Annotated in this window: 54 protein-coding genes (1 of these 54 only partly in view); 31 read left to right on the top strand and 23 right to left on the bottom strand. The window is 64.3% G+C overall.

The genetic code is table 11. The annotated features are described in order from the left end of the window. The 6 genes from JQ621_RS31410 to cnbZ form a co-directional block, all read left to right on the top strand. Nucleotides 1-399: the final stretch of an efflux RND transporter permease subunit gene (locus JQ621_RS31410; protein ID WP_212240770.1), read on the top strand. It extends 2,697 nt beyond the left edge of the window; the window shows 399 of its 3,096 coding nt (coding positions 2,698-3,096); its start codon lies beyond the left edge, outside the window; it ends in the stop codon at nt 397-399. A gap of 122 nt (nt 400-521) precedes the next feature. Next, on the top strand, nt 522-1,505 hold the full coding sequence (locus JQ621_RS31405; RefSeq protein WP_212240769.1) for an ABC transporter substrate-binding protein: 984 nt from the start codon (nt 522-524) through the stop codon (nt 1,503-1,505). A 54-nt stretch (nt 1,506-1,559) separates the two neighbouring features. Beyond that, entirely contained in the window at nt 1,560-4,139 is a 2,580-nt protein-coding gene (locus JQ621_RS31400; RefSeq protein WP_212240768.1) for a sensor histidine kinase, read from the top strand. Continuing rightward, nucleotides 4,136-4,525, top strand: coding sequence for a response regulator (locus tag JQ621_RS31395; RefSeq protein WP_212240767.1), 390 nt, complete (start codon nt 4,136-4,138; stop codon nt 4,523-4,525). Before JQ621_RS31400 ends, JQ621_RS31395 begins: the two co-directional genes overlap by 4 nt. Beyond that, nucleotides 4,522-5,772 carry an adenylate/guanylate cyclase domain-containing protein gene (locus JQ621_RS31390; RefSeq protein WP_212240765.1) on the top strand — a complete coding sequence of 417 codons (1,251 nt, stop codon included), beginning with the start codon at nt 4,522-4,524 and terminating at the stop codon, nt 5,770-5,772. The genes JQ621_RS31395 and JQ621_RS31390 overlap by 4 nt, the downstream gene beginning before the upstream one ends. A gap of 8 nt (nt 5,773-5,780) precedes the next feature. Beyond that, complete coding sequence (gene cnbZ, locus JQ621_RS31385) at nt 5,781-6,527, top strand: 2-amino-5-chloromuconate deaminase CnbZ (RefSeq protein WP_212240763.1); 747 nt, start codon at nt 5,781-5,783, stop codon at nt 6,525-6,527. Between the two features lie 66 nt (nt 6,528-6,593). Here the strand turns inward: cnbZ and JQ621_RS31380 are convergent, their stop codons facing one another. The 12 genes from JQ621_RS31380 to JQ621_RS31325 all read right to left on the bottom strand — a co-directional run bounded on the left by JQ621_RS31380 (nt 6,594) and on the right by JQ621_RS31325 (nt 20,313). After that, on the bottom strand, nt 6,594-7,481 hold the full coding sequence (locus tag JQ621_RS31380; protein WP_212240761.1) for an ABC transporter permease: 888 nt from the start codon (nt 7,479-7,481) through the stop codon (nt 6,594-6,596). A 3-nt stretch (nt 7,482-7,484) separates the two neighbouring features. Continuing rightward, nucleotides 7,485-8,426 (bottom strand): ABC transporter permease, encoded by a 942-nt coding sequence (locus JQ621_RS31375; RefSeq protein WP_212240760.1) that lies wholly within the window; start codon nt 8,424-8,426, stop codon nt 7,485-7,487. A gap of 10 nt (nt 8,427-8,436) precedes the next feature. Continuing rightward, nucleotides 8,437-9,945, bottom strand: coding sequence for an ABC transporter substrate-binding protein (locus tag JQ621_RS31370; protein WP_212240759.1), 1,509 nt, complete (start codon nt 9,943-9,945; stop codon nt 8,437-8,439). A 22-nt stretch (nt 9,946-9,967) separates the two neighbouring features. Further along, on the bottom strand, nt 9,968-11,074 hold the full coding sequence (locus JQ621_RS31365; protein ID WP_212240758.1) for an ABC transporter ATP-binding protein: 1,107 nt from the start codon (nt 11,072-11,074) through the stop codon (nt 9,968-9,970). Further along, nucleotides 11,074-12,063, bottom strand: coding sequence for an ABC transporter ATP-binding protein (locus JQ621_RS31360; RefSeq protein WP_212240757.1), 990 nt, complete (start codon nt 12,061-12,063; stop codon nt 11,074-11,076). The genes JQ621_RS31365 and JQ621_RS31360 overlap by 1 nt, the downstream gene beginning before the upstream one ends. Then, nucleotides 12,060-12,770 carry a DUF1028 domain-containing protein gene (locus JQ621_RS31355; RefSeq protein ID WP_212240756.1) on the bottom strand — a complete coding sequence of 237 codons (711 nt, stop codon included), beginning with the start codon at nt 12,768-12,770 and terminating at the stop codon, nt 12,060-12,062. Before JQ621_RS31355 ends, JQ621_RS31360 begins: the two co-directional genes overlap by 4 nt. A gap of 9 nt (nt 12,771-12,779) precedes the next feature. Continuing rightward, nucleotides 12,780-14,585 (bottom strand): gamma-glutamyltransferase family protein, encoded by a 1,806-nt coding sequence (locus tag JQ621_RS31350; RefSeq protein ID WP_212240755.1) that lies wholly within the window; start codon nt 14,583-14,585, stop codon nt 12,780-12,782. Between the two features lie 82 nt (nt 14,586-14,667). Then, entirely contained in the window at nt 14,668-15,657 is a 990-nt protein-coding gene (locus tag JQ621_RS31345) for an ABC transporter ATP-binding protein (RefSeq protein ID WP_212240754.1), read from the bottom strand. Then, on the bottom strand, nt 15,654-16,640 hold the full coding sequence (locus JQ621_RS31340) for an ABC transporter ATP-binding protein (protein WP_212240753.1): 987 nt from the start codon (nt 16,638-16,640) through the stop codon (nt 15,654-15,656). Before JQ621_RS31340 ends, JQ621_RS31345 begins: the two co-directional genes overlap by 4 nt. A 13-nt stretch (nt 16,641-16,653) precedes the next feature. After that, the gene (locus JQ621_RS31335) at nt 16,654-17,616 is read right to left on the bottom strand and encodes an ABC transporter permease (RefSeq protein WP_212240752.1); all 963 of its coding nucleotides are present in this window, start codon (nt 17,614-17,616) and stop codon (nt 16,654-16,656) included. 1 nt (nt 17,617) lies between these two features. Next, nucleotides 17,618-18,598 (bottom strand): ABC transporter permease, encoded by a 981-nt coding sequence (locus JQ621_RS31330; protein WP_212240751.1) that lies wholly within the window; start codon nt 18,596-18,598, stop codon nt 17,618-17,620. A 113-nt stretch (nt 18,599-18,711) separates the two neighbouring features. Continuing rightward, a complete protein-coding gene (locus JQ621_RS31325) occupies nt 18,712-20,313 on the bottom strand; it encodes an ABC transporter substrate-binding protein (RefSeq protein WP_212240750.1) in 1,602 nt (533 codons plus the stop codon). Between the two features lie 376 nt (nt 20,314-20,689). Between JQ621_RS31325 and JQ621_RS31320 the strand changes: the two genes are divergently transcribed. The 6 genes from JQ621_RS31320 to JQ621_RS31295 all read left to right on the top strand — a co-directional run bounded on the left by JQ621_RS31320 (nt 20,690) and on the right by JQ621_RS31295 (nt 28,432). Continuing rightward, nucleotides 20,690-20,947 (top strand): DUF6489 family protein, encoded by a 258-nt coding sequence (locus JQ621_RS31320; protein ID WP_212240749.1) that lies wholly within the window; start codon nt 20,690-20,692, stop codon nt 20,945-20,947. Further along, the gene (locus JQ621_RS31315) at nt 20,947-21,747 is read left to right on the top strand and encodes an esterase/lipase family protein (protein WP_212240748.1); all 801 of its coding nucleotides are present in this window, start codon (nt 20,947-20,949) and stop codon (nt 21,745-21,747) included. Before JQ621_RS31320 ends, JQ621_RS31315 begins: the two co-directional genes overlap by 1 nt. 45 nt (nt 21,748-21,792) lie before the next feature. Further along, a complete protein-coding gene (locus JQ621_RS31310; protein WP_212240747.1) occupies nt 21,793-23,343 on the top strand; it encodes a WS/DGAT/MGAT family O-acyltransferase in 1,551 nt (516 codons plus the stop codon). A 22-nt stretch (nt 23,344-23,365) separates the two neighbouring features. Then, nucleotides 23,366-24,361 (top strand): alpha/beta fold hydrolase, encoded by a 996-nt coding sequence (locus JQ621_RS31305; RefSeq protein WP_212240745.1) that lies wholly within the window; start codon nt 23,366-23,368, stop codon nt 24,359-24,361. Between the two features lie 129 nt (nt 24,362-24,490). Continuing rightward, the gene (locus JQ621_RS31300) at nt 24,491-27,727 is read left to right on the top strand and encodes a bifunctional cytochrome P450/NADPH--P450 reductase (RefSeq protein ID WP_212240743.1); all 3,237 of its coding nucleotides are present in this window, start codon (nt 24,491-24,493) and stop codon (nt 27,725-27,727) included. A gap of 30 nt (nt 27,728-27,757) precedes the next feature. Beyond that, complete coding sequence (locus JQ621_RS31295) at nt 27,758-28,432, top strand: spermidine synthase (protein ID WP_212240742.1); 675 nt, start codon at nt 27,758-27,760, stop codon at nt 28,430-28,432. On the opposite strand, the gene JQ621_RS31290 is transcribed toward JQ621_RS31295, so the two are convergent. Together JQ621_RS31290 and JQ621_RS31285 are read right to left on the bottom strand one after the other, a co-directional pair. Continuing rightward, complete coding sequence (locus tag JQ621_RS31290) at nt 28,429-28,893, bottom strand: nuclear transport factor 2 family protein (RefSeq protein WP_212240741.1); 465 nt, start codon at nt 28,891-28,893, stop codon at nt 28,429-28,431. The genes JQ621_RS31295 and JQ621_RS31290 overlap by 4 nt on opposite strands. 126 nt (nt 28,894-29,019) lie before the next feature. Continuing rightward, on the bottom strand, nt 29,020-29,934 hold the full coding sequence (locus tag JQ621_RS31285; protein WP_212240740.1) for an alpha/beta fold hydrolase: 915 nt from the start codon (nt 29,932-29,934) through the stop codon (nt 29,020-29,022). Nucleotides 29,935-30,094: 160 nt separating this feature from the next. Here JQ621_RS31285 and JQ621_RS31280 point away from each other — a divergent pair, with 160 nt between their 5' ends. From JQ621_RS31280 to JQ621_RS31205, 16 genes are all read left to right on the top strand, one after another. Next, nucleotides 30,095-30,475 carry a hypothetical protein gene (locus tag JQ621_RS31280; protein WP_212240739.1) on the top strand — a complete coding sequence of 127 codons (381 nt, stop codon included), beginning with the start codon at nt 30,095-30,097 and terminating at the stop codon, nt 30,473-30,475. Then, entirely contained in the window at nt 30,472-31,554 is a 1,083-nt protein-coding gene (locus JQ621_RS31275; RefSeq protein ID WP_212240738.1) for an alpha/beta fold hydrolase, read from the top strand. Before JQ621_RS31280 ends, JQ621_RS31275 begins: the two co-directional genes overlap by 4 nt. Then, complete coding sequence (locus JQ621_RS31270) at nt 31,551-32,144, top strand: GNAT family N-acetyltransferase (protein WP_212240736.1); 594 nt, start codon at nt 31,551-31,553, stop codon at nt 32,142-32,144. Before JQ621_RS31275 ends, JQ621_RS31270 begins: the two co-directional genes overlap by 4 nt. Nucleotides 32,145-32,388: 244 nt before the next feature. Continuing rightward, entirely contained in the window at nt 32,389-32,844 is a 456-nt protein-coding gene (locus tag JQ621_RS31265) for a phasin (protein WP_212240735.1), read from the top strand. A gap of 196 nt (nt 32,845-33,040) precedes the next feature. Beyond that, nucleotides 33,041-34,327: a DUF445 domain-containing protein gene (locus JQ621_RS31260; protein ID WP_212240734.1), complete on the top strand. Its 1,287-nt coding sequence runs from the start codon at nt 33,041-33,043 to the stop codon at nt 34,325-34,327. Between the two features lie 198 nt (nt 34,328-34,525). Then, a complete protein-coding gene (locus tag JQ621_RS31255; protein ID WP_212240733.1) occupies nt 34,526-35,296 on the top strand; it encodes an esterase/lipase family protein in 771 nt (256 codons plus the stop codon). Nucleotides 35,297-35,617: 321 nt separating this feature from the next. Further along, nucleotides 35,618-36,484 carry a phenylacetic acid degradation operon negative regulatory protein PaaX gene (paaX, locus tag JQ621_RS31250; RefSeq protein ID WP_212240732.1) on the top strand — a complete coding sequence of 289 codons (867 nt, stop codon included), beginning with the start codon at nt 35,618-35,620 and terminating at the stop codon, nt 36,482-36,484. 78 nt (nt 36,485-36,562) lie between these two features. Further along, nucleotides 36,563-37,555: a 1,2-phenylacetyl-CoA epoxidase subunit PaaA gene (paaA, locus tag JQ621_RS31245; RefSeq protein WP_212240731.1), complete on the top strand. Its 993-nt coding sequence runs from the start codon at nt 36,563-36,565 to the stop codon at nt 37,553-37,555. Between the two features lie 10 nt (nt 37,556-37,565). Beyond that, entirely contained in the window at nt 37,566-37,853 is a 288-nt protein-coding gene (paaB, locus tag JQ621_RS31240; RefSeq protein WP_008136594.1) for a 1,2-phenylacetyl-CoA epoxidase subunit PaaB, read from the top strand. Beyond that, on the top strand, nt 37,853-38,629 hold the full coding sequence (gene paaC / locus JQ621_RS31235) for a 1,2-phenylacetyl-CoA epoxidase subunit PaaC (protein WP_212240729.1): 777 nt from the start codon (nt 37,853-37,855) through the stop codon (nt 38,627-38,629). The genes paaB and paaC overlap by 1 nt, the downstream gene beginning before the upstream one ends. Further along, complete coding sequence (gene paaD, locus JQ621_RS31230; protein WP_212240728.1) at nt 38,623-39,126, top strand: 1,2-phenylacetyl-CoA epoxidase subunit PaaD; 504 nt, start codon at nt 38,623-38,625, stop codon at nt 39,124-39,126. The genes paaC and paaD overlap by 7 nt, the downstream gene beginning before the upstream one ends. 2 nt (nt 39,127-39,128) lie before the next feature. Further along, the gene (gene paaE / locus JQ621_RS31225) at nt 39,129-40,211 is read left to right on the top strand and encodes a 1,2-phenylacetyl-CoA epoxidase subunit PaaE (RefSeq protein WP_212240727.1); all 1,083 of its coding nucleotides are present in this window, start codon (nt 39,129-39,131) and stop codon (nt 40,209-40,211) included. Nucleotides 40,212-40,266: 55 nt separating this feature from the next. Beyond that, nucleotides 40,267-40,716 carry a hydroxyphenylacetyl-CoA thioesterase PaaI gene (gene paaI, locus JQ621_RS31220; protein WP_212240726.1) on the top strand — a complete coding sequence of 150 codons (450 nt, stop codon included), beginning with the start codon at nt 40,267-40,269 and terminating at the stop codon, nt 40,714-40,716. Between the two features lie 32 nt (nt 40,717-40,748). Further along, on the top strand, nt 40,749-42,080 hold the full coding sequence (paaK, locus tag JQ621_RS31215) for a phenylacetate--CoA ligase PaaK (RefSeq protein WP_212240725.1): 1,332 nt from the start codon (nt 40,749-40,751) through the stop codon (nt 42,078-42,080). 65 nt (nt 42,081-42,145) lie between these two features. Then, nucleotides 42,146-43,150 (top strand): quinone oxidoreductase family protein, encoded by a 1,005-nt coding sequence (locus JQ621_RS31210; RefSeq protein ID WP_212240798.1) that lies wholly within the window; start codon nt 42,146-42,148, stop codon nt 43,148-43,150. 2 nt (nt 43,151-43,152) lie between these two features. After that, nucleotides 43,153-44,208, top strand: a complete 1,056-nt coding sequence (locus JQ621_RS31205; protein WP_212240724.1) for a YeeE/YedE family protein — start codon at nt 43,153-43,155, stop codon at nt 44,206-44,208. Here JQ621_RS31205 and JQ621_RS31200 read toward each other — a convergent pair. Continuing rightward, on the bottom strand, nt 44,187-45,104 hold the full coding sequence (locus tag JQ621_RS31200) for a DMT family transporter (RefSeq protein ID WP_212240723.1): 918 nt from the start codon (nt 45,102-45,104) through the stop codon (nt 44,187-44,189). The genes JQ621_RS31205 and JQ621_RS31200 overlap by 22 nt on opposite strands. Before the next feature lie 112 nt (nt 45,105-45,216). Here JQ621_RS31200 and pdxR point away from each other — a divergent pair, with 112 nt between their 5' ends. Then, nucleotides 45,217-46,635, top strand: a complete 1,419-nt coding sequence (gene pdxR / locus JQ621_RS31195) for a MocR-like pyridoxine biosynthesis transcription factor PdxR (RefSeq protein WP_249125685.1) — start codon at nt 45,217-45,219, stop codon at nt 46,633-46,635. A 5-nt stretch (nt 46,636-46,640) separates the two neighbouring features. Here pdxR and JQ621_RS31190 read toward each other — a convergent pair whose 3' ends face one another. The 5 genes from JQ621_RS31190 to JQ621_RS31170 form a co-directional block, all read right to left on the bottom strand. Beyond that, nucleotides 46,641-47,864, bottom strand: a complete 1,224-nt coding sequence (locus JQ621_RS31190; RefSeq protein WP_212240719.1) for a bifunctional alpha/beta hydrolase/OsmC family protein — start codon at nt 47,862-47,864, stop codon at nt 46,641-46,643. A gap of 25 nt (nt 47,865-47,889) precedes the next feature. Next, nucleotides 47,890-48,549 carry a sulfite oxidase-like oxidoreductase gene (locus tag JQ621_RS31185; protein WP_212240717.1) on the bottom strand — a complete coding sequence of 220 codons (660 nt, stop codon included), beginning with the start codon at nt 48,547-48,549 and terminating at the stop codon, nt 47,890-47,892. A gap of 18 nt (nt 48,550-48,567) precedes the next feature. After that, nucleotides 48,568-49,890, bottom strand: a complete 1,323-nt coding sequence (locus tag JQ621_RS31180) for an MFS transporter (RefSeq protein ID WP_212240715.1) — start codon at nt 49,888-49,890, stop codon at nt 48,568-48,570. Between the two features lie 32 nt (nt 49,891-49,922). Then, nucleotides 49,923-51,143, bottom strand: coding sequence for a cytochrome P450 (locus JQ621_RS31175; protein ID WP_212240713.1), 1,221 nt, complete (start codon nt 51,141-51,143; stop codon nt 49,923-49,925). A gap of 78 nt (nt 51,144-51,221) precedes the next feature. Next, on the bottom strand, nt 51,222-51,431 hold the full coding sequence (locus JQ621_RS31170; protein ID WP_212240711.1) for a ferredoxin: 210 nt from the start codon (nt 51,429-51,431) through the stop codon (nt 51,222-51,224). A 154-nt stretch (nt 51,432-51,585) separates the two neighbouring features. On the opposite strand from JQ621_RS31170, the gene JQ621_RS31165 reads away from it, so the two are divergent. Continuing rightward, a complete protein-coding gene (locus JQ621_RS31165; RefSeq protein WP_212240708.1) occupies nt 51,586-52,233 on the top strand; it encodes a TetR/AcrR family transcriptional regulator in 648 nt (215 codons plus the stop codon). A gap of 103 nt (nt 52,234-52,336) precedes the next feature. On the opposite strand, the gene JQ621_RS31160 is transcribed toward JQ621_RS31165, so the two are convergent. The 3 genes from JQ621_RS31160 to JQ621_RS31150 all read right to left on the bottom strand — a co-directional run bounded on the left by JQ621_RS31160 (nt 52,337) and on the right by JQ621_RS31150 (nt 55,387). After that, nucleotides 52,337-52,987 carry an aspartate/glutamate racemase family protein gene (locus JQ621_RS31160; protein ID WP_212240706.1) on the bottom strand — a complete coding sequence of 217 codons (651 nt, stop codon included), beginning with the start codon at nt 52,985-52,987 and terminating at the stop codon, nt 52,337-52,339. A gap of 81 nt (nt 52,988-53,068) precedes the next feature. Further along, nucleotides 53,069-54,487, bottom strand: a complete 1,419-nt coding sequence (locus JQ621_RS31155) for an amidase (protein WP_249125684.1) — start codon at nt 54,485-54,487, stop codon at nt 53,069-53,071. A 123-nt stretch (nt 54,488-54,610) separates the two neighbouring features. Continuing rightward, nucleotides 54,611-55,387 (bottom strand): SDR family oxidoreductase, encoded by a 777-nt coding sequence (locus JQ621_RS31150; RefSeq protein WP_212240702.1) that lies wholly within the window; start codon nt 55,385-55,387, stop codon nt 54,611-54,613. A 157-nt stretch (nt 55,388-55,544) separates the two neighbouring features. On the opposite strand from JQ621_RS31150, the gene JQ621_RS31145 reads away from it, so the two are divergent. Continuing rightward, nucleotides 55,545-56,618, top strand: a complete 1,074-nt coding sequence (locus JQ621_RS31145) for a tartrate dehydrogenase (protein ID WP_212240700.1) — start codon at nt 55,545-55,547, stop codon at nt 56,616-56,618. The last annotated feature ends 196 nt before the right edge of the window (nt 56,619-56,814 follow it).

The raw sequence follows: 56,814 nt of genomic DNA, 5'->3' as shown, positions 1-56,814 counted from the left end.
ACCCAGGTCGGCCTGCTGACCCTGGTCGGCCTGATCACCAAGCATGGCATCCTGATGGTGGAGTTCGCCAACGAGCTCCAGATCAAGGAGCGGCTCGACCGCCGCTCGGCCATCGAGATGTCCGCCCGCATTCGTCTCCGTCCGATCCTGATGACGACGGCAGCGATGGTCACCGGTCTGATCCCGCTGCTCACCGCAACCGGCGCCGGAGCGGCCAGCCGCTTCTCGATCGGTCTCGTGGTCGTGGCCGGCATGTCGATCGGCACGCTGTTCACCCTGTTCGTGCTGCCGGCGGTCTACGTCGTGCTGGCGACCGACCATCGTGCGGCCGCGGATTCCGAGCGGAACAAGCAGGTCAACGAGATCGACCTCGACGCCAAGGCGCTGCGGACGACCTGACCAGGCTTCAATTGCGTGCGAAGCGGCAACAGCCATCGCTGTTGCCGCTTTTTTTTGTCGTGCAATATCCCGTAGTATGACGGCTGGAGCGTCGAGAGCGTGCGCTTGAGGCAGGTCGTCCGATGAAGAGGCGTGAATTTCTGGCAGTGCTTGGCGGGACGGCTTTGGCGCGGCCGGGCATGGCGTCGGCTGATACGCCTGGGCGCATCTATCGTCTCGGCACCGTGACGCCGATCGTGCCCATCACGGCGGAGAGCCGCGGCGGCAAGATCCTGCTCAAGGTGCTTGAAGAGCGTGGTTTCAAGCTTGGCCAGAACCTGACCTTCGACGCGCGGGGTGCGCGTGGCGATGTCGCGATGCTGCCGGCGCTGATGGCGGATATGAAAGCCAGCAACGTCGACGCCGTCGTCATCATTGGCTACCCGACGGCGATGGCCGCCAAGGCTGCCGGCATCGCCACCGTCGCGGCCAGCGGCGTCGGCGATCCCGTCGAAACCAGGCTGATCGACAGCCTGGCGCACCCCGGCGGCAAGATCACCGGGATTTCGGATGTCGCCGCGACACTCAGCGCCAAGCGGCTCTCGCTGCTCAAAGAGGTGTCGCCAAAGCTGACCAAGGTCGCGATGCTCTGGAACAAGGACGACCTCGGCATGACCATGCGCTATCAGGCGTCCGCAAAGGCGGCCCAGGCGCTTGGACTGACCGTGCAGGCGCTCGGCGTGCGCGAACCCGATGATTTCGACGAAGCCTTCTCGGTGATGAAGAACGATTTGCCCGACGGCATCCTGATGGTCGCGGACGCGCTGACCATTCTCAATCGGGAGCGCGTGTTCGAGTTCGCGGCGGTTCGAAGGCTGCCGGCGATTTACGAGTTCGACCAGTTCGCCCGGGACGGCGGTCTGATGTCCTATGGCGCGGATTCCTCCGAATCCTTCGAGCGGGCAGCCGCGCTGGTCGCCCGCATCTTCAACGGGGCCGATCCCGGCGATCTGCCATTCGAGCTGCCGACCCGCTATCCCCTGGTGATCAATCTCAAGACCGCCAAGGCAACCGGCCTTGAAATTCCCCCCACATTGCTGGCACTTGCGGATGAGGTTATCGAATAACCTTGTGCGCGGCAGCGAGAGACAAGGTCCGGCCTTCTTGCTAGGCTTGGGGGAATGAGCATTTCCGTCCATCCCGACACAACGCAAACCAGGACCCAGCCGAGCGCGGCCGGGGCCGGCGTCGCTTCCGCCGAGGCGGGGCGGGGGATCAGGACCCGGCTGTTCACCAAATATGTTGCGCTGTTCGTGGCCGTTGTCGCCGTCGCGCTGCTGGCCAATGGGCTGTTCGAGGTCTTCTTCTATTACAGGGAGCACAAGGCCGCGCTGATCCGGGTCCAGCACGAGCAGGCCGAGGCGGCCGCCGCAAAGATCAGCCAGTTCGTCAAGGAGATCGAGAGCCAGCTGGGTTGGACCACGCAGCTGCCGTGGTCTGCGGGATCGATCGAGCCGCGCCGGTTCGATGCGTTGCGGCTGCTCCGCCAAGTGCCGGCCATCACCGAGCTCGCCCAGGTGGATTCGACCGGCAGGGAGCGCCTGCGCGTTTCGCGGCTGGCGATGGATGCGATCGACAGCGGTACTGATTTGTCGAATGACCCAAAGTTCACGGAAGCCGTCGCCCATAAGGTCTATTACGGGCCGGTCTATTTTCGCCGCGAGTCCGAGCCCTACATGACGCTGGCGCTTGCGGGGGCAAGGAAGGATGCCGGGGTCAGCATCGCCGAAGTCAATTTGAAGCTGATCTGGGACGTCGTCTCCCAGATCAAGGTCGGCCAGCACGGGCATGCCTATGTGGTTGGCCCCCAAGGGCGGCTGATCGCGCACCCCGACATCAGTCTCGTGCTGCGCAACACCGACATGTCCGGGCTCGCACAGGTGCGCGCGGCGCAGGCCGGCGGCGGCGTCATGCCCGACGCACTCCAGGAGGCCGTCAACATCCAGGGCCAGCAGGTTCTGACCGCCTCGGCCCCGATCGAGCCGCTGCACTGGACCATGTTCGTCGAGCTGCCGGTCGAGGAGGCCTATGCATCGCTCTATGCGTCGCTGCAGCGGCTCGCCATCGTGCTGCTGGCGGCGTCGATCTTTGCAGTGCTCGCCGGGATATTTCTCGCCCGCCGCATGGTCGGGCCGATCCAGGCGCTGCGCAGCGGCGCCGAGCGAATCGGTGGCGGCGATTTCTCGCAGCGCATCAACATCAAGACGGGTGACGAACTCGAAGGGCTGGCAAACCAGTTCAACGACATGGGCGCGCGCCTGCAGGAATCCTATGCGGACCTGGAGAAGAAGGTCGAGCAGCGCACGGCGGAGCTGAGTGAATCGCTCCAGCAACAGACGGCAACCGCCGACGTGCTCAAAGTCATAAGTCGATCTGCGTTCGATCTGAAGTCCGTTCTGACGACGCTGACTGAATCAGCGCAGGCGCTGTGCGGTGCTTCACTGGGCATCATATGCCTTCGCGACGGCGACATGATGCGGCTTAAGGCTGAATCAGGCTGCACTCCGGCTTTCGTCGATTTCATGCAGGCCAACCCGATCCACCCGGGGCGCGCGACGATCACCGGGCGCGTGTTCATGGATGCCAAGCCGGTGCACGTCGCAGACGTTGCCGCGGACCGCGAGTATGATTTTGGTCAGGCGCCGCAGATGGGCGGCTACCGGGCCGTGCTCGCCGTGCCTTTGATGCGCGACAAGACGGTCGAGGGCGTTCTGCTGCTGGGACGGCCGGACCCGGGACCCTTTAGCCAGCGCCAGATGGATCTGGTGCAGACCTTCGCCGACCAGGCCGTTATTGCCATTGAGAATGTCAGGCTGTTCGAGCAGGTGCAGGAACGCACCAAGGAACTCTCGCAATCCCTTGACGAGCTGCGCACTGCACAGGATCGCCTGGTCCAAACCGAAAAACTTGCCTCGCTCGGCCAGCTCACCGCCGGCATCGCCCACGAGATCAAGAACCCGCTCAACTTCGTCAACAATTTCTCCTCGCTCTCGACCGAGTTGATCGACGAGCTCAATGAGGTTCTGCAATCGGCGCAGCTCGACGACAAGACGAAGGAAGAGGTCGCCGAGCTGACACACATGCTGAAGGGTAATCTTGAGAAGGTGGTGCAGCACGGCAGGCGTGCTGATTCCATCGTGAAGAACATGCTGCTGCATTCGCGCGAGGGCTCCGGCGAACACCGGGCCGCAGACATCAACACGATCGTGGAGGAGAGCCTCAATCTCGCCTATCACGGCGCGCGCGCCGAAAGGGCCGGTTTCAACGTCACGCTCAAGCGTGATCTCGACCCCGCTGCCGGCTTGGCCGACATCTATCCGCAGGAGATCACGCGTGTCTTCCTCAATCTGATCGCGAACGGATTCTACGCAGCCGCCAAGCGCAAGGAGAGCGCCGGAGAGGATTTCGAGCCGACCTTGAGTGCCGCGACCAGGAACCTTGGCAGCAAGGTCGAGATCCGGATCCGCGACAACGGCACGGGCATTCCCCAGGACGTGAAGGAGAAGATGTTCAACCCCTTCTTCACCACCAAACCGGCCGGCGAGGGCACCGGGCTTGGCCTGTCCATGAGCCACGACATCGTGGTGAAACAGCACGGTGGCACGATCGACGTGAGCACCGAGCCCGGTGTATTCACCGAATTCATCATCACCCTGCCGCGCGCAATGGCGGCAGGCGGACCTTCCGGAGGCAAGACGTGAGCGTTTACATACTGGTTGTCGATGACGAACCCGATGTCGAGGCGCTGTTCCGGCAGCAATTCCGGCGCGACCTGCGGTCCGGCCGTTTCCAGATGGAATTCGCACCCTCTGCGCCCGATGCGCTGAAGCGCGCCGCCGAGGTGCGCGACCCCTCGCTGATCCTGATCCTGTCCGACATCAACATGCCCGGCATGAGCGGGCTCGACATGCTGCCCAAGGTGCGCGCCGAGCGCCCGGACGTTCCCGTCATCATGATCACGGCCTACGGCGATGCCGAGACGCGGCGCAAGGCGATCGAGCGGGGCGCCACCGGGCTCCTCACCAAGCCGATCGACTTCGAGCTGCTGCGCCAGCAGATCGATACCAGGCTCGAGCAGGCGGCATGACACCGACCATCCTTTTCGTCGACGATGAGCCCGATCTCGAGGCCCTGATCCTGCAGAAATTCCGCAGGCAGATCCGTGACGGGCTCGTCGCCATCATGTTCGCGCGCGATGGCCTCGAGGCGCTGGAGTCGATCGAGCAGAATCCGCATGTCGACATGGTGGTCTCGGACATCAACATGCCCAGGATGGACGGGCTGTCGCTGTTGCAGAAGCTGCAGGAAGCCGAGGATAAAAAGTCGACCATCATCGTGTCCGCCTATGGCGACATGAGCAACATCCGCACCGCCATGAACCGCGGCGCGTTCGATTTTCTCACCAAGCCGATCGACTTCGCCGACCTGGAAACCACGATCGAGAAGACCCTTCGCCACATCGAGATGCTGCGCGAGGTGCGGCGCCGTCAGGCGGAGGCCGAGCGGGCCCACGCCGCGCTGTCGCGCCACTTCTCGCCCGAGCTCGCCAAGCGTCTGGCGGAAGGCAGCAACGGCGAGGGGATCGAGGTCCGGTGGCGAGATGTCGCCGTCATCTTCACTGATATCACGGGTTTCACGTCGTTGGTCGAAAGCGCGCCGCCGGAGACACTGGGCGCGCTCCTCAATGAATATGTCGGCGGAATGACCGAGATTGTCTTCGCGCATGACGGGACCGTTGCAAAGATCATCGGCGATGCGATCCAGGTTCTGTTCAACGCGCCCGGCGACCAGCCCGATTATGCGACGCGTGCGGTCGCGTGCGCTCACGACTTGGACGCCTGGGCACAGGAGTTTTGTGCGCGCCAGAAGGCCAAGGGCGTGAATTTCGGCACCACCCGCATCGGCATCCACGCCGGCTCCGCGCTCGTCGGCAATTTCGGCGGCAATCGTTTCTTCGACTACACCGCCTATGGCGATACCATCAACACGGCGGCGCGGCTGGAGGCCGCCAACAAGCAGCTGGGCACGCGCATCTGCGTCAGCTCCAGCGTCGCTGAGGCGGCGGCAGATTTTCAGGGACGTCCCGTCGGTGATCTGATGCTGCGCGGACGCAGCGAACCGCTGCGCGCGTTCGAGCCGCTGCCACAGGATAGATTTGGCGCGCCCGCGACGGCGCAATATGTCGAGGCGTTTGCCAAGCTCGAGGCGGGCGATGCCGCCGCGATGCCGGCCTTTGCCGCGCTGGTCGGGATGCACGCCGATGACCCGCTCGCCGGCTTTCATTTGAGGCGCCTGCTCAACGGCGCCAAGGGCATTCGCATCCAACTGGATTAGGGCTCGACATGGTCAGTGAATTCTCCGCCGGCAATTACCGGTTCATTCCCTCCGTGTTCCAGTATTCGGCGGGTGCGGCCGCCGATGACGGCTATGAGATCGAGCGTGTCAGGTTCGATCGTCTGGTGCCGCTGGCCGAAGGGTTTGCGCTGGCCGCAAGGTACATCCAGGCCGCAGGGCGTCCGCTGACGGCTTTCTGTGCCTGCGAGCTTCGCTCGCCGGCGGCCTTCAGCGAAGAAGGCTTTCGCGCCTTCAACCTGCACTATGTGAAGACGCTGTCGGAATGGGGCATCTTCGACGGCACCACCAATCCGGTGGCGCGGAGCAATGTCTGTCCGGAGATCGATCCGCCCGCGGAGCCGTCCTTCTACGCGTTCTCGTTCACGCGTCCGACCGATGCGAAGGCGCCATCCTTCGTGATCGCCGGCGGCGCTGAGGCACGCGAGGGCAGCGGCACCTATGTCGAGCGCACGGTGCGCTACCGCGACCTCAGTCCGGACGGCCTCCGCGAGAAGGTGCGCTTCACGACGACGTCGCAGATGGAGAACCGGATGACGGCGTTCGGCTTCGGCTGGAAGGACACCACCGGCGTGCAGGCCTATTCCGTGCACGACTTCCACCATGTGCTGGTCGATGAACTGGTGCGGCGCGGTGCATTGCGCTCGGGGCTCACCTGGCACTTCGCGCGGCCGCCGGTGGTGGACCTCGAATATGAGATGGATTGCCGGCGCGTGATGCGGGAGGTGGTGATCTGATCCGTCAACGGTCGTTCTTCACCTCTCCCCTACGGGGAGAGGTGAGAGCCGACGTCCGACCGTCATTCAACGCTGCCGGGGGTCCAGCGCGTCGCGCAGGCCGTCGCCGAGCAGGTTCAGCGACAGGACCACGAGGAAGATCGCAAGCCCCGGCCAGATCGCCATCCAGGGCGCCTGGGTCAGGAAGCGTTGGGCGGCATTGAGCATGCTGCCCCAGGACGGCGACGGTGGCTGTTGGCCGAGCCCCAGGAATGACAGGGCGGCTTCCGCGATGATCGCCGCGGCGATCGAGAGCGTCGCCTGCACCAGCAGCGCGGGCAGGATGTTCGGCAGGATGTGCGTGACCGCAATCCGCCAGGGCGGATTGCCGAGCGCGCGAGCCGCCTCGACATAGTCTTCCGCCTTGACGCTCAGCACCTGGCCGCGGGTGAGGCGGATGAACACCGGCGTTGCCGAGATGCCAATCGCGATCATGGCATTGCCGAGACTGGGGCCGAGGAATGCCGCCAGCGCAATTGCCAGGATCAGGAACGGACAGGCGAGCATTGCATCGGTGATACGGCTGATCAGCGCATCGACGAACCCGCCCCGATAGCCGGAGAGAAGGCCGAGCGGGACGCCGATGCCCAGCGCGATCGCGACCGAGATCAGGCCGGCCAGCAGCGAGGCGCGCGCGCCGTAGATCACGCGGCTCAGGATGTCGCGGCCGAGTTCGTCGGTGCCGAACCAGTGTGCTGGGGTGGGCGGTTTGCGCACCAGGCTCCAGCTCGTCGCGATCGGGTCATAGGGCACGAGCAGGGGCGCCAGCAGCGCCAGCAGGATGAAAACGGTGAGGACCACGAGGCCCGCAACAGCCGCCTTGCGCTTGAACAAGCGGCGCCGCGCCCGGCGCGCCGGGCTGTCCAGTTCGCCGGCATCAATGACGGGCGGGGCCGCGAGCACGGCGTCGGTCATGGCCTAGCCTCTCAGCCGCGGATTGACGAGGATATAGGCGACGTCGGCAACCAGGTTGAGCGTGATATAGACCGTGGCTGTTACCAGCACCACGCCCTGCACCACGGCATAGTCGCGGTTGAACACGGCATCCACGATCAGCTTGCCGAAGCCGGGAATGGAGAAGATCTGCTCGGTCAGCACCGCGCCTGACAGCAGCGTGCCGAGCTCGAGCGCGCCGAGCGTGATGATCGGCGTCAACGCATTGCGCATGGCGTGCTTCAGGATGACCGAGCGCTCGGAGAGACCTTTGGCGCGCGCCGTGCGGACATAGTCGCTTTCCAGCACCTGCAGCATGGCGCTGCGGGTATGTCGCATCAGAACCGCGGAAATCGCGTTGCCGAGCACGAAGGCCGGCATGATCGTGGCGGCCAGGCTCGCGCGCCAGTTTTCGGTGAGCGGCACATAGCCCGAGGCCGGCAGCCAGCCGAGCTCGATCGAGAACAGGAAGATCAGCAGGATGCCAAGCCAGAAATTCGGCGTCGAGATCCCCCACAGCGCGAAGAAATTGGCGCCATAGTCCCACGCCGTTCCCTTCTTCACGGCCGCAACGATGCCTGCGGGAATGCCGATCAGGAATGCGATGATGATCGCCATGGCGCCGAGCTGCAGCGTGACCGGCAGCTTCTGCGCGATCAGCTCGCGCACCGGCATCTTGTTGCGCAGGGACTCGCCGAAATCGCCGACAAGGACGCCCTTGATCCAGTAGGCGTATTGCACGGGAATTGGCTGATCGAGCCGGTACTGGTGCCGGATCTGCTCGATGACGGCCGGATCACGCTCTTCGCCCGCCATCACCAGCGCAGGATCGCCCGGTAGCAGTTGTTGCAGCGAGAAGATCAGCACCGACACGAAGAACAGTGTCGGTACGATCTGCACAAGCCGGCGAGCGAGGAAGTTCAGCATCCGCTGGGCTTCACTTCAACTTGAGGCCGATGACGCGGACGAGGCCGTCGGGCATCTGCTTGTAGCCTTCGAGCTTCGTGGTGTGCGCGATGATGATCCGGCGGTGATAGAGGTAGAGGATCGGCTCCTCGTCCTGGGCGAGCTTTGCGACCGTTTCGTAGCTGGCCTTGCGCTTGGCGGGGTCGGTGACGAGACGGGCGTCATCGAGCGCCTTGTCTGCCTGCGGATTGCTCCAGGCGCTGTAGTTCTGCGGCGCGTCGGTGTGCAGGAAGATGTAGCTGTTGCCGTCGGGATCGACGCGGCCACTCCAGGCCAGCATATAGGCCTGATAATCTCCGGCTTCAGCCTGCTTCAATCCGGTCGCGAATTCGGTGACCCGGATCTTCAAGTCGAAGCCGGCTTCCGCGGCCATCGACTGGATCACTTGCGCCGGCGTCTCCGTCTCCGCTCCCTTCGGCACCAGGAAGTCGACGCTGACCGGCGGCTTCACGCCGGCTTCCTTCAACAGCGCCTTGGCCTTCTCCAGGTCGCGGGCACGAACCGGAAGGGCTTTTTGATAGTAGGGATGATCAGGGGGGACCCATTGATTGCCGACCTGGAACTCGCCGTTGAACACGACCTGGTTGATCGCCTCCCGGTCAATGGCCAGGTCGAGCGCCTGCCGCACCTTGGCGGATTGGCTCAGCGGCCCCTTGGCCTTGTCCTTGCCGATATTGAGCGTGACACCTTGATAGCCGAGCTCGATGGCCGTGGCGACCTTCAGCCGTGAATCCGCGCGCACGTCCTTGAGGTCGGTGGCGAGCACGCGCTCGATCAGATCGAGGCCGCCGGATTTCAGGTTCGCCAGCCGCACGGTGGCATCGACGATCGGCTGGAACACGATCTTGTCGATGAACACGTTGTCCTTGTTCCAGTAGTCGGCGAACTTCTCGAACACGATGCGATCCTGCTGCACGCGCTCGACGAATTTATAGGGGCCGGCGCAGACCGGGTGCAGGCCGAACTTGTCGCCGGCTTCCCTGGCGGCCTTCGGCGACACCATCATGCCGGCGCGGTCGGTGAGCTGGGCGAGCAGGGGCGAGAACGGTGATTTCAGCACCAGCTTGATGGTAAGCGGGTCGACGATTTCGATGTGGTCAACCGAGGCGAGCTCCGGCTTGCGGAACGAGCCCGACAGGGTCAGATGCCGCTCCAGCGAGAATTTGGCGGCCTCCGCGTCGAACGGCTCGCCGTCGTGGAATTTCACGCCGGGCCGAAGCTTGACGACGAGGCCCTTGCCGTCATCGACCGTCTCGCTCGACAGCGCGAGCTGCGGCACGATGTTCAGCTTCTCGTCGATGTCGAACAGCTTGTCGCAGAACGCGGCGAACACGATGCGACCGACATAGGTGCGCGCCATGGTGGGATCGAGAATGTCGGGATCCTCGGCAAGGCCGATGCGCAGCGCGGTCTGGGCCTGGGCGGCGCCAAGCGACAGCAGGACGGCAGCCGCCGTTGCGGTGAGGCGAAACATCTTCATCGGACAATCCCCATTGCTTCGGCTACGTCGTTGGTGGGCTTGCACTCTGTATACCAACACCAGGGCCGGCCGCGCCTTCCGTCTTTCGGCTGAAAGCCGCAACTAATTTTGCCAGTGCCGGCGAAAATCCGGCCGTTGCGGGCAGAATGGTGTCGGCCGGGGGCAGCTCGCTGACGCGATGGCAGGCGGCGGCGTGGCCTGCGCTGTCGGACACCAGCGCCGGCGCCTCGGCGCGGCAGCGGTCGATCACGAAGGGGCAGCGGGTGTGGAAGCGACAGCCGGCCGGCGGATTGAGCGCGCTCGGGATCTCGCCTTGCAGCACGACCCGCGCCCGCTTGGCGTGAGGCTGGGGCAGCGGGATCGCCGACAGCAGCGCGCGGCTGTAGGGGTGGCGGGGCTCTGCGAACAGCTCGCCCGCGTCCGCCGTTTCGACGATCTGGCCGAGATTCATCACCGCCACGCGATCGGCGATGTGCTTGACCACAGCGAGGTCGTGCGAGACGAAGATGTAGGCGAGGCCAAGCCGATCCTGGAGCTCGCGCAGCAGGTTCAGGATCTGCGAGCGGATCGAGACGTCGAGTGCGGAGACCGGCTCGTCGCAGATGACCAGCTTCGGCTCGACCGCGAGTGCGCGGGCGATGGCGATGCGCTGGCGCTGGCCGCCGGAGAACTCGTGCGGATAGCGCCGCGCCAGACGCGGCTCCAGGCCGACCAGCCGCAGGATGTCCGCGACGCGCTCGCGCCGCTGCGCCGGCGGCACGAGATCGTGCAGCGCGAGTGGCTCGGTCAGGATCTGCGCAACCGTCATGCGCGGATTGAGCGAGGCGTAAGGGTCCTGGAAGATGATCTGCGCCTCGCGGCGGAATTTGCGCAGCGCAGCCGCATCGAGCGACAGCAAGTCGCGGCCGTCAAAACGCACCGTGCCCGCATCCGGCTCGATCAGCCGCAGGATCAGCCGGCTGACCGTGGATTTGCCGCAACCGGATTCGCCGACCAGCGCAAGCGTCTTGCCGGCTTGAAGCGAGAAGGACACGCCATCGACGGCTTTGACATGCGCGCGCACCCGGCCGAACAGCGAGCGTTCGGCGACGAAATGCTTGACCAGGCCCTCGACCTCGAGCAGCGCCATCACGAGACCAGACGTTCGAGCGGCGCGCGGATGCAGCGCGAGAGGTGGCCGGGGCTGACCTCCACCAGCGGCGGTGGCGCCTTGGCGCAGGCCTCCAGCGCGAACGGACAGCGCGCGGCGAAGCGGCAGCCGGCGGGCGGCTGCGCCATGTTCGGAACCATGCCTTCGATCGTCGCCAGCTGCTCGGCGCGATGGTCGAGCCGCGGGATCGAGCCGAGCAAGCCGACCGTATAAGGGTGCTGCGGGGCGGCGAACAGTTCGTCCACCGCCGCGCGCTCGACGATCTCGCCGGCATACATGACCGCGACCTCGTCGCAGACTTCGGCGACGACGCCGAGATCGTGGGTGATCAGGATGATGGCGGCACCGCTCGCGGCTTTCAGTTCGCGCATCAGCTCCAGGATCTGCGCCTGCAGCGTGACGTCGAGCGCCGTAGTCGGCTCGTCCGCGATCAGCAGCCGCGGATCGCAGGCGAGCGCCATTGCGATCATCACGCGCTGGCGCATGCCGCCGGAGAGCTTGTGCGGATATTCGTCGATCCGCCGCTCCGGCGAGGGGATATGGACGCGGCGGAGCAACTCGATGGCACGCTCGCGCGCGCTCTTCCTCGGGCCGCCGCGATGGCGCAGGATCGTCTCGATGATCTGGTCGCCGATCGTGAAGCTCGGATTGAGCGAGGTCATCGGCTCCTGAAAGATCATGGCGAGCCGATTGCCGCGCAGATCGCGCAGCGTCTGGTCGGGCGTCTTCAACAGGTCAAAACCGTCGAAGCGGATCGCGCCCGATATCTCCGTCGTCTGCTTCGGCAGCAGACCCATGATCGCGAGCGACGTCACGCTCTTGCCGCAGCCGGATTCGCCGACCAGGCCGAGCGTCGCGCCATTGGCGACGCTCAGATCAACGCTGTCGACGGCATGGGTGACGCGGCCGTCGTCGCCGTGGAAGCGTATGCGCAGGTCGCGGATCTCGATGAGAGGGCTCGCGCTCATGCCTGCCTCGCCCGCGCCGCAGCGATGCTGGCGTCGATGGCTCTGCGATCGGTGTTGCCGGCCGGGTTCTGCCGTGTCGGCATGGACGGGCGGAAGTGGACCCAGAGCTCATGGCTCACCTTCTCGAGCCGCTCGAGCTCGCCGAGCGGGTCGGGATGGTCGTCGGCGCGGATGTCCAGCGCCGGCCATTCCTCCTCGCCGTGGATCAGCAGCGCCGCAGATTGCTTGCCGCGCTTGTCGCCGCCGGCAGCTTCGCCGGCACGCATGGCCGCGAGCAGCCGGCGCGGGAAGGGCAGACTGTCATTGGCGATGTAGGTCTTTGCGGTTTCGGCGAGCACGTCGGCGCCCGCCAGCATGTTGCCTGCGATCGAAAAACTGCTGCCGGCAATGTGCCCGCACCAGTCGACGCAGTCCCGCCCCGTGTGCGCGGCGATCGCGCCGCCCGCATCCACGATGTGGACCTGTCGGCTCTCGCGGCCGTTGTCGGTCGCAAGCAGCGTAGCGAGAACATCGTGGGCGTTCAGGCCTTCACGCAACAGCTTGAGGCCGTCGATGCCGTAATAGGGATTGACGAAGGCCTGGGTCGCGATCGCGCCGAGGCCGGCGGCGATATAGGGTACGCGCGCGCCAACCGCGAAAAAGCGGGTCGCAACGGCGATGCCGAACTGACCGGTGGCAGGATCGCGCGCGATGATCGACCAGGTCATGTGTTGCCTTCAGCGTCCCGCCGCGTAACCCTGCATGCCGCGCGGATTCGCGGCGGCACGCCGGCGAACACCGACGCGCGAGGCTGCGGTGAGGCGGCCCTCCGACCAGTCGGGGCCGACCTCGACGATGTGCCCGCGCTCGCGCAAATTCTCGATCGTTGCTTTCGGCACGCGGTTCTCGACCACGAGCACGCCGGGGCGCGCGGTGCGCGGCCAGAAAGAGATGGGGAAATGCTCGGAGTGCCAGGCCGGCGCGTCTATCGCTTCCTGCAGATTGAGCTTGCAATGGACGTGGCGCAGGAAGAACTGCGTGATCCACTGGTCCTGCTGGTCGCCGCCGGGCGAGCCCCAGGCCAGATATGGCTCGCCGTCGCGCAGCGCCATGGTCGGCGACAACGTCGTGCGCGGCCGCTTGCCGGGCGCGAGCGAGCTCGGTTGGTTCTCCTCCAGATCGAACATCTGCGCGCGGCTGCCGAGGCAGAAGCCGAGTTCGGGAATGACAGGCGAGGATTGCAGCCAACCGCCTGATGGTGTCGACGAGATCATGTTGCCGGCCTTGTCGATGATATCGAAATGCACGGTGTCGCCGCGCACTTCGCCGAAGCGGCCAACGGTCGGCTCGCCGGCACCGAGCGCGCCGACGGCTTCGCGCTGGCCTTCGGCGCGGCGCAGCTTGACGACGCCGCCACGGCCCTCGATCGCGCCGGGCCGGAGATCGAGCGAAGCCTTGTCGGTGACGAGCTTACGGCGCTCGTCGTTATAGGCATCCGACAGCAGCGTCCCGATCGGGATGTCGGAGAACTTGGGATCGCCGTAGAATTTTTCGCGATCGGCGAAGGCGAGCTTGGCGCATTCGATCTGGAGATGGATGAACTCCGGCCCGGTCGGGTCGAGCCCATCGAGCGCGAAGCCCTTCAAAAGTGCGAGCTGTTGCAGCGTTACCGGGCCCTGGCTCCAGACGCCGGCCTTGCAGACGGTGTAGCGGCCGTAATCGTAGGTGAGTGGCGCCTCGATCGTCGGCTGCCAGCGCGCCATATCGTCGGCGGTGAGCACGCCGCGATGCGGAGAGCCGCTGACGTCCATGACCTCTTGTGTGCGGCAGAATTTGTCGATGGCTTCGGCAACGAAGCCCTGCGACCAGGCTTTGCGTGCGCGCTCAATTTCGGCGTCGCGGCCGCCACCGCCGCTTTCGGCTTCTTTCAAGATCCGGGTGTAGGTCGCGGCGAGCGTTGTGTTGGTGAAGATCGTGCCGGGCTTCGGCACTTCGCCGTTCGGCAGGTAGACCGCGGCGGAGGTCGGCCAGTGCTTCCGGAACAATTGTTCGACGGTCTGGATCGTGGCGCAGGCGCGCTCGACCAGCGGGTAGCCGTCGCGGGCATAGGAGATCGCGGGCTCGAGCACGTCGCGCACGCGCATCGTTCCGTAGTCGCGCAGCAGCATCATCCAGGATTCGAACGTGCCGGGAACGCAGGCAGCTAACAGGCCGGTGCCGGGCACCATGTCGAGGCCTTCACTCTTGTAATGTGCGATGGTGGCGCGTGCAGGGGCCGGTCCCTGGCCGCAGATCACCTCGGTGCGGCCACGCTTCACATCATGCACGATGACGGGAACGTCGCCGCCGGGGCCGTTGAGATGCGGCTCGACCACCTGAAGCGTGAAGGCAGTCGCGACGCCGGCATCAAACGCGTTGCCGCCCTTTTCCAGGATGGCCATGCCGACGGCAGTCGCGATCCAGTGCGTTGACGCGACGACCCCGAACGTGCCTTCGATCTCGGGGCGCGTCGTGAAGGGATCCGGATTGACAATGCTGGCCATGGGCTACCTCGTTTGCGGCGCGCGCAATTGATCACATCAGGCGCTGGGATGCCAAATGCACAGGCCGCATGGCACGCGCGCGTTAGGCCGGGACCGGCGCGGTGTTAACGGCATGGCAGGCGACGCCGTCGATCAGATCAGGAACGTCCTTGCGGCAGAGCTCGAACGCCAGCGGACAGCGTGGATTGAAGGCGCAGCCGGGCGGCGGATTGATCGGGTTCGGGATCTCTCCCTTGACCGGAATGCGCTGACGGCCGCTCATGGCAAGGTCAGGCACGGCGCCGAGCAGCATTTTGGTATAGGGCATGCGCGGATTGGCGAACAGCTCGCGCCCCTCCGCGATCTCGACGATGCGGCCGAGATACATCACGCCGACCCGGCTCGCCATGTGCCTGACCACGGCGAGGTTGTGGCTGATGAACATGTAGGTCAGGCCGAACTTGTCCTGGAGGTCGCGCATCAGGTTCAGGATCTGCGCCTGCACGGACACGTCGAGGGCGGAGGTCGGCTCGTCACAGACGATGAATTCCGCGTCGGAGGCAAGTGCGCGCGCGATGGCGATGCGCTGGCGCTGGCCGCCCGAGAATTCATGCGGGAATTTCAGCCGGTCGTCGGGATGCAGGCCGACGAGGCTGAGCAGCTCGCCAACGCGGGCCTGGATGTCGCGTTCACCCTGGATCAGGTCGAAGGCGCGGATCGGCTCGGAGATGATGGCGTCGACGCGAAAGCGCGGGTTCAGGCTCGCATAGGGGTCCTGGAAGATCATCTGGATGCGGCGGCGCAGTTTGCGTCGCGCCGTCGCCTGCCGCGGGTCGGCCATCGCAATGCCGTCGATCAGCACGTCGCCGGAGCTCGGCGGTAACAGGCCGACCACCATCCGCGCCACCGTGGTCTTGCCCGAGCCGGACTCGCCGACCAACGCAAAGGTCTCGCCCTTCCTGATGTCGAAGGTGACGCCGTCGACAGCCTTGAGATATTCGAGCTGGCCACCCTCGAGCACACGGTTGAGCCATGGCTTCGAGACGTCGAAGACGCGGCGCAGATTTGTGGCCTGGACGAAGGGGGTGCTCATGCCGCGCTCTCCGCCGGGGCGGTGTCATAGAGGTGGCAGGCAACGGATTGTGTGCCGCGCGGCAATGGCTCCGGCCGGTCGACGCGGCAGCGATCGAACGCAGATCCGCAGCGCGGGTTGAACGAGCAGCCGCGCGGGATTGCCGAGAGCCGCGGCATCGAGCCGGGAATCTGCACCAGGCGCTTGTCCTCGCCGGCAAGCGTCGGGATCGCGCCCATCAGGCCCTTGGCGTAGGGATGGAGCGGATTCCTCACGACGTCCTGCACAGGACCGATCTCGGCGACGCGGCCGGCATACATCACCGCGACGCGGTCCGAGGTTTCGGCGATGACGCCCATATCGTGGGTGACCAGCATCACGGCAGTGCCATGGTCGCGACCGAGCCGTTTGATCAGCGAGATGATCTGCGCCTGCACGGAGACGTCGAGCGCGGTGGTCGGCTCGTCCGCGATGATCAACTCCGGCTCGGCGCAGATTGCGAGCGCAATCACGACGCGTTGGCGCATGCCGCCGGAGAATTCGTGGGGATAACCGTCGATGCGCTTGTCCGGCGCAGGGATGCCGACTTCGGCGAGCAGGTCGATGGCGCGGCGGCGGGCCGCAGTCTCGGATAGATTGAGATGAGTGCGGATCGTCTCGATGATCTGGTCGCCGACCTTGTAGAGCGGATTGAGCGAGGTGAGGGGATCCTGGAAGATCATGCCGATGCGCTTGCCGCGGACACGGCGCATCTCTTCCGGCGGCAGATTGTCGATGCGCAGGCCCGAGAGGCGAATCTCGCCGCCGGAGATGCGACCAGGCGGATCGATCAGGCCGATCACCGAAAGGCCGGTCACGGATTTGCCGGCGCCGGATTCGCCGACCACACCGAGCACCTCGCCCTTGGCGATGTCGAATGAGACGCCGTCGATGGCGCGCAGCGTGCCGCGACGGGAGGCGAACTCGACCTGAAGATTGCGGACGGAGAGAACGGGTTCGGTCATGAACGCTGCATACTCATCGAAGTTTCGGGTTGAGGGCGTCGCGCAGCCAGTCGCCGAGCAGGTTGATGGACAGGATCAACGCCGCGAGTGCGATGCCGGGGAATGCGACGATCCACCATTCGCCTGCGAACAGATAGCCGTTGCCGATGCGGATCAGCGTGCCGAGCGACGGCATGGTCTCGGGCATGCCCGATCCCAGGAACGACAGCGTTGCCTCGGTGATGATGGCGAGCGCGAGGTTGATGGTGGCGATCACGAGGATCGGCCCCGTAGTGTTCGGCAGCACGTGGCGGAGCATGATCACGGGGGCAGGCAGGCCGATCAGTTGCGCGGCCGCGACATAATCCTTGTTCTTCTCGATCATGACCGAGCCGCGCACCGTGCGCGCGTACTGCACCCAAAAACTCAGGCCGATCGCAAAGACCAGGACCGCCAACATGCTCATTTCGTCGAGCTTGTTGCCAAAGACCGATTTGGCGATGCCGTTGATCAGCAGCGCGATCAGGATGGCCGGAAAGGACAGTTGCACATCGGCGATGCGCATGATCAGCCCGTCGACGGCGCCGCCGAAATAGCCGGCCGTCAGCCCGAGCAGGATGCCGAGCGCGCCGGACAAGACCACGCCGAGGACACCGACGAGCAGCGAGATGCGCAGGCCGTAGAGGATCGCGGACAGCACGTCGCGGCCCTGCTCGTCGGTGCCGAGCAGGAACGGGCTTTGGCCATCCGCGGTCCAGAGCGGCGAGATGCGCGAATTCATCAGCTGGAGCTGCGCCGGGTCGAACGGATTTTGCACCGAGAACACCGGGGCGAAGATCGCGATCAGGAAGAACAGCAGCGTCACCGCAGCCGCGATCATGGTGATCTTGGAGCGGCGGAACGAATAGAACAGGTCGCTGTCGAGCGCGCGCTTGAACCAGCCGGGTGCGGCCGCAGCGCGCTTCTCAACCTCATGCGGAACGACGGCCTCGCTCATCTCAATGTGCCCGGCTGACCGTCGAACGCAGTCGCGGGTCGACGATGGTGTAGAGGATATCAACCACGAGATTGATGGTGACGAAAATCAGGGAGACCATCATCAGGTAGGCCGCCATGATCGGGATATCGACGTTCTGAACGGCTTGCACGAACAGGAGTCCCATGCCGGGCCACTGGAACACGGTCTCGGTGATGATCGCGAAAGCGATCACCGAGCCAAATTGCAGGCCTGCGACGGTGATGACCGGAACCATGGTGTTGCGCAGCGCGTGACCGAAATGGATCGCCCGCGTGGTCAGACCGCGGGCGCGGGCGAAGCGGATATAGTCGGTCCGCATCACCTCCAGCATCTCGGCACGGACGAGTCGCATGATCAGCGTCATCTGGAACAGACCGAGCGTGATCGAAGGCATGATCAGCGCCTTCAGGCCCGACAGGGTGAGGAGGCCCGTGGTCCACCAGCCGATATGCACGACGTCGCCGCGACCGAACGAGGGCAGCCAGCCGAGGGTGACCGAGAACAGGTAGATCATGAGAACGCCGATCAGGAAGGTCGGCAGCGAGATGCCGATCAGCGAGACGGCCTGGAATATATGGGCGAGCCAGCTGTCACGGCGAAGCGCCGAATAGACTCCCATCAAGATGCCGCTGACCATCGCGAAGATGGTGGCGCAGATCGCAAGCTCCAGCGTCGCGGGCATCCGCTCCACCAGCAGATTGGTGACAGGCAGGCGGAACTGGTAGGAGACGCCGAACTTGAACTGTGCAGCGTTGCCGATATAGCGGCCGAACTGCACGATCACGGGATCGTCGAGGCCGAGCGATTTGCGGATCGCGGCGCGCTCGGCGCCGGACGTGTCCATCCCGACCATCTGGTTCACGGGATCGCCGGCGAAGCGGAACATCGAGAACGCGATGATCCCGACGGCGATCATGACGCCAATGGCCTGGATGGCCCGGCGCAGTGTGAAAGCGAGCATCTGTTCCTTTCACATCTCTTCAGCGGCACGCATCATTGCGTTAGCCCGAAACAGCAAGTCCCGGAAGCCAGGTCTTGGAAGTATTGGCTTCCGGGACTCACAGATGTCGACACCTATTCGTCCTGCTTGGTTGCCCAGTAGAGCATGACCATGTTGTCCGCACGCTGGGTCAGCTTCACCTTCTTCGACACGCCCCAGGCGATGGCCTGCTGGTGCAGCGGGACATAGGCCCAGTCCTTCATCGAGATATCGAAAGCCTGCTTGATCAGGAGATCGCGCTTGGTCGTGTCGGGTTCCACGAGGATCTTGTCGGCGAGCTCGTCGAACTGCTTGTTGCAGTAGCCGGCGAGATTGGCCTCGCCGCGGTTCGGATCCTTGGGATCGTCCCGGCAGCCCATGATGTCGTGCAGCACGTTATGGGCGTCGAGCGTATCCGGGGTCCAGCCCAGCATGAACAGCGAAGTCTTGTAGCCGCCGGGCTTCAGCACCTTGGCGAAATACTGGGCCTTCGGTTGCGCCAGCAGATCCACCTTGATGTTGATGCGGGCGAGCATGCCGACGATCGCCTGGCAGATCGCAGCGTCATTGACGTAGCGATCGTTCGGGCAGTCCATCGTTACCTCGAAACCATCAGGATAGCCGGCGTCCGCCAGAAGCTTCTTGGCGGCGTCGGGATCGAGCTTCGGCCGGGTGAAGTCCTTCGAGAACGGAAAGATCTCCGGTGCGACCATCAATGCGGACGGTGTGGAGAGCCCGCGCATGACGCGATTCTTGATCAGATCGACGTCGATCGCCCGGTAGACGGCTTCACGGACGCGGACGTCCTTGAACGGATTCTTGCCCTTGACGTTGGAGTACAACAGTTCGTCACGCGCCTGATCCATGCCGACGAAGATGGTGCGGAGTTCAGGTCCCGCCAGCACGGTGGCGTTGGGGCTTGCTTTGACGCGCTCGATGTCCTGGACCGGAACCGGCTCGATCACGTCAACCTCGCCGGACAACAGCGCCGCGACACGCGTGGCGGGGTTTGCGATCGGCGTGAAGACGATCTCCTTCAGATTGTGCTCCGGCTTGCGCCACCAGTTGGGATTGGCCTTGAAGACGGTCTTCACGCCCGGCTGATGGCTTTCGATGGTAAAGGCGCCGGTGCCGTTTTCATGAAGCGACGCGTAGCTTGGGGTCGTCGCGGCCGCGGGCGTCGGTGCCACCGCATCGTTGGCCTCTGCCCATTTCTTGTCCATAATGTACCAGGTCGCCCACAGCGCCGTCAGGATGGGATTGGGCGAGGACAGGACGAAATCGACGGTGTAATCGTCGATCTTGACGACCTTGGCGTCGGCGGGAACGCGGCTCTGGAAATTCGAGCCTTTCGCCCGCACACGGTCGGCCGAGAACACCACATCGTCAGCGGTGAAGGGGTCGCCATTGTGGAATTTCACGTCCTTGCGCAGGTGAAAGCGCCAGCGTGTCGGCTCCGGTGTCTCCCAGCTTTCGGCGAGCGCCGGGATGATCTTCAGGTCCTTGCCGCGGGCAACCAGGCCCTCATAGACATGACCGAGATGCGCACTGGTGGTCGATTCGTTCAGCGTGTAGGGGTCGAGCGATTTCAGCTCACCCTGGTTGGCGTAGCGCAGCGTCTGGCTCGATGCCGGCGACACCGCCAACGCAAGCGCACCGGCGAGCGTCGCCGCAAACAGACTTTGTCCGACTGACATTCTTGACCCTCTTCACTCGCCCCGACCGTCATTTTTGATTGTTCGGCGGGGCCGATCGATCCATGTTGCCCAGAGTTCTCGACCCGTGCAAGCGCCATTCCAGCAAGGAACGCGCCAAGTTGCACCGCTGTGCAGCAATGCTGACCAACAATTTAGGGGAGAGAAGCAGGCTGGCGACATTCGACTTTCGGCCCACCGGATAGCGAAAACGGGGGTGGAAAAGGCCCGCCGGCGTCCCCATCCGCGCCCGGCATTTGATTGACCATATCCCTCGATTGCGGAAGCCCGTGTCCGGCCCCAGGTCTCAGGTCGCTTGCGTCGTACGCCATGTCGCGGCGATACTGTGGACGCCGCTCGAATCTCATCCGGAGGGGACATGAAAGTTAACATCGAAATCGACTGCACCCCCCTCGAAGCCCGCCAGTTCTTCGGATTGCCCGATGTGTCGCCGATGCAGACGGCGGTGATGGACAAGCTGCAGCAGCAGGTGTTGAGCAACATCGACAAAGTGTCGCCGGAATCGCTGATCCAGAGCTGGTTCACCTTCGATCCCAAGCTCGCGGAACGGTTTCAGGACATGTTCGTCACCATGGCCGGCCTCGGCGCCCCGCGTAGCGGCGACAAGAAGAAATAATGCCTGATACGCGCGACGGGGCGCCAGGCCCGGGCCGGCTTCGTCCGCCGTCGCTCGGCCTGCTGCTTGCGGAGGCGCGGGGCCTGTTCGAATTCAACGCCAGCGTCCTGCTGTCGCCGCTGCTGCTGCGCGCGCCGAGGGGCGACGGACATCCGGTGCTGGCGCTGCCGGGCTTTCTCGCCAGCGATCTCTCGATGGCGCCGATGCGGCGCTATCTCGGCGAACTCGGCTATGAGGCGCATGCCTGGCGGATGGGCCGCAATCTCGGCGGCCTGGCGCAGATGCGGGAAGCCGTCCGCACACGCCTCGCCGAAATCCACGCCGCGAGCGGACGGAAGGTCAGTCTGGTCGGATGGAGCCTCGGCGGCGTCTACGCCCGCGATCTCGCGCTCCAGGCTCCCGACATGGTCCGCAACGTCATCACGCTCGGCAGCCCCTTTGCCAATGATGTGCGGGCGACCAATGCGACGGCGCTCTACGAGGCGCTGTCCGGTGAGAATGTCGAGGACTTTGCCGAACTGCGCGAGGCGATTGCCGGCGATCTCGAGGTGCCGGCGACGTCGATCTATTCGCGCACCGACGGCGTCGTGAACTGGCGGACCTGCCTGCTGCGCTCCAACGCGCGGGCCGAGAACATCGAGGTGTATTTCGCGAGCCATATCGGGCTCGGGGTGAACGCAGCCGCGTTGTGGGCCGTGGCGGATCGCCTGGCGCAACCGGAGGGGGAGTTCTGGCCATTTGACCGGGCCGGGCCGTTTGCCATTGCATATGCCCCGCCGGAGCGGGCAGTATCGGCCTGACGAGAAGCGCCAAAAGGCGCCCGTCAAATACAAGCGGAGGGAACTATGGCTGACGGTAAGAAGCTGTCGTCGCTGGACGCGTCGTTTCTCTATCTGGAAACGCCTGAGATGCCGATGCATGTCGGCAGCATGGCGATCTTTCGTCTGCCCGACGACTACAAGGGCGACTTCTTCGAAGACTTCAAGGCGATGATCGTCTCGCGGCTCCACATCGCGCCGATTCTGAAAGCGCGCCTCGAGAAGGCGCCGCTCGACATCGATCATCCTACCTGGGTCGAGGACGATCAGTTCGATATCGACCGTCACATCTTCCGCGCCAGTCTGCCGGCACCGCGCGATCGGGCCACGCTCGAACGCATCGTCGGTTGGATGCATGCCAAGCTGCTGAACCGCGCCCGCCCGCTCTGGGAGTTCTATGTGTTCGAGGGCATGAAGGACAACGAGGTCGGCCTCTATTCCAAGATGCACCATGCCGCCATCGACGGCGGCGCCGGAGCGGCCTTGACCAACATGATCTACGACATCTCGCCGATCCCGCGACAGGTCGATCCGCCGACGGGCGGTTCCAAGCCCGGGCAGGAGCCGCGCGACATCGCTGCGAACCTTCTGGATTCTTATCAGCAGCTCTTCACCCAGCCGCTCGATGCCTCGGCGGCCGCGAAGAACCTGCAGCTGCCGCGCACCGGCAAGAGCGATATCGGCTCGATCCTGTTCGACAACGCGATGTACCAGATCGAGAGCGCGGTGCGTTTTGCCGGCAATATCCCGACCATGGTGAAGAGCGTCTCCGACGTGCTCGGCAAGATTTCCGATCCGAAGTCGCGCGAGAGCCTTGCCAGCATGGTGTCGCCGCCGACCATGCTCAACAAGACGATTTCGTCGGAGCGCAGCTTTGCCGGCGTGTCGATCTCGCTGTCGCGGGCCAAGGCGCTCGCCAAGCTCGCCGGCGGCAAGCTCAACGACGTGGTGCTGGCGCTCGCCTCCGGCGTGGTCCGCCGCTATCTGCTGCAATACGGCACGCTGCCGGCGAAGTCGCTGACCGCCGCCGTGCCGATCTCGCTGCGCGAGGAGGGCAACACCGAGGCCAATAACCAGGTCTTCGGCATGATCTGCTCGATTGCCACCAACATCGAGGATCCCAAGGCGCGGCTGGAGGCCATCATCGCCCAGTCGACCAGGTCCAAGGAGATGTCGCATCCGCTGCGGGCCTTGATGCCGCAGGTCTCCAACATCTCGATGCTGGGCGCGCCGATCATCGTCCAGATCTTGGCGCTGCTCTACAGTCGCTCCGATCTTTCGGACGTGCTGCCGCCGGCGGCGAACATCACCGTGTCCAACGTGCCGGGCCCGCGGCAGACGCTCTATGCTGCCGGCGCCGAGCTGCTGCACATCTTCCCGGTGTCGATCTCGACGCACGGGCAGGCGCTCAACATCACCGTGCAGAGCTATCGCGACCAGCTCGATTTCGGCTTCATCGTCGGTGCCAACATCATTCCGCATGTGCAGGTGATGTGCGACATGTTGCCGGCGGAGTTTGCCGCGCTCGAAGCGGCCTACGCGCCGCCCGCGGCCGACATCAGGGGCGCGGCCGAATGACAGGCATATTGGGAAATTCGCAATGATCGAAATGCCGCCGCTGAAGTTCGCGAAGACGAACGGAATCCGCATGGGCTATTACGAGGCGGGCCCTGTCACCGACAAACCGCCGGTAGTGCTGTGCCATGGCTGGCCCGAAATCGCATTCTCTTGGCGTCACCAGATCAAGGCGCTCAGCGAGGCCGGCATCCGCGTGATCGCGCCGGACCAGCGCGGCTATGGCGCGACCGACCGGCCCGAGCCGGTCGAAGCCTACGACATGGAGCATTTGACGGGCGATCTCGTCGGGCTGCTCGATCATCTCGAGATCGAGAAGGCGATCTTCGTCGGGCATGACTGGGGCGGCTTCGTCGTCTGGCAGATGCCGCTGCGACATCCGACGCGGGTCGCCGGCGTCGTCGGCGTCAACACGCCGCATTGGGACCGCGCGCCGATGGATCCGATCGCGCTGTTCCGCCAGCGCTTCGGCGACAAGATGTACATCGTCCAGTTCCAGGATCCGGGCCGCGGACCCGACAAGATCTTCAGCAGCCGGGTCGAGCAGACCTTCGACTTGCTGATGCGTGAACCGACGGGAGCGCCGCCGAACAAGCCGACGGAGCCGCCGGTCGCGGGCGTGGGTGCGTCGGCCAAGACCAATCTCGCGATTCCCGACATGGTTGCTGCATATGACGCGAGGTTCGACCCGCGAAAGCCAATCCTGTCGGCGGAGGAAAGAAAGGTGTTCGTCGACACCTTCACGAAAACCGGCTTCACCGGCGGCATCAACTGGTATCGCAATTTCACGCGCAACTGGGAGCGTTCGAAAGGGCTCGATCACCACATCACCGTCCCGTCGCTGATGATCATGGCCGAGAACGACGCGGTGCTGCCGCCGTCGGCGGCGGAGGGCATGGAAAAGCTGGTGGCTGACCTCGAGAAGCATCTGGTGAAGGACAGCGGCCATTGGACGCAGCAGGAGAAGCCGGAAGAGGTCAGCGCCATCCTGATCGAATGGCGCAGAAGGCGGTTTGGCTGACGACGAAGTCGTCGATGTAATATCGACGTCGTTCCGGGGCGGTCCGCTGCACCGAACCCGGAACCTCGAGATTCCGGGTTCGATGCTGCGCATCGCCCCGGAATGACGAATTGGGGGAAGTGTAGTTACATGTCATCGAAGAACCGTCTCGATCCGATTCCGCAGCCGCCGACCAAGCCGGTCGTCGGCAACATGCTGTCGTTGGACTCGGCAGCTCCCGTGCAGCACCTGACGCGGCTCGCCAAGGAGCTGGGTCCGATCTTCTGGCTCGACATGATGGGCTCGCCGATCGTCGTCGTTTCCGGCCATGATCTCGTCGACGAGCTCTCCGACGAAAAGCGCTTCGACAAGACGGTGCGTGGTGCGCTGCGCCGCGTGCGTGCCGTCGGCGGCGACGGGCTGTTCACGGCGGATACCAGCGAGCCGAACTGGAGCAAAGCGCACAACATCCTGCTCCAGCCCTTCGGCAATCGCGCCATGCAATCCTACCATCCGAGCATGGTCGATATCGCCGAGCAGCTCGTCCGGAAATGGGAGCGGCTCAACGCCGACGACGAGATCGACGTGGTCCACGACATGACCGCGCTGACGCTGGACACGATCGGCCTGTGCGGCTTCGACTACCGCTTCAACTCGTTCTACCGGCGCGACTACCATCCGTTCGTCGAGTCGCTGGTGCGCTCGCTCGAAACCATCATGATGACCCGCGGGCTGCCGTTCGAGCAGCTCTGGATGCAGAAGCGCCGCAAGACGCTGAACGAAGACGTCGACTTCATGAACAAGATGGTCGACGAGATCATCGCCGAGCGTCGCAAGAGCGCTGAAGGCATCGACGACAAGAAGGACATGCTCGCCGCGATGATGACTGGCGTCGACCGCGCGACGGGTGAGCAGCTCGACGACGTCAACATCCGCTATCAGATCAACACGTTCTTGATCGCCGGCCACGAGACCACCAGCGGCCTGCTGTCCTGCGCGCTCTATGCGCTGCTCAAGCATCCGGACGTGCTCAAGAAGGCCTACGACGAGGTCGATCGCGTCTTTGGTCCCGACGTCAACGCCAAGCCGACCTACCAGCAGGTGACGCAGCTCACTTACATCACGCAGATCCTGAAAGAGGCGCTGCGGCTGTGGCCGCCGGCGCCTGCGTACGGCATCTCGCCGCTCGGCGACGAGACCATCGGTGGCGGCAAGTACAGGCTCAGGAAGGGCACCTTCACCACGATCCTGGTGACGGCGCTGCATCGGGACCCCAGCGTCTGGGGAGCCAACCCTGATGCCTTCGACCCCGAAAATTTCAGCAAGGACGCAGAGGCGAAGCGGCCGATCAATGCCTGGAAGCCGTTTGGTAACGGCCAGCGCGCCTGTATCGGCCGGGGTTTTGCGATGCACGAGGCCGCGCTTGCGCTCGGCATGATCCTCCAGCGCTTCAAGCTGATCGACCACCAGCGCTACCAGATGCACCTGAAGGAAACGCTGACGATGAAGCCTGAGGGCTTCAAGATCAAGGTGCGCCCACGTGCCGATCGCGAGCGCGGCGCTTATGGCGGGCCTGTGGCTGCGACGACTTCGGCGCCAAAGGCACCGCGCCAGCCGACCACGCGGCCCGGCCACAACACGCCGATGCTGGTGCTGTACGGCTCCAATCTCGGCACGGCCGAGGAACTTGCGACGCGCATGGCGGACCTTGCCGAGATCAACGGCTTTGCCGTGCATCTCGGGCCGCTCGATGATTACGTCGGCAGGTTGCCGCAGGAGGGCGGGGTGCTGATTATCTGCGCTTCCTACAACGGCGCGCCGCCGGACAATGCGTCGCAATTCGTCAAGTGGCTCGGTGACGATCTGCCGAAGGATGCTTTTGCGAATGTGCGCTATGCCGTGTTCGGCTGCGGCAACAGCGACTGGGCCGCGACCTATCAGTCGGTGCCGCGCTTCATCGACGAGCAATTGTCCAAGCATGGCGCACGCGCGGTCTATCCGCGCGGCGAGGGTGATGCCCGCAGCGATCTCGATGGCCAGTTCCAGAAATGGTTCCCGGCGGCCGCTCAGGTCGCCACCAGGGAATTCGGCATCGACTGGAACTTTACGCGTACCGCGGAGGACGATCCGCTCTATGCGATCGAGCCGGTGGCCGTGACGGCCGTCAACACCATCGTCGCGCAAGGCGGCGCGGTGGCGATGAAGGTGCTGGCCAACGACGAGCTGCAGAACAAGAGCGGTGCCAATCCGTCGGAGCGCTCGACCCGCCACATCGAGGTGCAGCTGCCGGCAAACGTCACCTACCGCGTCGGCGATCACCTCAGCGTCGTTCCGCGCAACGATCCGACGCTGGTCGATTCTGTCGCCCGCCGCTTCGGCTTCCTGCCGGCCGACCAGATCAGGCTTCAGGTCGCCGAGGGCCGCCGCGCGCAATTGCCGGTTGGCAATGCCGTGTCGGTCGGCCGCCTGCTCAGCGAGTTCGTCGAGTTGCAGCAGGTGGCGACGCGGAAGCAGATCCAGACCATGGCCGAGCACACCCGCTGTCCGGTCACCAGGCCGAAACTGCTGGCATTTGTCGGCGAGGAGGCTGAGCCTCTCGAGCGTTATCGCGGCGAGATTCTGGCGAAACGCAAATCGGTGTTCGACCTGCTGCTCGAGTATCCCGCATGCGAGCTGCCATTCCACGTCTACCTGGAAATGCTCTCGCTGCTGGCGCCTCGTTACTACTCGATATCGTCCTCGCCGTCGGTGGACCCGGCGCGCTGCAGCGTCACGGTCGGCATTGTCGAGGGGCCGGCAGCGTCGGGGCGCGGCACCTACAAAGGCGTCTGCTCGAATTACCTCGCCAACCGCCGCGCAGGCGACACCATCTATGCGACCGTGCGCGAGACCAAGGCCGGCTTCCGGCTGCCGGATGATTCATCGATTCCCATCATCATGATCGGACCGGGTACGGGACTCGCGCCGTTCCGCGGCTTCCTCCAGGAGCGCGCAGCGCGCAAGGCCAAGGGCTCCGCCCTCGGGCCCGCGATGTTGTTCTTCGGCTGCCGCCATCCCGACCAGGATTTTCTCTATGCGGACGAGCTCAGAGCGCTCGCCGCAAGCGGCATCACCGAACTGTTCACCGCGTTCTCGCGGGCGGATGGACCGAAGACCTATGTCCAGCATGTGCTTGCCGCGCAGAAGGACAAGGTCTGGCCGCTGATCGAACGGGGCGCGATCATCTATGTCTGCGGTGACGGCAGCAGGATGGAGCCCGACGTCAAGGCCGCGCTCGTCGCGATCCATCGCGAGAAGAACGGCAGCGATGCGGCTGCCGGCGCGCGCTGGATCGAGGAGATGGGCACGAAGAACCGCTACGTGCTGGACGTGTGGGCGGGCGGGTGACCGCCAGCCCAATCGTGCTAAACGTCAGGCATGATTCCCTGGGAAAAGATCGACACCGCCAAAATCCCCGGCTCCGACGAGGAACTCCGCCTGATGCGGCGGGGCAAGGAGTTTTCCATCAAGCTCGGCACCAACGAGCTGATGAACAATCGCCTGTCGGGTTCCGAGGCCGCGCTCGCGACGCTTGCTGCAAAACAGATCGAGAAAGTGACCAAGCCCGCTGTTCTGATCGGTGGCCTCGGCATGGGCTTTACCTTGCGCGCGGCGCTCGCGGTGCTCGGCAGCAAGGCGAAGATCGTCGTCGCCGAGCTGGTGCCGGCGGTCGTGACCTGGGCGCGCGGCCCGATGGCGGAGGTCTTCGGCGACAGCCTCGACGATGCCAGGGTCAGCATCCGACAGACCGATGTCGGCGACATCATCCGGGCGAAGAGCTCGGTCTTCGACGCTATTTTGCTCGACGTCGACAACGGGCCGGAAGGGCTGACCCGCAAGGGCAATGATGCGCTCTACAGCGCGAGCGGATTGACGGCGGCGAAGGCGGCACTACGGCCAGCCGGCGTGCTGGCCGTGTGGTCGTCGGGACCCAATTCCGCCTTTACCAAGCGTCTCGGTCGCGCCGGCTTCGACGTCAATGAGGTGAATGTTCGCGCCACCGGCCGAGGCGGTGGCGCGCGTCATGTGATCTGGATTGCCAGGAAGAGCTAGAACATCGTGTTGTTGTTGGCCGGATTGTCCGGGATGGGCTGAACGACGTCCCAATGCTCGACGATCTTGCCATTCTCCAGCTTGAAGATGTCGACGATTGCGTTGCCTTTGGTGCCGGGCTCGCGAACCGCGTTGACGTGCAGGATCACGTAGTCGCCGTCCACGAACGAGCGCTTGATCTCGCTGTGCGAGTTCGGGAATTTTTCGCGCAAGAAGCCGATGAACTTTCGGAAACCCTCAGGGCCATCGGCAGCGTTCGGGTTGTGCTGGGTGTAGCGGTCGCCGACATAGGCGAGCGCGCCGTCTGCGTCCTTCTGATTGAGACCCTTCTCGTAGAAGGCCAGCACAGCCTTGCGATTTGCCTCTTCCTGTGCGCTGCCGGCCATCGCGGCGCCGCCGACGAGCGACAGCATGAGGAGGGAAGCGGTAACGATTGCCGCAGACCGGACGATGAGATGCATGTGAGCTCCGAGAGGCCGCAGCCTATGTCTTGCGATTGAGGGGGGCCTGTATAGCCTTGGCGTCGACTGACGTTAAGACAGTCACCGCTGGCTCACATGGTCACTGCGGGGAGACCTCCCGGGTGGTTACGCCGCCTTCGCCGCCGCTCCATGTGCGTGCTTGTCGATCGCAGCAATGATGTCCGGCCAGAACCGCATCGGCAGCGCGTGGCCCATGCCCTCGATCATCAACAGCTTTGCGCCCGGAATTGACTCCGCCGTGTCCTTGCCGCCTTCGGGGCGTACCAGCGGGTCAACCGTGCCGTGAATGACCAGGGTCGGCGTCTTGACGCTATGCAGCCGCTCCTTGCGGCTGCCGGAGGCGAGCACGGCGCGGAGCTGTCGTCCGACGCCTGCCGGATTGAGCCCGCGGGCGAAGACGCGTTCCGCACGGCCGGGGTCGAGCGCTTCCTCTTCCGGAAAGGAACCCGCGCGCAAAACCTTCCAGGTCTCGCCGAAACGGGTGATGAACTCCTCCTTGCCGCGCGGCGGCGGCGCCATCAGCATGGCGGCCGCTTGCCGCGTCGGGGGCGGCACGCGCGGATTGCCTGTGGTCGACATGATCGAGGTGAGCGAGCGCACGCGCTGCGGGAACGACAGTGTCACCTCCTGCGCGATCATGCCGCCCATGGAGGCGCCGACCAGATGCGCGGATTTGATTCCGAGCGCATCCATCAGGCCGATCGTGTCCTTTGCCATGTCGATCAGCTTGTACGTCGCGGCGACCGGAATCCTGAGGAAACGCAGCTTCAGCAGTTCGAGCGGCGTCAGGCGCTTGCCGCCGGTCAAATGGCTCGACTTGCCGATGTCACGGTTGTCGAAACGGATCACGCGAAAGCCGCGCGCGGCAAGCTGCTCGCAGAACCCGTCGTCCCAATGGATCATCTGCGCGCCGAGCCCCATGATCAGCAGCAGCGGCTCGGCATTGTCGTTGCCGAAAATCTCGTAGCAGATGTCGATGCCGTTGGCGCGGACGGACTGGGGCGGCTGATGGGCGTTCACGGGCGTATTCCCTCGAGCTTTCGATCGTTGCTGTATCGCACGGTTTCCCGCGGCGAAGAAGCCGTGTTCCGGACCAGTGCTTGCCGGTTGACCGCCACCCCGCGACGGTGTGGTATGGCGGGAAAGAGGGGCACAAGCCCTCCACATCGGGAGGACGCTGATGACCGACAAGATCAATGATCCAGTCGCCTTGTGGCAGAAGATGGTCGGGGAGATGGAGAAGGGGTTCAACTCCTTCGCCACCAAGGCGATGGAGACGCCGGAATTCTCGCAGGCCATGAACCGGGCCGGTAGCGCTGCTGCGGGTGCTCAGAAGCAATTCGGCGATCTCATGGAGAAATATCTTCTCTCGATGAACCTGCCGAGCCGCGAACAGATGACCGGCATCGCCGAGCGCCTGCAGGCCATCGAGGGCCAGATCGGCGAGATCAAGTCGATGCTGAGTCAGATGTCGGCAGCGTCAGGTGGGTCGCAAATCGGCGCCGCGCCGCGGCCGCCGCGCACCAAGCGTCCGCCCTCCGAAGGCGGAGAGCAGAAATGAACGCGCCGACGGGACTCGATTTCTCGGCAATCCCGGAACGCATCCAGGCCGAGGTGCAGCGCGCCATCCAGCGCAGCATCAAGGGCGTCGAATATTTCTCGACCTCCGGTCCGACGCTCGGATCGACCCCGAAGGACGTGCTGCATTCGCGCGGCACGATGAGCCTGTATCACTATCGGCCGGTGTCGGACGAGATCTACCGTGTGCCAGTCCTGATCGTGATGGCGACCACCAATCGCGGCTACATCCTGGATCTCGTGCCGGGCCAGAGCTTCATCGAGTTCCTGCTGCGACGTGGCTACGACGTCTACATGCTCGATTGGAGCGCGCCGCGCCCGGAGGAGAAGAGCCTCCGCATGGAGGACTATGTCCTCGACTTCATTCCGGATTGCGTCCGACGCGTGCAGGCCGATTCCGGCGAGCAGGACGTCTCGATCGTCGGCTATTGTTTCGGTGGGGTGCTGTCGCTGCTGTACGGCTCGATCTTCCCGGATGGGCCGATGAAGAACCTGATCTGCTTCACGACGCCAATCGACTTTCGCGAGATGAAGCTGTTCGCCAATTTCTCCGACCGCCGCTATTTCGACGTCGACCGTCTGGTCGACAGCGTGGGCAACGTGCCGCCGGAGATGATCCTGTCCTCGTTCGAGATGCTGCGTCCGGCTTCGCGCACGGCGAGCCAGATCCAGCTCTGGGAGAACATCTGGAACGACGAGTTCGTGAAGTCGTACCGGATGTTCGATCGCTGGGCGACGGATACGCTGCCGCTGGCGGGCGAGTATTTCCGCACCATCACCAAGGACCTGATGTGGGACAACAAGCTCTTCAACGACACCATGTCGGTCGGGGGCCGCGCGGCGAAGCTCGAGAACATCAAGGTCCCGATCCTGCACGCGGTCGCCGAGCACGATCACATCGTGCCGTATGACGCCGCCAAGCATCTGATCTCCAAGATTGGTTCGGAGGACAAGGAAGAGGTGATGCTGAAAGGCGGCCACGTCTCGCTGGTCGCCGGCGCCAACGCGGTGAAGCGGCTGTGGCCGAAACTGGATACCTGGCTGGGAAAGAGATCGACATGAGTGAGCAGCGTTCCTACCCGCGTCGCGTCAAGACCGACGCCGGCGATATCGAGATCCGCCTGATGTCGCCGGCGGACGAAGCGGCCGTGCTTGCCTTCGGCAAGGGCCTGCCGCCCCACGACCTGTTGTTCCTGCCGCGCAACATCAGCGAGCCGAAGGTGCTGTCGGCCTGGGTCAAGGAGATCGAGCGCGGCGCAATTCAGAGCCTGCTCGCGGTGAAAGACGGCAAGGTCGTCGGCTGCGGCACCTTGGTGCGCGATCCGCATTCCTGGTCGCCACATGTCGGCGAAATCCGGATGGTTGTCTCGCAGGACGTCCGCGGCAAGGGGGTGGGGAAGGCGCTGTCGCAGGAGACCTTTGCGCTCGCGCTGGGGGCAGGGCTGGAGAAGCTCTCGGTCCAGATGACCGTCGACCAGCAGGCGGCGATCGCGCTGTTCGAGAGCCTCGGCTTCAAGGCCGAGGCCCTGCTGCGGGACCACGTCCGGGATGTCGGTGGTAAGACCCACGACATCGTCGTGCTCGGCCACAACATCGCGCAGGTCCAGGCCCAGATGGAGGCCTATGGGCTGCCGGGCGCCGTCCAGCATTAAAGCGCCGTCCAATACAAGCGCACAGTCCACAGATCAAAAGCCGGAAATCAACCCCATGCACAGTAGGCGGCGGGGCTGAGATGGCGGCAGACTGCCCTACATTAAGGCTGTTCACGATTTCGTGATATCGCAATGCAACATGAATATTGCATCGCACAATTAACTATGCCATATAAGCCGTGCCCCGGGCCATCGAGGACGGGGTGAGCCCATAGCTCAACGCAATGAGGATGGAGAGAACCCCATGACCACCGAAACCAACACCGCTTTCGAGGGCTTCAAAGACGCTTTCAAGAACATCCAGAACCTGGAAGTTCCCGAAGCTGCCCGCGAATTCGTCAAGAAGACCGCCAACACCGCCAAGGACCGTGCTGCCGAGGTGTTCGCTGGCTCCGAGCGCGTGACCGCCGCCGTCGAGAACGCGGTGACCGAGTCCGTCACTGAAGCCGGCAAGATCACCCGCAACATCCAGCAGGCGATCTACGAGGACGCCGAGGCGTTCTTCTCGGGCATCGACAAGCTCGCGTCGGCCAAGTCGTTCAGCGAAGCCGTCGAGATCCAGTCGAGCCTGCTCCGCGCCCGTGGCGAAGCGTTCGTCTCGCGCGCCAAGGCGACCACCGACTATCTCGGCAAGCTTGCCGCCAACGGTGCGAAGTCCGCTCAGGACAACTTTGCCAAGGTCTACAACAAGACCGCCTGATCTGGCGCCCTGAGACCAACTGAATTTGAGGCCCGCTTCGGCGGGCCTTTTGTTTTGGCGTTTGCGCCACCGCAGCCGCCATCGTCTCCGCCGTCATTGCGAGGAGCCCTTGCGACGAAGCAATCCAGCGTCGTTCCGCGGAAGGATTCTGGATTGCTTCGCTTCGCTCGCAATGACGGAGTACTGTGATGCAGTCATGGACTCACCTGCCACCTTCTCCTTCGATTCCCCAGGCGATGCCGAACGCGCGGCCGAGCTGCGTCGCGTCAAGGCGCTGGCGACGCTGGTGCTGGCCTCGACGTTAGCGCTGTTCATCGTCGCGAAATGGCTGCTGCCGGTGCACCCCGTGTTCGGGTTCATCGCCGCTTTCGCGGAGGCCGCGACCATCGGTGGGCTTGCCGACTGGTATGCCGTGGTTGCGCTGTTCAAGCGGCCGCTTGGCCTGCCAATTCCACACACGGCCATCATTCAGAGCAATCAGGCCCGCATCGCCGACAAGCTTGGCGAGTTCATTCAGGTCCATTTCCTCGAGGCTGGCCCTGTCGAAGCCAAGCTCAACGAAATCGATTTCGGCTCCTTCGTGGCCGACTGGCTGCGCGATCGCAAACGCAGCGACGATCTCGCACGGTTCGCACTGCGTCTGCTACCGGAGGCGGTCTCGGCGACCGAAAGCTCCGGCTTGATGACCTTCATCATCCGCCGCATGTCATCGCAAATTCAGGCGATCGACCTTGCACCGCTCGCGGCCGGGACGCTGCACGGCTTCGTGACGGAGGGGCGGCACCAGATCCTGTTCGATGACCTCCTGCGCGTGATGCACGAGACGCTGAACCAGAAAGAGACGATGGCGATGATCCGCGAGAAGGTGCGCGCGGAATTACCGACCCTGCTCAGGCTCTACCGCGCGGACAAGTTTCTCGTGAACAAGATCGTCTCGTCCGCAACCGCCTTCTTCAACGAGGTGCGCAGCGATCCCAAGCATCCGTTCCGCGGCGAGTTCGATCGCATGGTGCTGAGCTTCGTCGATCGGCTGGGCACCGACCGGGCCTATATCGACCGCATCGACGGATTGAAACGTGACCTGCTCGCGCGCCCTGAGCTTGCCGAACTCGCGCGCACCGTCTGGGCGAACACGCGCTCCTTCATCGAGCGCAGCGCGTCCGGCGAGACGCAGGTGTTGCAGCATCATCTCGCCGGCATGTTCGTTTCGGCCGGCGAGGCGCTGGCCGGCGATGCCGAACTGCGCGGCGAAATCAACAAGGGCCTCGTGACGGTGCTGCGCAGCTTCGTGGCCGACCAGAAGAGCGGCGTGTCGACCTTCATCTCGGACCAGGTCAAGGCGTGGGATATGGCGCAGCTGATTTCGCTGATCGAAATCAACATCGGGCGCGACCTGCAATATATCCGTTTCAACGGTTCGCTGATCGGGGGCCTCGCGGGACTCGCGCTCTACACCGTAGAATTCCTGCTCCGATTGTTGTGACTTTTCCATCACTGCCGTCAGCATTAACGCGCGGGCCTATTGTCGCCCCGCATCTCTCCCGCTTGAATGTCGGGAACCGGCCGCCTAGCTGATTCATGTTGCGCTGCGGAACCATCGCGAAGCCGGCGTATTGGAATTCATGCCCATTGCCGGCATCGCGGCCGGCGCCTTCCGGAATTCTTGCCAGGGGATCCATTGATGACCGCTACTGCCCAGACGCTGCGTCCGCCGTCCCGTACCCTGATGTTTCTGGAAGGGCGCGCGATCCACGAGTTCGGCGCATTCCTCGGCGCCCTGCCGCTGCTGAGCTTCGCGCCGCGCGGCGATGGGCATCCGGTGTTGGTGCTGCCCGGCCTTGTCGCCTCAGACGAGTCCACGCGCGCGTTGCGCACCTTTCTGTCCGGCAAGAGCTACGCGGTGAGCGGCTGGCGCCAGGGCCGCAACTATGGCCTGCGTCCGGGTGTACAGCATGCGATGATCGATCTGGTCGAGGAGCTCAGCGACAAGCATGGCCGCAAGATCAGCCTGGTCGGCTGGAGCCTTGGCGGTCTCTATGCGCGCCAGCTCGCCAAGATGATGCCCGAACGCGTGCGCCAGGTGATCACGCTCGGTAGCCCCTTCGCCGGTACTCCGCATTCGACCAATGCCTGGCGTGTCTATGAATGGGCCAGCGGCCGCAAGTCCGACGAGACTGATCCGGAGTTCGGCGGCGAGCTCGCGGTGCCGCCGCCGGTGCCGACCACCGCCATCTTCAGCCGCACCGACGGCGTCTGCGCCTGGCAGGGCTGCATGGAGAAGCCGGGAGCAGAGACCGAGAGCATCGAGGTCGACAGCAGCCATTGCGGCATGGGCCACCATCCCGCCGCGGTCTATGCCGTGGCCGACCGCCTCGCGCAGAAAGAAGGCGCGTGGCGTCCGTTCGATCGCAGCGGCTGGCGCAGCGTGGTCTATCCCGATCCGCATAGGTGATTGCTTCGCCTCTCCCCGCCGGCAATCGCATATGTATTTCGCTAGGATTGTCTGCGGGTTTGCTCCGCCTCTCCCGCTTGCGGGAGAGGCCGTCACGCTCGCAGAGCGTGGCGGGTGAGGGTTCTTTCCTCTTGGGGATTGTCCCGTTGCGGAGACACCCTCTCCCCAACCCTCTCCCGCGAACGGGAGAGGGAGCCCAGCGCGATGCAGCCGCATCGTGCAACCATATGCGATTGCCCTGCCCCCCGCGGGGAGAGGGAGAAACAAGAGCGTCGTCCCCCTCCATTGTCGCGCCGGCAGCAAACGCGCTATGCCTCGCGCATGGCGCATCCGCTCTCCCGCATCATCGACCAGCTCAAGCGCGAGCCGTCGCGCACCGGCTCGATCGTCATCACCATGTTCGGCGATGCCATCGTGCCGCGCGGCGGCTCGGTGTGGCTCGGTACGCTGCTGGCGTTCTTCGAGGGGCTCGATATCGACGGCAACGTGGTGCGCACCGCCATGTCGCGGCTTGCTGCCGACGGCTGGCTGACGCGTGAAAAGGTCGGCCGCAACAGCTTTTATCGTTTGGCCGAGAAGGGGCGTGAGACGTTCGAGGCCGCCACGCGCCACATCTACGATCCGCCGCCGTCGGACTGGACCGGCCGCTTCGAACTGCTTCTGATCGGCAATGGCGAAGACCGCGACGCCTCACGCGAGGCGCTGCGCAATGCCGGGTTCGGCAGCCCGCTTCCGGGTGTCTGGGTCGCACCATCGGGAGTGCCGGTGCCCGAGGAGGCTGCGAGTGCCATTCGCCTCGAAGTCTCGGCCGAGGACGACAGCGGCCGCCGCCTGCTCAGCGCAAGCTGGCCGCTGGAGCGCACGGCGGATGCCTATCTGAAGTTCATGAAGACGTTCGAGCCGTTGCGTGCCGCACTCGCGCGCGGGGCGGATTTATCCGAGACCGACGCCTTCACCGCGCGTATCCTGCTGATCCACTACTATCGCCGCGTCGTGCTGCGCGATCCGCTGCTGCCCGAGAGTTTACTCCCCGGCGATTGGCCGGGCAGGGCGGCTCGCAAGCTCTGCGGCGACATCTATCGCGCGCTGCTTGCTCCGTCGGAACAATGGCTTGACGGCCGCGGAACCAACGAAAAGGGGCCGTTGCCGCCGGCGCGCAGGCTCCTCGAAAGGAGGTTCGAGGCTTGATTTACATATTACAGAAATATCTTGCATGCGCCAATTCTTGTTATATATTGCCACCCAATAAAACGGGAGGAATGCGCAATGTATACCCAGGCGCTGAACACGGCCGAGACCGACGATCGCGGTCTTGAGGATGCGACCAAGGCCGCGCAGTTCCAGGCCCGCATCGATGCCGAAGAGCGCATCGAGCCGAACGACTGGATGCCGGCGGCCTATCGCAAGACGCTCACCCGCCAGATCTCCCAGCACGCCCATTCTGAAATCGTCGGTATGCTGCCCGAAGGCAACTGGATCACGCGCGCGCCGACCTTGCGCCGCAAGGCCGCGCTGCTCGCCAAGGTGCAGGACGAGTGCGGCCACGGCCTCTATCTCTATGCCGCCGCCGAAACGCTCGGCGCCTCGCGCGAAGAGCTGGTCGATGCCATGCTTGCCGGCAAGGCCAAATACTCTTCCATCTTCAATTATCCGACGCTGACCTGGGCCGATATCGGCACCATCGGATGGCTGGTCGACGGCGCCGCGATCATGAACCAGATCCCGCTGTGCCGCTGCTCCTACGGCCCCTATGCGCGCGCGATGATCCGCGTCTGCAAGGAAGAGTCCTTCCACCAGCGCCAGGGCTACGAGATCATGCTGACGCTGTGTCGCGGCTCGCTTGAGCAGAAGGCGATGGCACAGGATGCGCTGAACCGCTGGTGGTGGCCGGTGCTGATGATGTTCGGCCCGCCGGATGCGACGAGCCAGCACAGCGACACGTCCACCAAGTGGAAGATCAAGCGCTTCTCCAATGACGAGCTGCGCCAGAAGTTCGTCGATGCCACCGTGCCGCAGGCGCAATATCTCGGCCTCACCATTCCCGATCCCGGCATGACGCAGGATGCGGAAGGCCACTGGGGCTACAGCGAGATCGACTGGACCGAGTTCAAGCAAGTGCTCGCCGGCAACGGCCCGTGCAATCGCGACCGTATGGCCGCGCGCCGCAAGGCGCACGACGAGGGCGCCTGGGTGCGTGAAGCTGCGGCAGCCTATGCCGCCAAGCGTGCGCACCGTCAGACCGCGCAAGCCGCCGAATAAGGAGATCGATATGGCCACGCCGAACACGCCGCTGTGGGAAGTCTTCATTCGCAGCCGCAACGGGCTCGCGCACAAGCATGTCGGCTCGCTGCATGCGAGCGACGCGACGATGGCCCTGCAGGCCGCGCGCGATATTTACACGCGCCGCGGCGAGGGCCTTTCTATCTGGGTCGTGCCGTCGACCGCGATTACCGCGAGCGATCCCGCCGAGAAGGGCATGATGTTCGAGCCGGCAGAGTCGAAGATCTACCGGCACCCGACGTTCTATGAGGTGCCGGAAGAAGTGGGGCACATGTAATGGCCGTCTCCAACATCGAGGTCTCCGAAACGCCGCTGGTGCTCTATGCGCTGCGCCGTGCCGACGATGCGCTGATCCTGGGCCATCGGCTGTCGGAATGGTGCGGGCACGCGCCGATGCTGGAAGAGGATATGGCGCTCTCCAATATCGCGCTCGACCTGATCGGTCAGGCGCGCGAGCTCTACAGCTACGCGGCCAAAGCCGAAGGCAAGAACAATGACGAGGACACGCTCGCGTATTTGCGAGATGTCCGACAGTACCGCAATCTGCTGTTGGTCGAGCAGCCCAATGGCGACTTCGCCCAGACCCTGGTGCGTCAGTTGTTTTATTCCGCTTTTGCCGACCCCTATTGGCGCGCCATGATGACCTCGCGCGACGCGACGCTCGCGGCGATTGCCGCGAAGTCGGAGAAGGAGAGCGCCTATCATCTGCGCCATGCATCGGAATGGATCATCCGGCTCGGCGACGGTACGGACGAGAGCCATCAACGGGCGCAGGCCGCGATCGACCACCTCTGGGCCTTTACCGGCGAGATGTTCGCCGTCGATGAAGGCGAGCGAGCCTTGATCCATGCCGGCATTGCCGTCGATCCCGGCACGTTGCGCGGCCGCTGGCTGGCGACGCTCTCCCATGTCGTTGGCGAAGCGACACTCACGCTGCCGCAGAACGACTGGATGCAGCAGGGCGGCCGCGCCGGCCGTCACAGCGAACATCTCGGCCATCTCCTGTCCGAGCTGCAATCGATGCAGCGCACCTTTCCGGGGCTGACATGGTGACGGTGCTGGAGAACAGCGCCGGGCTGCGCCAGCGTGCCTGGGATGCGGCGGCGAGCGTGGTCGACCCAGAGATTCCGGTCTTGACCATCGCCGACCTCGGCGTGCTGCGGGATGTCACTGTCGATGGCGATCATGTCGAGGTCGCGATTACCCCGACCTACTCGGGTTGCCCGGCGATGAACATGATCGCGCTCGAAATCGAGGTCGCGCTGGAGCGTGCCGGCTTCCAGCACCCGAAGGTGCGGACCGTGCTGTCGCCGGCCTGGACCACCGACTGGATGAGCGAGGAAGGCCGCGAGAAGCTGCGCGCCTACGGCATCGCGCCGCCGCAAGCTTCAAACTCACGCCGCGCGCTGTTCGGCGAGCAGGCCGTCGCATGCCCGCAATGCGGTTCCGACAAGACGGAGCTGTTGTCCGAATTCGGCTCGACCTCGTGCAAGGCGCTCTGGCGCTGCAAGACCTGCCGCGAACCCTTTGATTATTTCAAGTGTCATTGACCATGTCAGCAGCCGCACCGCGCTTCCATCGCCTGGCCGTCAACGATCTCCGCCGCGAGGCGTCGGACGCCGTCTCCATGACCTTCGCCATTCCGGGCGAACTCGCCAGCGACTATGCTTTCACGCCCGGCCAGTATCTCACGCTGCGCACCACGCTCGACGGCGAGGAAGTGCGTCGCTCCTATTCGATCTGCTCCGGCCCTGATGATGGCGAAATCCGCATCGCGGTGAAGAAGGTCGATGGCGGCGCGTTCTCGAACTGGGCGGCGGACGAATTGAAGCGCGGCGACGAACTCGACGTGATGACACCGACCGGGCGCTTTGGCGCTGTTCCGCCCGCCGAAGCCGGACGTATCCATGTCGGCTTTGCCGCGGGATCCGGCATCACGCCGATCCTGTCGATTGTCAAAGGCGTGCTTGCGCGCGAGCCGGACAGCCGTTTCTTCCTGTTCTATGGCAACCGCGCGACCGACAACATCATGTTCCTCGAGGCGCTCGAGGAGCTGAAGGATCGCTTCATCGATCGCCTCTCGATCTTCCACGTCATCTCCGGCGAGGAGCAGGACATCCCGATCCTGCATGGCCGTCTCGATGGCGAGAAGGTGAAGGTGCTGCTGCGCTCGCTCGTGCCTGCCGAAAGCATCGACCACGTCTTCATCTGCGGTCCGTCAGGCATGAGCGAGGAGGTCGAGGCGACCTGTCGCGATCTCGGCATCGCGGAAGATCGCATCCACGTGGAACGCTTCGTCTCCGAATTCGGCGGCAGGCCGCGGCCGAAGAAGATCGTCGCTCCCGATGCGCCGCCTAAGGCGATCGCCTCGCTGATCATCGATGGCAAGCGCCGCGACGTTCCGGTCGCCGAGGATGAGGCCATCCTTGATGCCGCGCTGCGCGCCGGCATCGATCTGCCCTTCGCCTGCAAGGGCGGCATGTGTTCGACCTGCCGCGCCAAGCTGGTCGAGGGCGAGGCGCCGATGGACCTCAACTATTCGCTGGAGCCCTGGGAGCTGAAGGCCGGTTTCGTTCTCACCTGCCAGGCCAAGCCGAGTTCCGAGCGTGTCGTGGTCGACTACGACCACGTTTGACAGTCTTGGCCATCAGGCAGAACATCATGATCAGGCATTTCGCCGGGAGAAGCGTGTGAACGTCAAAGCCGCCCTGTCGCCTGAAGATGTGGCCCGTGCCTGCGCCGATGCCATGTGGGCGGAAGACGATGCCTCCAAAGGCCTCGGCATGGAGATCGTCGAGGTCGGCCCCGGCTTTGCTACGCTGGCGATGACGGTACGGCCGGATATGGTCAACGGCCAGCGCATCGCCCATGGCGGTTTCATCTTCACGCTCGCGGATTCTGCCTTTGCGTTTGCCTGCAATTCGCACGACGACCGGGTCGTCGCGGCGCAGGGGCAGATCACCTTCATCAAGCCTGGCAAGCTCGGCGACCGTCTCGTTGCGACAGCGCGTGAGGTGACCCGCGGTGGCCGCTCAGGCATCTATGATGTGCGCGTCACCGTCGGTGACACCGTTATTGCTGAATTCCGCGGGCATTCGCGTGTCATTCCGGGCACGTGGCTGCCGACGCAAGATCAATAAACAAAAAGACGGATCAATGTGGGGAAACGAGTATGGCTTCGACGAAGCTGAAGGAAGGCGGCCACGTCTATAGGGCCGAGCTGGATGCGCAGGAGCGCGCCTCACGCGACGAGATCATGGCGTTGCAGAAGCAGCGGCTGGCCTGGTCGCTGACGCACGCCTACGACAACGTCGCCCATTATCGCAAGGCTTTCGACAAGGCCGGCGTGCATCCGTCCGATTTTCGCGAACTCGCCGATCTTGCGAAGTTTCCGTTCACGGTGAAGACAGACCTTCGCGACAATTATCCGTTCAACATGTTCGCCGTGCCACGCGAAAAGCTGGTGCGTGTGCATGCCTCGTCCGGCACGACGGGCAAGCCGATCGTCGTGGGCTACACGAAAGCAGACATCGACACCTGGTCCGAGGTGATGGCGCGCTCGATTCGCGCCGCCGGCGGCCGCACCGGCATGATCATCCACAATGCCTATGGTTATGGTCTCTTCACCGGTGGCCTCGGCGTGCATTACGGCGCCGAGAAGCTCGGCTGCACGGTGGTGCCGATCTCCGGCGGCATGACCGAGCGGCAGGTGCAGCTCATCAACGACTTCAGGCCCGATATCATCACGGTGACGCCGAGCTACATGCTCGCGATCCTCGACGAGTTCAAGCGCCAGAAGCTCGATCCGCGCCAGTGCTCGCTCAAGGTCGGAATCTTCGGCGCCGAGCCCTGGACCAACGCGATGCGCAGCGAGATCGAGGACGCCTTCGACATGGACGCGACCGACATCTATGGTCTGTCCGAGGTGATCGGTCCCGGCGTCGCGCAGGAGTGCATCGAGACCAAGGACGGCCTGCACATCTGGGAGGACCATTTTTATCCCGAAGTGATTGACCCCGAGACGGGGGCGGTTCTCCCCGATGGCGAGAAGGGCGAGCTGGTCTTCACCTCGCTCACCAAGGAAGCCTTTCCGGTGATCCGCTATCGCACCCGCGACCTGACCCGGCTGCTCCCGGGAACGGCGCGGCCGGGCATGCGGCGGATGGAGAAGGTGACGGGCCGCTCGGACGACATGATCATCCTGCGCGGCGTCAACCTGTTCCCGACCCAGATCGAGGAGGTGCTGCTCGCGACCGACTGGTGTGGCGGCCACTTTATTTTGGAGCTGACGCGCGAGGGCCGGATGGACGAGCTCACCATCATCGCCGAGGCGCGGCCCGAGAGCTGGGATGGCCGGGGCCTGGTCGACCATGCCGACCGGATCTCGACCCATATCAAGAACACCATCGGGATCACCTCCAGGGTCCAGGTGGTCGCGCCGGCTACGCTGGAACGCTCGCTCGGCAAGGCCAAGCGGCTCTACGACAAGCGGCCCAAGGACTGACTCGACGGATTGACTTGATAGCGCCCAAAGGCGACAAGGCCCGCGAGAAATCGCGGGTCTTTCCGATGTCGCCAGCCGAACCCAAAACCGTCGAAGCACGCTGCGTCCGCCTCAATGCCAAGGCCGAAAATGCCGCTGCGGTTGCGCCCGTGGTCGCGCATCATGCGCTGACGCGCGGTCCGAACGATCTCCTGATCGAGGTGAAGGCGGCGGCGGTCAATCCATCCGACGTCAAGGCCGCCACAGGGTTGATGCCCTATGCCGTGTTCCCGCGCACCCCCGGCCGCGACTACGCGGGCGTGGTGATCGACGGGCCTGCCGGCACAATAGGGCGCGACGTGTTTGGCTCCTCCGGCGATCTCGGCATCCGCCGCGACGGCACGCATGCAAGCCATCTCGTGGTCGAAGCTGATGCGGTCGTCGAGAAGCCGAAAGCGGTGTCATGGGAGGAAGCCGCCGGCATCGGCGTGCCCTTCGTCACCGCGATGGAAGGCTTTCGCCGCGCCGGCATCCCGAGGAGCGGTGAGACTGTGCTGGTGTTCGGCGTCAACGGCAAGGTCGGCCAGGCCGCCGTGCAGATCGCGACATGGCAGGGCGCGCGCGTGATCGGGGTTGTGCGCAAGGCGGAAGCCTATGAAGGTCATACCAACGCACCCATCGAGGTGATCGATGCCTCCGCGGTTGATGTCGCCACGCGCGTGCGCGAATTGACCGGCGGCAAGGGCGCCGACATCGTCTTCAACACGGTCGGTGATCCCTATTTCCAGGCCGCGCACAAGTCGCTCGCGTTGCGCGGCCGCCAGATCCTGATCGCGGCGATCGACCGCATCGTGCAGTTCAACATCCTCGAATTCTATCGCGGTCAGCACACCTATGTCGGCATCGACACGCTCGGTCTGTCCTCGGCCGCAACGGGTGCCGTGCTGCGCGACCTCGGCCCGGGATTTGCGAGCGGCCGTTTGAAGCCATTCCCGATCAAGGCGAATTCGGTCTATCCACTCGAGCGAGCCGGAGAGGCCTATGTAGCCGTTGCCGGCTCCTCGCGCGATCGCGTGATCCTGAAGCCGTAACGATGGAATCCACCCAACTCGTCATCCTGGCCGGCCTCGTCATCGGCCTGGTTTATGGCTGCGTCGGCCTGCTCAGCGGCTTCTGCCTGATGAGCAGCATGCGCGGATGGCTGGCGGAGGGAGATGGTCGGCTGGTGAGGAGCTACGCACTGGCAATAGCGGTAGCGATTGCGGTGAGCCAGTTTCTTGCCGGACAAGGCTTGGCCGATCTCGGCAAGTCGATCTATCTGCAACCAACCTTTTCGGTGCCGGTACTCTTTCTCGGAGGACTGCTGTTCGGTTACGGCATGGTGCTGTCGAACGGCTGTGGTTCGCGGGCGCTGGTGCTGCTCGGCCGCGGCAATCTGCGCTCCTTTGTCGTCGTGACCGTGCTCGCCATTGCTGCGCAGATGACGCTCAAGGGCCTGATCGCGCCGGCGCGGATTGCGCTGGTTCAGGCGTCGCAGATCACATTCAATGCGAATTCATTCCCGTCGGTGCTCGCGATGGTCGGTCTCGGTGAAGCCGTTTCGCGCGCGCTGGCTGCAGCCGCGATCGTCGTTGCGTTGATCCTGTTCGCCTTCGCCCATCCCGCTTTTCGCCGCTCGCCGGGGCAGATCGCGGCGGGCACCATCGTCGGTCTCCTCGTTGCCTGCGGCTGGTATGTCACAGGCTATCTCGGCGCCGATGATTTCAATCCGGTCCCGGTAACGTCGCTGACCTTCATCGCGCCGATCGCCGATGGCCTGCAATACGCGATGCTTTCGACCGGCCTGACGCTGAACTTCGGCATTGCCACCGTAGCCGGAGTCTTCGTCGGCAGCCTGGCCACGGCGCTCGCCACCGGCCGCTTCAAGCTCGAGGGCTATTCCTCGCCGCGCCACATGCTGCGCTCGGGCACCGGCGCGGCGCTGATGGGCGTTGGCGGCGTGATGGCGTTCGGCTGCTCGATCGGGCAGGGGCTCACGGGCGTCTCGACGCTCGCGCTTGGCTCTTTCATTGCCGTCGCCGGCATCCTGCTCGGCGCGACGGTTGGCTTGCGCGGCAGTTTGCGCGTTCAACCGCTCGCGGTCGCCTGACGGCGCAACAACCTGTCTCCCAGCGTCGCAAGCCCAATGCCGGTGACGATCAGGGCCGCCGCGATGACGAGGCTCCTGTCGATCGGCTCACCCAGCAGGATTGCCGCGCTGGCAATGCCGACGAGCGGCGTTCCGGTGGTGCCGAGCGATGTCGTCAGGGCCGAGATGCTCTTGTTGACCATCGACATCGCCCAATAGGCCAGCGCGGTCCCGATCAGGCCGGAATACAGCAACAGCAGGACGAGCTTCCACGACCATTCCGCGTGCGGCAGGCCATCCGTGACCAGCGCCGAACCGGTCAGGATGATCGTCGCAACCAGCACCTGCCAGATCAGGAGCTGGAGCGGGGACGCGATCCAGTGGTGTGCGCGGATATAGATGATATTCGCAGCCCAGGAGATCGCGGCCAGAATGACCATGCCGGCGCCGAGGAGGACATTTGAGTTGGTCCAGTCGATCGACGTTGGATTCAGGATCACGGCAAGGCCGATCAGGCCGAGCAGGGCACCGGCGAGCTTTGGCGCGGTCAGCGTATCCTGATCGAGCAGGGGCGCGGCGATCGCGACCCAGAGCGGCGTGGTGTAGCCCAGCACGATGGCCTTGCTCGCGGGCAGAAAGCGCACGCCGGCCGCAACCAGGACCGAGAATATCGTCATGTGCAGCAGCGCCACGCTGAGCACCACCGGAATGTCACGCCGTTCCGGGATCACCAGATTGTTGCTGAGGCCGAGGATCACGAACAATCCCGCCAGCGCGATCCAGCTCCGAATCGCCGACGACCACAGTGGCGGAAGGGATTGCACGAGCTGTTTCGTCACCGACCAGTTCACGCCCCAGGCCAGCACGACGATGAGGAACAGGCCGATGGCCGTGCGGGAAGACAGGGAAGAGTTCATTGCAAAGTCCTTGAAGCAGTCCGATCGCGTGGATAGCATCCAGGCTGGCACCTTAAAAAGTGCCAGATATGAGAGGAATAAGGTGCCAGATTCGGAAAGCGTGATTTCCGCGATGATCGACCTGAATCGGGCCGACGACGAAGGGCTGGTGGCGCAACTGACGAGCCAGCTGCGAGGTCTGATCGCGGCCGGCCGGCTCGCCAAGGGCGGCGCGCTGCCGTCAAGCCGCCGGCTCGCCGGCGATCTCGGCGTCTCTCGCAACACCGTCACGTATGCGTTCGAGCAGCTTGCCGCCGAAGGATATATCGAGGCGTCGCACGGCCGACGTCCCGTGGTGACGGTCGATGGCGGTGAACGCATCGAAGGAACGGTCGCTACCGCGTCCGGCGTGCGTTCTGCCAAGCCGCAGCTCTCGCCCTGGGCATCCGAGCTCAAGCAGACCGATTGGCCGATGTCCTATCAGGCGCCGCTCAAGCCGTTGCGTCCGGGGCATGGCGATGCACGGGAGTTTCCGAACGAGATCTGGGCGCGCTGCCTCCGCCGCAGTGCCCTACGCGCCGCAAGGCGCGAGCCTGGTCCGGTCAACCGTCCGCGCCTGCGCGAGGCGCTGGCGCATTATCTGGCGACCAGCAGAGGCGTTCGCGCCACGGCCGACCAGATCCTGATCCTGCCGAGTGCGCAGGCTGCGCTGACCCTGATTGCGGCTGCCATGATCACGCCCGGCGACGAGGTCTGGGTCGAGGACCCCGGTTACCCCGGCGCAGCAGCCGCTTTCCGCGCGTCCGGCGCGCGGCTCACCGGCATCAGGCTGGACGCGCAGGGCATGCAACGGCTGCCGGGCCTCAAAGCTCCCAAGCTGATCTTCATGACGCCGTCGCACCAGCACCCGACCGGACGGTTGATGTCGCTGCCCCGCCGCACAGAGCTGCTCGGGCTGAGCCGGCCCGGCAAGACCTGGATCGTCGAGGACGATTACGACGGTGAATTCCACTATGACAGCCGGCCGGTGCCCGCCTTGCAGGGCCTCGATGCCCATGGCCGCGTATTCTATGTCGGCACCTTTGCGAAGGCGATGACCTCGGATATCCGGCTCGGCTATCTCGTCGTGCCGCCAGCGCTGGTCGGCGCCTTCGAGATCGCGCAGCGGCATATCGGGCTGATCGCCGCCAGCCACGTCCAGGAAGCGCTGGCCGAGTTCATTATCGACGGGCATTTCCTGGCGCATCTGCGCCGGGTGCGCCGTCTCTATCACGCGCGCCGCGATTACCTCGTCGCGGCACTGGAACGCCATCTCGGCGAGATGCTCTCGGTCGAAATCCCCTCGGGCGGCATCCAGCTCGTTGCCCGGCTCAAGCGCGGTCGTGCCGATCGGGCGACCGTGAAGCGACTGGTCGAAGCCGGTGTCGAAACGCGAGCCCTGTCCAGCCTGGCGCTTGGCCGGCCGCGCGATCATGGCCTGCTGCTCGGCTTTGCGGCCTGGCGCGAGAATGAGATCAGTGCGGCGGTGCGGACGATGGCGTCGTGCTTCTAGTTCGTTTAGTCCACAGCCTTGGTCACGATGCGGATCTCCGACGTCAGCGTCCGGTGCACCGGGCACTTGTCGGCGATCTCCATCAGCTTCTTGCGCTGCTCGGCATCGAGCGCGCCGTTCATTGCGATGTCGCGCTCGATCTGGTCGAGCATGCCGTCTTGCGTCTCGCACTCCGCGCAGTCCTTGGCGTAGATTTTGGAATGCTTCAGCGTGACTGTGACGCGATCGAGCGGCAGCGATTTGCGGTCGGCGTAGAGGCGCATGGTCATGGAGGTACATGCGCCGAGACCCGCGAGCAGGAAATCATAGGGGCCGGGACCGGCATCCTCGCCGCCGGCGGCTTTCGGCTCGTCCGCCACCAGATGGTGCGGCCCGACCGTGATGATCTGGTTGAACTTGCTCTTGCGGGTCTCCTGAACCACGACCCTGCGGGGTTCCTCCGTAGCCGCAGCATTTTTCGCAGGCGTTGCGACGTCGACATAGCGGCTCGCCCAGGCGGCAATCACGTCGGCCGCGTAGAGCGCATCTGCCGGCTTTGTCAGCAGATGATCGGCGTGGTCGAGGGAGACGAAACTCTTGGGATGCTTGGCAGAGACGAAGATCTTCGTCGCGTTGTCGATGCCGACGGTGTCGTCGATTGGCGACTGCATCACCAGCAGCGCCTTGTGCAGGCCGGCGACATCCTTCATCAGTTCATGCTCGACGATGTCGTCGAGGAATTCGCGCTTGATTCGGAAGGGGCGTCCCGCAAGCGAGACTTCAACCTCGCCCTGTGCCCGGATCGCATCCACGTGGTCCCTGAACATGCCGGTGACATGAGCCGGATCGGATGGCGCTGCGATGGTGACGACTGCTTTTGCCTCCGGAATCTTGCCGGCTGCCGCCAGGATCGCGGCGCCGCCCAGGCTGTGGCCGATCAGGACCGATGGAGCCTCTCGGGTCGTGCGGAGATGATCGGCAGCATGGATGAGGTCGGCGACGTTCGACGAGAAGGTCGAGTTGGCAAACTCACCTTCGCTTGAGCCGAGGCCGGTGAAGTCGAAACGCAGCACCGCAATGCCTTTGGCCGCGAGTGCGACCGAGATGCGCTTGGCTGCCAGCGTGTCCTTGCCGCAGGTGAAGCAATGCGCGAACAGCGCATAGGCCGCCGGCTCGCCGTCGGGCAGCTCCAGCGCGGCCGCGAGTTGATGACCGCCTTCGCCGGTGAATTGGAAGCGTTCCGTCGGCATGGGCCATCCCCCGTTCCTGCTGGACCTAATCGCCCTGATAGCGCTGTTCGGCCCAGGGATCACCGCGATTGTGATAACCGCGGACTTCCCAGAAGCCGGGCGCATCCTCGGTCACGAATTCGATGGCCTGCAGCCATTTCGCGCTCTTCCAGAAGTACAGATGCGGCACGACGAGCCGCACCGGGCCGCCATGCTCTTCGCTCAGAGGCTGACCCGACCAGCTATGGGCGAGCAGCGCGTCCTCTGCTGCAAAGTCCTCGAGCGCGAGGTTGGTGGTGTAGCCGTCATAGGAATGCAACACGACGAAGCGCGCGTCGTCGCGCGGATGGCAGGCCGCGAGCAGCTCGCGCGTCGCGAGCCCTTCCCAGTGATTGTCGTAGCGCGACCAGGTCGTCACGCAATGAATGTCGGAGATGAACTGGTCCTGCCTCTGCGCGGCGAACTCGGCGTAGGTCCAGAAGATGGGATTCTCGATCGCGCCGTAGACGTCGAGCCGCCAGCGGTCCCGCGACACCGGCGGCAACACGCCGATATCGAGCACCGGCCAGTCCTTGGTGAGATGCTGTCCGGGCGGCAACCGCTGGTCCTCGGGCCGCGTGATCTTGCCGGTGAGAAAGCGGCCCTCGCGCGCCCACTTCTCCTTGGTGCGAGTCAGCTTGCTGTCGGGTGGCGTCTCGTCGGTCATAGGCTACTCGCGAATGAGCTACTCGTGGCGATGCATCGCCGATTCATGCTTGGTGTCGCGCATGGTGGAATAGATGATCAGCGACAGGAAGATGATGCTGGCGAGATAGTAGTAGAACCACTGCTCGTGCCCAATGGTCTTGAAGTAGAGCGCGACCGCCGGCGCGGTGCCGCCGAAGATCGAGACCGTGATGGCATAGGGCAGGCCGACGCCGAGGGCGCGGACATTGGTCGGGAACAGCTCGGCCTTCACCACCGCGTTGATCGAGGTATAGCCGGCGACGAACAGCCAGGCGCAGCAGATCAGGATGAAGGCGATGAACGGCGACTTGGTCTCCTTCAGCGTCATCAGGAGCGGCACGGTCGCGAGCGTACCGGCGACGCCGAAGAAGATCAGAAGCGGCTTGCGACCGATCTTGTCGGAGATCGCGCCATAGATCGGCTGCAGGATCGTCGCGAAGATCAGGGTGCCGAAGATCACGAACGTTGTCTGGTCTTCGGTCAGCCCGACCGAGAGCTTGACGAAGGTTTGCATATAGGTGGTGAAGGTGTAGAACGCCGCGGTACCGCCGGCGGTGAGACCGACCACCAGCAGCAGTTCGCGCGGATAGCGCAGCAGATTGGTGATCGAGCCTGATGGCTTCACGACCTTCTTGGCTTCCTCGAACGCCTCGGTCTCGTGGAGATTGCGCCGCATCACGGCGGCAAAGATCGCGAGCGCCGCGCCGATCGCGAAGGGAATCCGCCAGCCCCAGGCCTTCAGCTCGTCGGGTGTGAGGAAGACCTTTTGCAGGAGCAGCAGCACGATGATCGCGGTGAGCTGGCCGCCGATCAGGGTCACGTATTGGAAGCTCGAATAGAAGCCGCGATGTTTGGGATCGGCGACCTCGCTCAGGTAAGTGGCGCTGGCGCCGTATTCGCCGCCGAGGCTGAGGCCCTCGATGACGCGGGCAAGCGCCAGGATCACCGGCGCGGCGAGGCCGATCGTGGCGTAGGTCGGCGTCAGCGCGATGATCAGCGAGCCGAAGCACATGAACACGACCGACAACGTCAGCGAGATGCGCCGGCCGTAATGGTCCGCGAGGTAACCGAAGAACCAGCCGCCCAGCGGGCGCATCAGGAACGTTGCCGCGAATATCACGGCGGCATTCAATTGCTGGACCACGGGGTCGTTGCCCGGGAAAAAGGCCGGGGCGAAATAGAGCGCGAACGCCGTATAGGCGTAAAAGTCATACCATTCGACGAGATTGCCGATCGAGCCGATGAAGATCGCCTTGATGCGCCGTTCGGCGTCGGTGATGTCGAAGTGTTCGGGGGCCGGTTTGATTGCTTGCTCAGTCACGTACGGCCTCCCAGAACTTATTGTCTGGGTGCCTACATCGCCTTTCCCAGCAGAAATGGCAACTGGCGGGGTCCCCGGACCGTACCCTGCGACCAGGTTACGGTCCCGGCTGGGTCGAGCCGAAAGTCCGGAATCCGCTTCAGCCATTCCTCCAGCGCAACCTGCATCTCCATCCGCGCGAGGTTGGAACCGACGCAGCGGTGGATGCCGAGACCGAAGGCGGCATGGCGATTCTCCCGACGGTCGATCACGACCTTGTCGGCGTCCGGAAACATTTTTGGATCGCGGTTCGCGGCCGGGAAGGACAGCAAAACCATGTTGCCCGCCTTGACCGGACAGCCCGAGATAGTGGTCTCCTTGACCACCTCGCGTGCCATCGTCACCGGCGAATAGGCCCGCAGCAGCTCTTCGACGGCGATGGGCATCAGCTCAGGCTCTGCGATCAGCCGCTCGCGGTCGGCGGGCGTTCGGGCGAGATGCCAAAGCGAGGAGCCGATCGCGCTCCAGGTGGTGTCGATCCCGGCGATCAGGAGCAGCCGCAACGAGCCGAGTACGTGCGACTCCTCCAGCGGCTGGCCTTCCTTGTCCCTGGCATTCATCAGATAGGAGATGAGGTCGTCAGTCGGCTGCGACCTGCGCTCCTCGATATGGCCCCTGAAATAGTCGCTCATCTCCTGCACGGCTTGCATCAACTTGGTCTCGTCCTTGATGCCGAGCTCCAGGATCATGTGGATCCAGTTGATGAAGAGATCGCTGTCGCCCTCGGGAATGCCGAGCATGTGCGCGATTGCCCGGACCGGGATGTATTTGCTGTAACGCGCGGCCGCGTCGACCTTGCCGTCGGCGATGAACCCGTCGATCAGCTCGTTGCAGATCGCGCGCATCCGCGGCTCGAGCTTCTTCATCGCATCGGGCGTGAACGGCGGCAGCAACAATTGCTTGGCCGGCTTGTGCACCGGCGGGTCCGAAGTGATCGGAGGGGCGGCGTTCCTGGCGACCTCGGGCCGCACGTCGCGGACGATGATTCGGCGTGAGGAAAAATGCTCGGTGTCATGGGCGATCTCGCGCACCGCCTCATAGGTCGTCGGCATGTAGCAGCCGAGGAAGCGCTCGGTGTGCACGACCGGGCTCGCGGCGCGCAGCTGCTCCCAGATCGGGAACGGATCATCAGTCCATTGCGGATCGGTGTGGTCGAAGTCGTTGACCCAGTCGGTCACGGGCGGATGGGCGGCGGGCTGGCTGACGTCGGACATGGCAAGAAGATCCCTTGAATATCAATTGGGCTCGTGTTCGCTGGAGGCACGCAAAGCGCTGCGCGGGCTCGGTCCGCGTTATTCCTCGATCACGTCAATCGCGATTTCCGGGCAATTGGATTTGGCAAGCCAGGCCTTGTCTTCGAGGCCGGCCGGAACCGTGCCGTCTCCGACCTCATGAGCGTTGCCGTATTCGTCGAGCTCGAACAGCTCCGGCGCCAGCGCCTTGCAGCGCGCATGGCCCTGGCATTTGTCGGGATCGACGCGAACCTTGAGTCGTTCTGCCATTGCGGCTTCCTCGGTCGTATGCGCCTGCCCGAAGGGCGGCGCGTTCCTCTTGTCAAAGATGTCCGCGGCATTTGCCGCTCATTTTAAGTTATATGCTATTACATTCGCGACAGGCTTCCGCTGTCAAGCGCAAACTTATAGGCTTCGCTGCAACATGCGGTCACATCTCGCTCGTAAGCCCCAGAACACCTATCACCATGGCGATCTCCGCGACGCCCTGATCAAGGCCGCACTGCGCGAGGCCGAGCAGGGCGGGGCGGAGGCGATCAGCATCAAGGCGCTGGCCAAGCAGCTCGGGGTTTCGCAACCGGCACCCTACCGCCATTTTGCCGACCGCGAGGCGCTGCTGACCGCGGCGACGGCGGAAGCGTTCCGGCAGTTCAGCGCGATGCTGCGCGAGGCCATGGCGAGGCCGTCGAAGCAATCGAGATTGTCGCTTCTGGCTCAGGCAACGCTGGATTTTGGCCTGCGGCGCAACGGTGTTTACCGCCTGATGTTTGCATCCCGCACCGTCTCTTGCGCGGCGAAGGGCAGCGAGCTGCATGAGGCCACGCGGGAGACGTTTGCGCTCGTGATCGAAGCGCTGGAAGCGCCCGCGGTCGGCTATTTGCGCGAGCGTCAGGCCCTCAAGATCTGGGCTGCGCTGCACGGCGTGGTGATGCTGGCCGAACAGGGCCTGTTCACCGGCGAAGCCGCGCACGCCACGCGTGAGGAGCTGGTTGAGGATTTCGTGAACGAGACCAAGGCCGCGCTCGCGGTCGCGATCAAGGACGCGCGGCGGCAGAAAAAGGCCGGCGCCTAAAGCGCGATGGAGTCAGGTTAGATCGGCGTCCGGGATCACCTCGCCCTGCGGGAGAGGTGATCTGAGCTCTCGGTTCGCAGCGATTCAACCAAAACACATCACGCTAGGCCATCGCTTTCAGCAGCCTCATCAGCTTTTCGACCGCGCTGTCCGGTGTCGTCACAACGGGACGGCCGGTGGCCTCCGCAACCAGCGGTGCTGATGATGCGATGCTGAATTGGGCCAGTGCAATGACGTCGCAATCGCGCAGGTCCTTTGATGCTTCGACAATCAGGCGGTCATGCGTGACACGGTCGCCGCGGTCGAGGGCTGCCAGAGCGCCCTCGGCAAGCTTCGGCACGATCTGGACCCGGGATGGAAATTCCGGCGGCATCGAGACCAGTGTCGGCGGGAAGGTCGAGAGCAGGCCGATGCGCTTGCCCATGGTCGCGGCCTGTTCGATCATGGCCTCGTTCGGCTTGAGCACCGGCATCGGCGCATGCGCCCGCGCGACGGCCTCGATGCAGGGGCCGAACGCCGAGCAAGTGAACAGGATCGCGTTCGCGCCAGTCGCCGCCGCATAGTCGCCGAGCGCAAGGAAGCGATCGGTCATGGCATCGTTGAGCGCGCCGTCGCGTGCCAGATCCGCCGAGAGGCTGTCGTCGAGCAGGTTCATCAGCCGAGCCTGTGGCCACGTCGCCGCGAAAGCCGCTTCGATTGGAGCGATGGAGTGCTTGAGGGCGTGGATCAGGGCGATGCGCATGGGTGTCGTCATTGAACGTGACTAACTTGTTGTCTCGTGCCCCGGCTCTGCAGCGCACCGCGAAGAGGCGCTGCGTCCGGGGCACAAGGAATCTTATTTTTTCACCCGCGGATCGATCGGCGTGTTGCCGCGCAAGCCCAGAATATCCTCCAGCACCTTCGCGCCCGCGATCACCTGCGCATCCGCGCGCGGCGCACCGACGACCTGGATGCCGACCGGCAGGCCCGAGGCGGTGAAACCGCAGGGCAGCGACAGTGACGGGCAGCAGGCCAGCGTGATTGCGTAGACAATGCCGAGCCATTCGACGTAGTTCCCGAACGTCTTGCCGGCGCATTCGGCGACATAGCGGTGCTCGATCGGGAAGGGCGGCACGATCGTGGTCGGCGTCAGCAGCAGGTCGTAGGTCTTGAAGAATTCGATCCCGCGCGCGGTCATGCCGACGCGTTGTGCTTCGGCGCGCGCGAGCTGGTCGACCGTGAGCTTGAGGCCCTCTTCGATGTTCCAGATCACCTCGGGCTTGAGCAGGTCGCGCTTGGTCCGCAGCAGATTGGCCTTGGTGATCGCGAAATCGAAAGCGCGTAGCACGTGGAAACTTTCATGCGCCTCCCGCCAGTCCGGATGCGCCTCCTCGACGATGGCGCCGGCCTCCGCGAAACGTTCGGCGGCCTTGCGCGTGATGGCCTTGACCTCGGGATCGACAGGCGTGATGCCGAGATCGGGCGAATAGGCGATGCGCTTTGGCTTCCTGCCCGCGCGCGCAGCCGACAGGAACGAGGTCGCAGGCGCCGGCAGCGACAGCGGATCGTCCGGATAGTCACCGCTCATGGCATCGAGCAGCAGCGCCAGATCCTCGACATTGCGCGCCATCGGGCCGACCACGCCGAGATTGCGATCGATGCCCGATTTGGGCGTATGCGCGACGCGGCCGATGCTCGGCCGCATGCCGACGACGCCGCAGAAGGCCGCGGGGCTGCGCAAGGAGCCGCCCATGTCCGAGCCCTGGGCGAGCCAGGCCATGCCGGTGGCAAGCGCCACCGCCGCGCCACCGGAGGAGCCGGCGGCGGATTTCGACGTATCCCAGGGATTGAGCGTCGCCCCGAACACTTCGTTGAAGGTGTTGGCGCCGGCACCGAATTCCGGCGTGTTGGATTTGGCGTAGACGACGGCGCCATTGGCCTCGAGGTTCTCGACCATGAGGTCGGATGTGCTGGGGATATTGTCCTTGAAGATCGGTGAGCCCTGGGTGTTCAGCACACCCGCGACATCGGTCAGATCCTTGATGGGCAGCGGCAGGCCGGCGAGCAGCCCGCGCGCGCCGGCCGGCTTCTGCATCAGCGCCTTCGCGTTGGTCCGCGCGCGATCGAAGCACAGCGTCGGCAGTGCATTGACCTTGCCGTCGACCTCCTTGACGCGCTTCTCCACCACGTCAAGCAGTTCGAGTGGAGAAACGTCGCCGGAGCGCAGCTTGTCGACGACGGCACAGGCGGTTTCGCGGATCAGGTCTTGAGACAAGTATTTTACTCCTACTTTGGTTGTCATTCCGGATCGCCCGAAGGGCGAACCCGGAATCTCGACGTTCCGGATTCGATGCTTCGCATCGCCCCGGAACGACGGCGTACACAGGCGCGACGTCGGCTAACTCCAACCGGCGCTGATGCCGCCGTCGACTGTATAGATCACGCCGGACGTGTAGCCCGCGCGATCCGACGCCAGGAACGCCATGAGGTCGCCGATCTCGCGCGCATGCGCCGGGCGGCCGAGCGGCAGGCCCTTCTGGAATTCCTTGTAACGGCTCTCGTCGCCGAACTGGTGCTTCGCCCGCGTCTTGAGCAGCGTGACGTGACGGTCGGTGCCAACGGGGCCGGGATTGATGCCGACCACGCGGATGTTGTCGGCAAGGCTTTTGCCCCCGAGCGCACGGGTAAAGGCCATCAGCGCGGCATTGCCGGCGCTGCCGCAGATGTAATTTGCGTCGAACTTTTCGCCGGCCGCACCAATGTCGTTGACGATGACGCCGCCGCCCTTGGCCTTCATCTGCGCGTAGATCTGCCGCGTCAGGTTGATGTAGCCGAACACTTTCAATTCCCAGGCGTGCCGCCAGGTTGCTTCGTCGATCTTATCGATCGAGCCGCCGGGGATATCGCCGGCATTGTTGACGAGCACGTCGATATCGGCGGCCTCGTCGGCGAGCCGCGCGATGTCGTCGGCCTTGCGCAGATCGACGACGCTTGTCGTGGCATCGATCTGGTTCGCCGCGCGCAGGCGATCGGCCAGCGCCTTGAGCTGATCGCCGCTGCGGGCTGCCAACAGGAGGTTTGCGCCTTCCTCGGCAAACGCCTCGGCGGCGGCTGCGCCAATGCCCTTGGACGCGCCCGTGATCAGGACGCGCTTGCCACGCAGATGCAGATCCATGTGAGGTACTCGCGGAATGGGAGAGAGGATGAAACCAGTAGGCGGTCGGCTGCGCCACGGTCAACATTGCAGTGCAGCGTTGCACTGCTGCCGAGATTGGTCCATTGCAGTGCGGTCAGAAAGGCGGCGCCTGCCGGACCAACCAAGGACGTTCTCGATGAGCAAGAAACAATACCGGATCGCAGTGATTCCCGGCGATGGCATCGGCAAGGAAGTGATGCCCGAGGGCCTGCGCGTGATGGAGGCCGCCGCGAAGAAGCACGGCGTTTCCCTGCATTTCGATCATTTCGACTTCTCGTCCTGGGACTATTACGAGAAGCACGGCCAGATGATGCCGGATGACTGGAAAGAGAAGATCGGCAAGCACGACGCGATCTATTTCGGCGCCGTCGGCTGGCCGGCAAAAATTCCGGATCACGTCTCGCTGTGGGGCTCGCTGATCAAATTCCGCCGCGAGTTCGACCAGTATGTGAACCTCCGCCCCGTACGTCTGATGCCAGGCGTGCCGTCGCCGCTGGCGAACCGCAAGCCCGGCGATATCGACTTCTGGGTGGTGCGCGAGAACACCGAAGGCGAATATTCGTCCGTCGGCGGCCGCATGTTTCCGGATACCGACCGCGAGTTCGTCACCCAGCAGACGGTGATGACCCGCACCGGCGTCGACCGCATCCTGAAGTTCGCTTTCGAGCTCGCGCAGTCGCGGCCGAAGAAGCATCTGACCTCGGCGACCAAGTCCAACGGCATCTCCATTACCATGCCCTATTGGGACGAGCGGGTGGAGGCGATGGCCAAGAAGTTTCCGGGCGTGAAGTGGGACAAGTACCACATCGACATTCTGACCGCGAACTTCGTGCTGCATCCGGACTGGTTCGATGTCGTCGTCGGCTCGAACCTGTTCGGGGACATCCTCTCCGACCTCGGCCCGGCCTGCACCGGCACGATCGGCATCGCGCCATCAGGCAACATCAACCCCGTGGGCGATTTCCCCTCCGTGTTCGAGCCGGTGCACGGCTCGGCGCCCGACATCGCAGGGCAGGGCATCGCCAATCCGATCGGCATGATCTGGTCGGGTGCGATGATGCTCGAGCATCTCGGCGAGAAGGAAGCGGGCAAATCGATCGTCGCGGCGATCGAGCGCACGCTGGCCGAGCGCACGCTGCGCACGAAGGATCTCGGCGGCAACGCCGACACGACCGCTTGCGGCAAGGCGGTGGCGGATATGGTGGATTAAGGCGAGTTCGCGCAACGAACTCCAATGTCGTCCCGGCGAAAGCCGGGACCCATACGCCGCAGCGGTTGTTGTTGCGCGAGAAGGTCATCGCCTGTCTTCGCCAAACCCCTGCTGCGGCGTATGGGTCCCTGTGTCTGGAAAGTCTGTCATGATGAGAGTGGGCGGGAAGCCGTTGGGTCCTTGGCGCTTGACGCCG

Origin of the sequence: Bradyrhizobium manausense, assembly GCF_018129685.1 — a bacterium.
In the GTDB taxonomy this organism is placed as follows: Bacteria; Pseudomonadota; Alphaproteobacteria; order Rhizobiales; family Xanthobacteraceae; genus Bradyrhizobium; species Bradyrhizobium manausense_D.
This window is presented reverse-complemented; position numbering and strand designations above follow the sequence as displayed.

Coding starts and splice junctions, on each gene's coding strand:
- JQ621_RS31375 (WP_212240760.1), bottom strand. CDS start 8,426: ATGCTGAACTTCCTCGCTCGCCGGCTTGTGCAGATCGTACCGACACTG.
- JQ621_RS31265 (WP_212240735.1), top strand. CDS start 32,389: ATGACCACCGAAACCAACACCGCTTTCGAGGGCTTCAAAGACGCTTTC.
- JQ621_RS31190 (WP_212240719.1), bottom strand. CDS start 47,864: ATGCCGACGGAACGCTTCCAATTCACCGGCGAAGGCGGTCATCAACTC.
- JQ621_RS31295 (WP_212240742.1), top strand. CDS start 27,758: ATGATTCCCTGGGAAAAGATCGACACCGCCAAAATCCCCGGCTCCGAC.
- JQ621_RS31365 (WP_212240758.1), bottom strand. CDS start 11,074: ATGGCGCTGCTCGAGGTCGAGGGCCTGGTCAAGCATTTCGTCGCCGAA.
- JQ621_RS31400 (WP_212240768.1), top strand. CDS start 1,560: ATGAGCATTTCCGTCCATCCCGACACAACGCAAACCAGGACCCAGCCG.
- JQ621_RS31325 (WP_212240750.1), bottom strand. CDS start 20,313: ATGTCAGTCGGACAAAGTCTGTTTGCGGCGACGCTCGCCGGTGCGCTT.
- paaC (WP_212240729.1), top strand. CDS start 37,853: ATGGCCGTCTCCAACATCGAGGTCTCCGAAACGCCGCTGGTGCTCTAT.
- JQ621_RS31305 (WP_212240745.1), top strand. CDS start 23,366: ATGATCGAAATGCCGCCGCTGAAGTTCGCGAAGACGAACGGAATCCGC.
- JQ621_RS31335 (WP_212240752.1), bottom strand. CDS start 17,616: ATGAGCGAGGCCGTCGTTCCGCATGAGGTTGAGAAGCGCGCTGCGGCC.
- JQ621_RS31150 (WP_212240702.1), bottom strand. CDS start 55,387: ATGGATCTGCATCTGCGTGGCAAGCGCGTCCTGATCACGGGCGCGTCC.
- JQ621_RS31315 (WP_212240748.1), top strand. CDS start 20,947: ATGCCTGATACGCGCGACGGGGCGCCAGGCCCGGGCCGGCTTCGTCCG.
- JQ621_RS31330 (WP_212240751.1), bottom strand. CDS start 18,598: ATGCTCGCTTTCACACTGCGCCGGGCCATCCAGGCCATTGGCGTCATG.
- JQ621_RS31205 (WP_212240724.1), top strand. CDS start 43,153: ATGGAATCCACCCAACTCGTCATCCTGGCCGGCCTCGTCATCGGCCTG.
- JQ621_RS31380 (WP_212240761.1), bottom strand. CDS start 7,481: ATGACCGACGCCGTGCTCGCGGCCCCGCCCGTCATTGATGCCGGCGAA.
- JQ621_RS31260 (WP_212240734.1), top strand. CDS start 33,041: ATGGACTCACCTGCCACCTTCTCCTTCGATTCCCCAGGCGATGCCGAA.
- JQ621_RS31320 (WP_212240749.1), top strand. CDS start 20,690: ATGAAAGTTAACATCGAAATCGACTGCACCCCCCTCGAAGCCCGCCAG.
- paaA (WP_212240731.1), top strand. CDS start 36,563: ATGTATACCCAGGCGCTGAACACGGCCGAGACCGACGATCGCGGTCTT.
- paaB (WP_008136594.1), top strand. CDS start 37,566: ATGGCCACGCCGAACACGCCGCTGTGGGAAGTCTTCATTCGCAGCCGC.
- JQ621_RS31185 (WP_212240717.1), bottom strand. CDS start 48,549: ATGACCGACGAGACGCCACCCGACAGCAAGCTGACTCGCACCAAGGAG.
- JQ621_RS31270 (WP_212240736.1), top strand. CDS start 31,551: ATGAGTGAGCAGCGTTCCTACCCGCGTCGCGTCAAGACCGACGCCGGC.
- cnbZ (WP_212240763.1), top strand. CDS start 5,781: ATGGTCAGTGAATTCTCCGCCGGCAATTACCGGTTCATTCCCTCCGTG.
- JQ621_RS31175 (WP_212240713.1), bottom strand. CDS start 51,143: ATGTCCGACGTCAGCCAGCCCGCCGCCCATCCGCCCGTGACCGACTGG.
- pdxR (WP_249125685.1), top strand. CDS start 45,217: ATGATCGACCTGAATCGGGCCGACGACGAAGGGCTGGTGGCGCAACTG.
- JQ621_RS31360 (WP_212240757.1), bottom strand. CDS start 12,063: ATGAGCGCGAGCCCTCTCATCGAGATCCGCGACCTGCGCATACGCTTC.
- JQ621_RS31340 (WP_212240753.1), bottom strand. CDS start 16,640: ATGACCGAACCCGTTCTCTCCGTCCGCAATCTTCAGGTCGAGTTCGCC.
- JQ621_RS31345 (WP_212240754.1), bottom strand. CDS start 15,657: ATGAGCACCCCCTTCGTCCAGGCCACAAATCTGCGCCGCGTCTTCGAC.
- JQ621_RS31310 (WP_212240747.1), top strand. CDS start 21,793: ATGGCTGACGGTAAGAAGCTGTCGTCGCTGGACGCGTCGTTTCTCTAT.
- JQ621_RS31370 (WP_212240759.1), bottom strand. CDS start 9,945: ATGAAGATGTTTCGCCTCACCGCAACGGCGGCTGCCGTCCTGCTGTCG.
- JQ621_RS31160 (WP_212240706.1), bottom strand. CDS start 52,987: ATGACGACACCCATGCGCATCGCCCTGATCCACGCCCTCAAGCACTCC.
- JQ621_RS31290 (WP_212240741.1), bottom strand. CDS start 28,893: ATGCATCTCATCGTCCGGTCTGCGGCAATCGTTACCGCTTCCCTCCTC.
- paaE (WP_212240727.1), top strand. CDS start 39,129: ATGTCAGCAGCCGCACCGCGCTTCCATCGCCTGGCCGTCAACGATCTC.
- JQ621_RS31210 (WP_212240798.1), top strand. CDS start 42,146: ATGTCGCCAGCCGAACCCAAAACCGTCGAAGCACGCTGCGTCCGCCTC.
- JQ621_RS31300 (WP_212240743.1), top strand. CDS start 24,491: ATGTCATCGAAGAACCGTCTCGATCCGATTCCGCAGCCGCCGACCAAG.
- paaK (WP_212240725.1), top strand. CDS start 40,749: ATGGCTTCGACGAAGCTGAAGGAAGGCGGCCACGTCTATAGGGCCGAG.
- JQ621_RS31165 (WP_212240708.1), top strand. CDS start 51,586: ATGCGGTCACATCTCGCTCGTAAGCCCCAGAACACCTATCACCATGGC.
- JQ621_RS31255 (WP_212240733.1), top strand. CDS start 34,526: ATGACCGCTACTGCCCAGACGCTGCGTCCGCCGTCCCGTACCCTGATG.
- JQ621_RS31390 (WP_212240765.1), top strand. CDS start 4,522: ATGACACCGACCATCCTTTTCGTCGACGATGAGCCCGATCTCGAGGCC.
- JQ621_RS31350 (WP_212240755.1), bottom strand. CDS start 14,585: ATGGCCAGCATTGTCAATCCGGATCCCTTCACGACGCGCCCCGAGATC.
- JQ621_RS31145 (WP_212240700.1), top strand. CDS start 55,545: ATGAGCAAGAAACAATACCGGATCGCAGTGATTCCCGGCGATGGCATC.
- JQ621_RS31170 (WP_212240711.1), bottom strand. CDS start 51,431: ATGGCAGAACGACTCAAGGTTCGCGTCGATCCCGACAAATGCCAGGGC.
- JQ621_RS31200 (WP_212240723.1), bottom strand. CDS start 45,104: ATGAACTCTTCCCTGTCTTCCCGCACGGCCATCGGCCTGTTCCTCATC.
- JQ621_RS31405 (WP_212240769.1), top strand. CDS start 522: ATGAAGAGGCGTGAATTTCTGGCAGTGCTTGGCGGGACGGCTTTGGCG.
- paaD (WP_212240728.1), top strand. CDS start 38,623: ATGGTGACGGTGCTGGAGAACAGCGCCGGGCTGCGCCAGCGTGCCTGG.
- JQ621_RS31280 (WP_212240739.1), top strand. CDS start 30,095: ATGACCGACAAGATCAATGATCCAGTCGCCTTGTGGCAGAAGATGGTC.
- paaX (WP_212240732.1), top strand. CDS start 35,618: ATGGCGCATCCGCTCTCCCGCATCATCGACCAGCTCAAGCGCGAGCCG.
- JQ621_RS31355 (WP_212240756.1), bottom strand. CDS start 12,770: ATGACCTGGTCGATCATCGCGCGCGATCCTGCCACCGGTCAGTTCGGC.
- JQ621_RS31275 (WP_212240738.1), top strand. CDS start 30,472: ATGAACGCGCCGACGGGACTCGATTTCTCGGCAATCCCGGAACGCATC.